50 protein-coding genes (1 of these 50 running past the window's edge) are annotated in these 57,671 nt (G+C 51.2%); 30 read left to right on the top strand and 20 right to left on the bottom strand.

Going from position 1 to position 57,671, the window contains the following annotated elements:
• Positions 1 to 25: 25 nt before the first annotated feature.
• On the bottom strand, positions 26 to 703 hold the full coding sequence (locus PsAD26_RS04175) for a nucleotidyltransferase family protein (RefSeq protein WP_063309372.1): 678 nt from the start codon (positions 701 to 703) through the stop codon (positions 26 to 28).
• A gap of 403 nt (positions 704 to 1,106) precedes the next feature.
• On the opposite strand from PsAD26_RS04175, the gene pyrC reads away from it, so the two are divergent.
• From pyrC to PsAD26_RS04160, 3 genes are all read left to right on the top strand, one after another.
• Positions 1,107 to 2,153: a dihydroorotase gene (pyrC, locus tag PsAD26_RS04170; protein ID WP_063309400.1), complete on the top strand. Its 1,047-nt coding sequence runs from the start codon at positions 1,107 to 1,109 to the stop codon at positions 2,151 to 2,153.
• Positions 2,154 to 2,348: 195 nt separating this feature from the next.
• A complete protein-coding gene (locus tag PsAD26_RS04165; protein WP_057461032.1) occupies positions 2,349 to 3,044 on the top strand; it encodes an orotate phosphoribosyltransferase in 696 nt (231 codons plus the stop codon).
• A gap of 358 nt (positions 3,045 to 3,402) precedes the next feature.
• Positions 3,403 to 6,276, top strand: coding sequence for a M16 family metallopeptidase (locus PsAD26_RS04160; RefSeq protein WP_063309371.1), 2,874 nt, complete (start codon positions 3,403 to 3,405; stop codon positions 6,274 to 6,276).
• Between the two features lie 142 nt (positions 6,277 to 6,418).
• Here PsAD26_RS04160 and gstA read toward each other — a convergent pair whose 3' ends face one another.
• Positions 6,419 to 7,027 (bottom strand): glutathione transferase GstA, encoded by a 609-nt coding sequence (gene gstA, locus PsAD26_RS04155; RefSeq protein WP_063300145.1) that lies wholly within the window; start codon positions 7,025 to 7,027, stop codon positions 6,419 to 6,421.
• Positions 7,028 to 7,155: 128 nt separating this feature from the next.
• On the opposite strand from gstA, the gene PsAD26_RS04150 reads away from it, so the two are divergent.
• Positions 7,156 to 8,037 (top strand): LysR family transcriptional regulator, encoded by an 882-nt coding sequence (locus tag PsAD26_RS04150; RefSeq protein WP_063309370.1) that lies wholly within the window; start codon positions 7,156 to 7,158, stop codon positions 8,035 to 8,037.
• Between the two features lie 30 nt (positions 8,038 to 8,067).
• Here PsAD26_RS04150 and PsAD26_RS04145 read toward each other — a convergent pair whose 3' ends face one another.
• Positions 8,068 to 8,859 (bottom strand): MBL fold metallo-hydrolase, encoded by a 792-nt coding sequence (locus PsAD26_RS04145; protein WP_084403563.1) that lies wholly within the window; start codon positions 8,857 to 8,859, stop codon positions 8,068 to 8,070.
• A gap of 114 nt (positions 8,860 to 8,973) precedes the next feature.
• Here PsAD26_RS04145 and PsAD26_RS04140 point away from each other — a divergent pair, with 114 nt between their 5' ends.
• Positions 8,974 to 9,957 (top strand): helix-turn-helix domain-containing protein, encoded by a 984-nt coding sequence (locus PsAD26_RS04140; RefSeq protein WP_063309369.1) that lies wholly within the window; start codon positions 8,974 to 8,976, stop codon positions 9,955 to 9,957.
• Positions 9,958 to 9,979: 22 nt separating this feature from the next.
• On the opposite strand, the gene PsAD26_RS04135 is transcribed toward PsAD26_RS04140, so the two are convergent.
• From PsAD26_RS04135 to PsAD26_RS04125, 3 genes are all read right to left on the bottom strand, one after another.
• Entirely contained in the window at positions 9,980 to 10,414 is a 435-nt protein-coding gene (locus PsAD26_RS04135) for a hypothetical protein (RefSeq protein WP_063309368.1), read from the bottom strand.
• 179 nt (positions 10,415 to 10,593) lie between these two features.
• The gene (locus PsAD26_RS04130) at positions 10,594 to 11,079 is read right to left on the bottom strand and encodes a RidA family protein (protein WP_063309367.1); all 486 of its coding nucleotides are present in this window, start codon (positions 11,077 to 11,079) and stop codon (positions 10,594 to 10,596) included.
• 81 nt (positions 11,080 to 11,160) lie between these two features.
• Positions 11,161 to 12,135, bottom strand: coding sequence for a hypothetical protein (locus PsAD26_RS04125; protein WP_063309366.1), 975 nt, complete (start codon positions 12,133 to 12,135; stop codon positions 11,161 to 11,163).
• A 370-nt stretch (positions 12,136 to 12,505) separates the two neighbouring features.
• Between PsAD26_RS04125 and PsAD26_RS04120 the strand changes: the two genes are divergently transcribed.
• The 4 genes from PsAD26_RS04120 to PsAD26_RS04105 all read left to right on the top strand — a co-directional run bounded on the left by PsAD26_RS04120 (position 12,506) and on the right by PsAD26_RS04105 (position 15,796).
• The gene (locus tag PsAD26_RS04120; protein WP_063300249.1) at positions 12,506 to 12,817 is read left to right on the top strand and encodes a hypothetical protein; all 312 of its coding nucleotides are present in this window, start codon (positions 12,506 to 12,508) and stop codon (positions 12,815 to 12,817) included.
• 24 nt (positions 12,818 to 12,841) lie between these two features.
• Positions 12,842 to 13,294, top strand: a complete 453-nt coding sequence (locus PsAD26_RS04115) for a cysteine rich repeat-containing protein (protein WP_063300140.1) — start codon at positions 12,842 to 12,844, stop codon at positions 13,292 to 13,294.
• Between the two features lie 409 nt (positions 13,295 to 13,703).
• The gene (locus PsAD26_RS04110; protein ID WP_063309365.1) at positions 13,704 to 13,976 is read left to right on the top strand and encodes a hypothetical protein; all 273 of its coding nucleotides are present in this window, start codon (positions 13,704 to 13,706) and stop codon (positions 13,974 to 13,976) included.
• 41 nt (positions 13,977 to 14,017) lie between these two features.
• Positions 14,018 to 15,796 carry a M10 family metallopeptidase C-terminal domain-containing protein gene (locus tag PsAD26_RS04105; protein ID WP_153041446.1) on the top strand — a complete coding sequence of 593 codons (1,779 nt, stop codon included), beginning with the start codon at positions 14,018 to 14,020 and terminating at the stop codon, positions 15,794 to 15,796.
• A gap of 50 nt (positions 15,797 to 15,846) precedes the next feature.
• Here the strand turns inward: PsAD26_RS04105 and PsAD26_RS04100 are convergent, their stop codons facing one another.
• The gene (locus PsAD26_RS04100; protein ID WP_063309363.1) at positions 15,847 to 16,443 is read right to left on the bottom strand and encodes a DJ-1/PfpI family protein; all 597 of its coding nucleotides are present in this window, start codon (positions 16,441 to 16,443) and stop codon (positions 15,847 to 15,849) included.
• A gap of 240 nt (positions 16,444 to 16,683) precedes the next feature.
• Between PsAD26_RS04100 and PsAD26_RS04095 the strand changes: the two genes are divergently transcribed.
• Entirely contained in the window at positions 16,684 to 17,160 is a 477-nt protein-coding gene (locus tag PsAD26_RS04095; protein ID WP_063309362.1) for a hypothetical protein, read from the top strand.
• 39 nt (positions 17,161 to 17,199) lie between these two features.
• Here PsAD26_RS04095 and gltS read toward each other — a convergent pair whose 3' ends face one another.
• On the bottom strand, positions 17,200 to 18,417 hold the full coding sequence (gene gltS, locus PsAD26_RS04090) for a sodium/glutamate symporter (protein WP_063309361.1): 1,218 nt from the start codon (positions 18,415 to 18,417) through the stop codon (positions 17,200 to 17,202).
• Positions 18,418 to 18,619: 202 nt separating this feature from the next.
• On the opposite strand from gltS, the gene PsAD26_RS04085 reads away from it, so the two are divergent.
• Together PsAD26_RS04085 and PsAD26_RS04080 are read left to right on the top strand one after the other, a co-directional pair.
• On the top strand, positions 18,620 to 19,438 hold the full coding sequence (locus tag PsAD26_RS04085; protein WP_063309398.1) for a methyltransferase: 819 nt from the start codon (positions 18,620 to 18,622) through the stop codon (positions 19,436 to 19,438).
• Between the two features lie 161 nt (positions 19,439 to 19,599).
• On the top strand, positions 19,600 to 20,565 hold the full coding sequence (locus tag PsAD26_RS04080) for a 2Fe-2S iron-sulfur cluster-binding protein (RefSeq protein WP_063309360.1): 966 nt from the start codon (positions 19,600 to 19,602) through the stop codon (positions 20,563 to 20,565).
• A 4-nt stretch (positions 20,566 to 20,569) separates the two neighbouring features.
• On the opposite strand, the gene PsAD26_RS04075 is transcribed toward PsAD26_RS04080, so the two are convergent.
• A complete protein-coding gene (locus tag PsAD26_RS04075) occupies positions 20,570 to 23,488 on the bottom strand; it encodes an EAL domain-containing protein (RefSeq protein ID WP_063309359.1) in 2,919 nt (972 codons plus the stop codon).
• 196 nt (positions 23,489 to 23,684) lie between these two features.
• Complete coding sequence (locus PsAD26_RS04070; RefSeq protein WP_208860038.1) at positions 23,685 to 24,149, bottom strand: Rrf2 family transcriptional regulator; 465 nt, start codon at positions 24,147 to 24,149, stop codon at positions 23,685 to 23,687.
• Positions 24,150 to 24,482: 333 nt separating this feature from the next.
• Between PsAD26_RS04070 and PsAD26_RS04065 the strand changes: the two genes are divergently transcribed.
• From PsAD26_RS04065 to PsAD26_RS04040, 6 genes are all read left to right on the top strand, one after another.
• Entirely contained in the window at positions 24,483 to 25,817 is a 1,335-nt protein-coding gene (locus tag PsAD26_RS04065; protein WP_084403562.1) for a globin-coupled sensor protein, read from the top strand.
• Between the two features lie 435 nt (positions 25,818 to 26,252).
• On the top strand, positions 26,253 to 27,599 hold the full coding sequence (locus tag PsAD26_RS04060) for a substrate-binding protein (RefSeq protein ID WP_193758241.1): 1,347 nt from the start codon (positions 26,253 to 26,255) through the stop codon (positions 27,597 to 27,599).
• Positions 27,600 to 27,716: 117 nt separating this feature from the next.
• A complete protein-coding gene (locus PsAD26_RS04055) occupies positions 27,717 to 28,745 on the top strand; it encodes a branched-chain amino acid ABC transporter permease (protein WP_063309358.1) in 1,029 nt (342 codons plus the stop codon).
• A gap of 4 nt (positions 28,746 to 28,749) precedes the next feature.
• A complete protein-coding gene (locus PsAD26_RS04050) occupies positions 28,750 to 29,907 on the top strand; it encodes a branched-chain amino acid ABC transporter permease (protein ID WP_063309357.1) in 1,158 nt (385 codons plus the stop codon).
• A 10-nt stretch (positions 29,908 to 29,917) separates the two neighbouring features.
• Positions 29,918 to 30,673 carry an ABC transporter ATP-binding protein gene (locus PsAD26_RS04045; RefSeq protein ID WP_063295022.1) on the top strand — a complete coding sequence of 252 codons (756 nt, stop codon included), beginning with the start codon at positions 29,918 to 29,920 and terminating at the stop codon, positions 30,671 to 30,673.
• Positions 30,670 to 31,449: an ABC transporter ATP-binding protein gene (locus PsAD26_RS04040; RefSeq protein ID WP_057461711.1), complete on the top strand. Its 780-nt coding sequence runs from the start codon at positions 30,670 to 30,672 to the stop codon at positions 31,447 to 31,449. The genes PsAD26_RS04045 and PsAD26_RS04040 overlap by 4 nt, the downstream gene beginning before the upstream one ends.
• Positions 31,450 to 31,649: 200 nt before the next feature.
• Here the strand turns inward: PsAD26_RS04040 and PsAD26_RS04035 are convergent, their stop codons facing one another.
• On the bottom strand, positions 31,650 to 32,645 hold the full coding sequence (locus PsAD26_RS04035; protein WP_208985494.1) for a hypothetical protein: 996 nt from the start codon (positions 32,643 to 32,645) through the stop codon (positions 31,650 to 31,652).
• 290 nt (positions 32,646 to 32,935) lie between these two features.
• Between PsAD26_RS04035 and PsAD26_RS04030 the strand changes: the two genes are divergently transcribed.
• Complete coding sequence (locus tag PsAD26_RS04030) at positions 32,936 to 34,186, top strand: cyclic nucleotide-binding domain-containing protein (RefSeq protein ID WP_063309356.1); 1,251 nt, start codon at positions 32,936 to 32,938, stop codon at positions 34,184 to 34,186.
• Between the two features lie 52 nt (positions 34,187 to 34,238).
• On the opposite strand, the gene PsAD26_RS04025 is transcribed toward PsAD26_RS04030, so the two are convergent.
• From PsAD26_RS04025 to PsAD26_RS04015, 3 genes are all read right to left on the bottom strand, one after another.
• Positions 34,239 to 37,424, bottom strand: coding sequence for an efflux RND transporter permease subunit (locus PsAD26_RS04025; RefSeq protein WP_063309355.1), 3,186 nt, complete (start codon positions 37,422 to 37,424; stop codon positions 34,239 to 34,241).
• Between the two features lie 3 nt (positions 37,425 to 37,427).
• Positions 37,428 to 38,588, bottom strand: a complete 1,161-nt coding sequence (locus PsAD26_RS04020) for an efflux RND transporter periplasmic adaptor subunit (RefSeq protein WP_063309354.1) — start codon at positions 38,586 to 38,588, stop codon at positions 37,428 to 37,430.
• Between the two features lie 219 nt (positions 38,589 to 38,807).
• Positions 38,808 to 39,728 carry an SDR family NAD(P)-dependent oxidoreductase gene (locus PsAD26_RS04015; protein WP_063309353.1) on the bottom strand — a complete coding sequence of 307 codons (921 nt, stop codon included), beginning with the start codon at positions 39,726 to 39,728 and terminating at the stop codon, positions 38,808 to 38,810.
• Between the two features lie 208 nt (positions 39,729 to 39,936).
• Between PsAD26_RS04015 and PsAD26_RS04010 the strand changes: the two genes are divergently transcribed.
• The 4 genes from PsAD26_RS04010 (at position 39,937) to PsAD26_RS03995 (ending at position 44,834) form a co-directional block, all read left to right on the top strand.
• Positions 39,937 to 40,722 (top strand): potassium channel family protein, encoded by a 786-nt coding sequence (locus PsAD26_RS04010; protein ID WP_063309352.1) that lies wholly within the window; start codon positions 39,937 to 39,939, stop codon positions 40,720 to 40,722.
• A 160-nt stretch (positions 40,723 to 40,882) separates the two neighbouring features.
• On the top strand, positions 40,883 to 41,713 hold the full coding sequence (locus PsAD26_RS04005) for an alpha/beta hydrolase-fold protein (RefSeq protein WP_208985493.1): 831 nt from the start codon (positions 40,883 to 40,885) through the stop codon (positions 41,711 to 41,713).
• Between the two features lie 197 nt (positions 41,714 to 41,910).
• Positions 41,911 to 43,194, top strand: coding sequence for a CaiB/BaiF CoA-transferase family protein (locus PsAD26_RS04000; RefSeq protein ID WP_063309350.1), 1,284 nt, complete (start codon positions 41,911 to 41,913; stop codon positions 43,192 to 43,194).
• Positions 43,195 to 43,196: 2 nt separating this feature from the next.
• Complete coding sequence (locus PsAD26_RS03995; RefSeq protein WP_063309349.1) at positions 43,197 to 44,834, top strand: thiamine pyrophosphate-binding protein; 1,638 nt, start codon at positions 43,197 to 43,199, stop codon at positions 44,832 to 44,834.
• Between the two features lie 68 nt (positions 44,835 to 44,902).
• On the opposite strand, the gene PsAD26_RS03990 is transcribed toward PsAD26_RS03995, so the two are convergent.
• Positions 44,903 to 45,427, bottom strand: a complete 525-nt coding sequence (locus PsAD26_RS03990; RefSeq protein ID WP_063309348.1) for a DUF302 domain-containing protein — start codon at positions 45,425 to 45,427, stop codon at positions 44,903 to 44,905.
• 113 nt (positions 45,428 to 45,540) lie between these two features.
• Positions 45,541 to 46,746 carry a YeeE/YedE family protein gene (locus tag PsAD26_RS03985; RefSeq protein WP_063309347.1) on the bottom strand — a complete coding sequence of 402 codons (1,206 nt, stop codon included), beginning with the start codon at positions 46,744 to 46,746 and terminating at the stop codon, positions 45,541 to 45,543.
• A gap of 466 nt (positions 46,747 to 47,212) precedes the next feature.
• On the opposite strand from PsAD26_RS03985, the gene PsAD26_RS03980 reads away from it, so the two are divergent.
• Positions 47,213 to 48,598 (top strand): tetratricopeptide repeat protein, encoded by a 1,386-nt coding sequence (locus PsAD26_RS03980; protein ID WP_063309346.1) that lies wholly within the window; start codon positions 47,213 to 47,215, stop codon positions 48,596 to 48,598.
• Positions 48,599 to 48,698: 100 nt separating this feature from the next.
• Positions 48,699 to 49,850 (top strand): OpgC domain-containing protein, encoded by a 1,152-nt coding sequence (locus PsAD26_RS03975; RefSeq protein WP_063309345.1) that lies wholly within the window; start codon positions 48,699 to 48,701, stop codon positions 49,848 to 49,850.
• 105 nt (positions 49,851 to 49,955) lie between these two features.
• Here PsAD26_RS03975 and mdoH read toward each other — a convergent pair whose 3' ends face one another.
• Complete coding sequence (gene mdoH, locus PsAD26_RS03970; protein ID WP_063309344.1) at positions 49,956 to 51,830, bottom strand: glucans biosynthesis glucosyltransferase MdoH; 1,875 nt, start codon at positions 51,828 to 51,830, stop codon at positions 49,956 to 49,958.
• 114 nt (positions 51,831 to 51,944) lie between these two features.
• Between mdoH and PsAD26_RS03965 the strand changes: the two genes are divergently transcribed.
• From PsAD26_RS03965 to PsAD26_RS03950, 4 genes are read left to right on the top strand one after another with little or no spacing between them, the layout of a single operon-like run.
• Entirely contained in the window at positions 51,945 to 52,922 is a 978-nt protein-coding gene (locus PsAD26_RS03965; RefSeq protein WP_063309343.1) for a zinc-binding alcohol dehydrogenase, read from the top strand.
• Positions 52,923 to 52,940: 18 nt separating this feature from the next.
• A complete protein-coding gene (locus tag PsAD26_RS03960; protein ID WP_063309342.1) occupies positions 52,941 to 53,360 on the top strand; it encodes a 6-carboxytetrahydropterin synthase in 420 nt (139 codons plus the stop codon).
• A complete protein-coding gene (locus PsAD26_RS03955; protein WP_063309341.1) occupies positions 53,353 to 54,462 on the top strand; it encodes a glycosyltransferase family 4 protein in 1,110 nt (369 codons plus the stop codon). The genes PsAD26_RS03960 and PsAD26_RS03955 overlap by 8 nt, the downstream gene beginning before the upstream one ends.
• Complete coding sequence (locus PsAD26_RS03950) at positions 54,459 to 55,280, top strand: hypothetical protein (RefSeq protein ID WP_063309340.1); 822 nt, start codon at positions 54,459 to 54,461, stop codon at positions 55,278 to 55,280. Before PsAD26_RS03955 ends, PsAD26_RS03950 begins: the two co-directional genes overlap by 4 nt.
• Positions 55,281 to 55,313: 33 nt before the next feature.
• Here the strand turns inward: PsAD26_RS03950 and PsAD26_RS03945 are convergent, their stop codons facing one another.
• On the bottom strand, positions 55,314 to 55,883 hold the full coding sequence (locus PsAD26_RS03945; protein WP_063309339.1) for an NUDIX hydrolase: 570 nt from the start codon (positions 55,881 to 55,883) through the stop codon (positions 55,314 to 55,316).
• An 84-nt stretch (positions 55,884 to 55,967) separates the two neighbouring features.
• Entirely contained in the window at positions 55,968 to 56,795 is an 828-nt protein-coding gene (locus PsAD26_RS03940) for a RibD family protein (RefSeq protein WP_063309338.1), read from the bottom strand.
• Between the two features lie 137 nt (positions 56,796 to 56,932).
• Between PsAD26_RS03940 and PsAD26_RS03935 the strand changes: the two genes are divergently transcribed.
• The gene (locus tag PsAD26_RS03935; protein WP_063295003.1) at positions 56,933 to 57,490 is read left to right on the top strand and encodes a cytochrome b/b6 domain-containing protein; all 558 of its coding nucleotides are present in this window, start codon (positions 56,933 to 56,935) and stop codon (positions 57,488 to 57,490) included.
• Here PsAD26_RS03935 and PsAD26_RS03930 read toward each other — a convergent pair.
• Positions 57,480 to 57,671 carry the 3' end of a precorrin-6A/cobalt-precorrin-6A reductase gene (locus PsAD26_RS03930; protein WP_208985492.1) on the bottom strand. 561 nt of this gene lie beyond the right edge of the window, so 192 of the gene's 753 nt are visible here — the last part of the coding sequence; its start codon lies off the right edge, out of view; it ends in the stop codon at positions 57,480 to 57,482. The genes PsAD26_RS03935 and PsAD26_RS03930 overlap by 11 nt on opposite strands.

The raw sequence follows: 57,671 nt of genomic DNA, 5'->3' as shown, positions 1-57,671 counted from the left end.
AATGCCCTGAAAAAATTGCGCCGACCTACCAAGGGACGACTGTCAGTTCCGGCCAGTGTTCTGTGAGGCGGGTGGCTTTGTGGGTGAAGGTCTCTTCGTTTGGCAGGACCTTGTTGGGGAGCATCTGCATTTGGAAGATGGGTTCCAGTCCGAAGGGGGCTTCGATTTGCAGGCGATCGTCGTCGTGGAGGCGAGCGGCGACGGAGTGGGTTGTGGAGGCGTAGTAGAGGAGCGACTCCAGCGAGCAGCCAAGTTTGGGATAGTCTATGCCGAAGTGCTTGGGGAACCAGAGGTGCACGCGGGCCTGATTGCGGATTTCGACTGGAAGCTTCAGAGGGTCGCAGGCTTTGGCGAGATTGGTGATCACACGGTCTTCGGCCTCGTAGGAAGTATCAGCCTCATCATGATAGATCAGGTCGTAGTCCTTGATGCCGTGTCCGGCCTCCCTGCCCGTCAGTGCGTTCCAGACACTTTGGTAAATTGCGCCGGATGCGAGCCATGCATCTGGCAACTGGGCGTCACGCAGGACCTTCAGCAGATCATAGAGCACAGTTGAGCGGATGACCTCTTCGATAAAATACACGCGCCCCTGCTCACCTGCGCCGTGGTGAACAGGGGAAACACGTGATGGCAAGGAGGTGATCTTCTCCTTGGGAGTGGGATTGCCTGAGGAGGCCGTTGCTGTGCGAGCTGATATGGTCATGCTTTTCATTTGAAAGAGATCAAGCTGCGAAGACTGACGTTACGACTCGCCCTCGAAAACTAGAACCAACAGAGAATTAAACTAGTACATAAAGTGAACATTATGATAATCCACCCACCAGATCAATCCATGTAAATTTGGGGCTTGGCTATCTGCGAGAATTGACAGGTAGATTCGCCTAGGAGTTGTGCTGAGTCGATTGATCCCACGAAGATGTGGATAGCGAATTCTGTGTAGCTGGCTCGAATTTGAGATTTTACGCTGCGCATTTCAGCCGAAGGGCTAGTTCCCTTAACTACGTATTTGTGCGAGATGCTCAAAAAACTCACTTTTGCCTTGAGATTTGGTGGCATTGGGCAGTAAACCGATGTCGCGCAGCCTTTCGACCACACGGAGCATGAAGATGACCGAGACCCGCCTGACCATTAGACGGCCTGATGACTGGCACCTGCACTTACGTGATGGTGAGATGCTGACATCCGTTCTGCCATCAACCTCCGCAAATTTTGGCCGCGCGATTATTATGCCCAATCTGGTGCCGCCTGTTGTCACCAGTCAGGATGCTGCCGGTTACCGGGATCGCATTCTCGCGGCGATGCCAGAGGATCACGACTTCACTCCTTTGATGACGCTTTATCTGACAGAAACCACAGATGCGGATGATCTGGAACAGGCGGCTAAGTCTGGTCTGGTGACTGCGGTGAAGCTTTATCCTGCTGGCGCGACGACCAACTCGCAAAGTGGTGTGCGCGACTTCGATAAGGTGGCCGGTGTTCTGGAGCGTATGGCAGAGATCGGCTTGCCGCTTCTAGTGCATGGTGAGGTTACAACCTCTGACGTGGACATCTTCGATCGTGAAGCAGTGTTCATTGAAACTGTGCTGGACCCGATCCGCCGCAAGTTTCCTAAGCTGAAAGTGGTGATGGAACACATCACAACGGAAGAAGGCGTCAATTATGCCAAGTCTGGTGGTGACAATCTGGCGGCGACGATCACCACGCACCACCTGATCATCAATCGGAATGACATTCTGGTCGGTGGCATCAAGCCTCACTTCTATTGCCTGCCTGTGGCGAAGCGGGAGAAACACCGCCTTGCGCTGCGTGCTGCGGCCACATCTGGCGATGCCCGTTTCTTCCTTGGAACAGACAGCGCCCCGCATCTTGACCAGAACAAGCTGTGTGAATGTGGCTGTGCTGGCATCTTCTCCGCACCAAATACCATGAGCTGTCTGGCACATGTGTTTGAGCAGGAAGGCGCGCTCGACAAGCTTGAGGCATTTGCCTCTCTCAATGGTCCGGCGTTTTATGGCATGGCACCAAACGAGGCGACCATTGACCTGGTAAAGGCCGATGAAAAGGTCAGTTACCCGCCGAGTATTCCAACACCGGACGGGCCGGTGACCCTCTTCAATCCGGGATTTGATATATTCTGGAAGGTTGAGACCTAAAGATGAGTTTCAAAGCAGTTTGCACCTAATATGGCCGGGGCAAGCTGCTTTTTTTTGACGTGAATGCGTGCGGTGCCAGCTCCCTGTCATCCCACGCATTCCAGATCTTTGTTTTCGCGCGTATTCTTATCCGAAAACCGGAACCACTTTTCGGGAATACGCTCTAAACCACCTACTGTGACTTGAGGGACAGCGATGTTTTCCAATTCTTTTCCTGACCGCGAAGTGATGGCGGAACTGACCGCAAAAATGCTCATGGAAATCAAGGCGGTGAACTTCCGTCCAGAAGAGCCGTACATTCTGGCATCCGGTCTTGCGAGCCCGGTTTACATCGACTGCCGTAAACTGATCTCCTACCCGCGCATTCGTGGCACCTTGATGGAGTTTGCCGTGGCGACCCTGTTGCGTGATGCGGGCTTTGAAAAGTTTGATGCGATTGCAGGCGGTGAGACGGCTGGTATTCCGTTTGCTGCTTGGATTGCAGATAAGATGGCACTGCCAATGCAGTATGTGCGCAAAAAGCCAAAGGGTTATGGCCGTGATGCGCAGATCGAAGGTGATATTCACGAGGGGCAGAACGTTCTGCTGGTGGAAGATCTGACCACCGATGGCGGTTCCAAAATCAAATTCTGCGAAGCGCTGCGCAAGGCAGGTGCTGAAGTGACCGACACGCTGGTGGTGTTCTACTACGACATCTTCCCGGAAACGAAAGGCAAGCTGGCAGAACATGGTGTGAACCTGCACTACCTTGCCACATGGCACGACATCCTGCGCGTTTGCCGCACAAACGATTACTTCTCAGCTGAGAAGGTGAACGAAGTTGAGAAGTTCCTCAATAATCCGCTGGAATGGTCCGCAGCCAACGGCGGTGTCAGCGAACTGCCGCTCTAAGCGGTGCTTTGGCCAGACACATAGGTTTCATGAAAACGCAGGGCATTGGCTCTGCGTTTTTTGTTTTGTGGTGTTGCTTTACATCATAGCCTCAAAGTTGTTTTTGCCACAAAAGCAACATGAAGCGAAAGCATATAGATAACAGCAAAGTTTATGATAATTAGGCAGATGTAGCTTTTATGAGGTGAAGACCTCGCGGGCACTCGGGTTCAGCTTGGGATTTATTTGTGACGGACTTCAATAGGGTCTGCAAAACCTGTGCGCTGAAGCATGGGGGTGTGCTTTCGTGAACACCTTCACACTGGGAGCATCATTACAAAAGCACATCGGCAATTTGGGCGGGCGCAGGGAAGAAATAATGTATATAATCCGACACCTTATGGCGCCAGCACTGCTGAGTACTGGACTGGTTTTTTCTGTTCCTGTTTATGCGCAGGACACCTCTGCCCCGCAGCCCAAACCGACGTTTGAGGATGCTAAAGATCAGCAATCCTATTGGTTTCCAGAGACCGACCTCAAACTGCATCCCAGAATAATCTCTCGTCAGCTGCCCAATGGTATGCGGTATTTGCTGGTTCAGAGCCAATCCCCCAAGAACCAGATTGAGGTTCGTATGGCGGTTGATGCTGGCTCCTCTTTGGAAAAAGGGTCGGAACCGGGTGCAGCTCACTATCTGGAGCATATGGCGTTTAACGGTTCGACCAATGTGCCGGAAGGCGAGATGGTGGCCTTGCTGGAGCGCGCGGGACTGGCGTTTGGCGCTGGAACCAATGCAGCGACCACATTGAACAGCACCACATACCGCCTTTCCCTGCCTTCAGCAGATGCGGAGTTGCTGGACACTGCGCTGTTTATTATGCGTGAGACAGCAAGTGAACTGACGCTCTCAACAAGTGCAATTGACCGTGAGCGCGGTGTTGTCGCCTCTGAAGTGCGCGGCAATTACGGCCCGGGCTATGACGCGCTGGTTGCCAGATTTGATTACCTTTATCCGGGCATTAAACAGCGCACCTTGCTGCCGGTTGGCACAATGGATGGCATTGATGCCGTTGACCAGACAACCCTGCGCGATTTTTATGAGAGCTATTACACGCCCGGTCGGACCACAGTGGTTGTGACTGGCGATATTGATGTTGAAGCAACAGAAGCTGCCATTCAAAAGCACTTTGCGGATTGGAAGCGCCCTGCGAATGCAGAGCAGCTGGACAGCGAAGAGCCGGATTTTGGGAGATTGAAGGTTGCCGAAGCCCCGCGTGCTGCGCTTTTTGTAGAACCGTCTTTGCCTACCGTGTTGAGCATTTATCTCGTCAAACCTTCTCAAGAGCTGATTGATAACCAACAAAACCGCATTCAAAACACGCTGCGCAGGATCGGGATCAGTATTTTGAAAGAGCGGCTGCGTGATGCAGCCCTTGCCTCTCACGATACTATGGTCACTGCCGGCACGGATTATTACAGCGAAGACTTTGCCGACACCGTTGTTGCCAGCGCGACCGTTGCCACAGACAAGTGGCAGGACGGTTTTGCTTTGCTGGAGCAGAAACTGCGGCAAACACTGGCTTATGGTGTGACACAGGAAGAAGTTGACCGGCAGTTGGTGAACCGGCTCAACTCACTGGAAGTTGCGGTGAAAGCGGAAGAGACTATTCCAAACCGCGCAATCGCCAATGTTCTCGTGCGCGATGTGCTCAATGAGAGCGTCACCACATCCTCTGCCGATGATCTGGCCTTCTTCCAGAAACACTTTTCTGATCTGAAAGCGCGGCAAGTCTCAAAGGCACTGCTTGAGCTTTGGGAAGGTGCAAAACCAAACCTGTTTATGACAACTGCCGAAACCTTTCCAAATGCAGAAGAGACCATTCTTTCCGTGTTTGAAGAGAGCCAGAAGCAGCCAGTTGCAGCCTTTGAAGCCAAGTCGCTGACCAGCTTTGACTATGAAAGCTTTGGCCCCAAAGGCAAAGTTGCCCAGCAGACAATCAGCAGTTTTGGGCAGATCCGCTCTTATACTTTTGAAAACGGCGTGGTGCTGAACTTTAAGCAAACGGACTTTGACAAGGGTAAGGTGTTTGTCTCCCTGCGCACGGGTCGCGGTATTGAAGACCTGCCGGCTGATAAAGATGGTTTGGCCGGATTCTTCCAGAGTGCGTTTATTGTTGGCGGTCTTGGCAAGTACTCGGTTGCTGATCTGGACAAGGTTCTTTCTGGTACACAAGTTGGCGTTGGTCTTTCCTTTGGCGAAGATGGAATTTCCGGGCAATACGGAACAACGCCGGACGATCTGAAGCTGCAATTGCAGGTGGTCGCAGCGTATTTGACGGATCCGGCTTATCGTCCTGAGGGGCAAGCGTTTTACCAAAAGAGCCTGAAAGAGACCTACAAGAACTTCCGCAGCTCTGCTGAAGCCGTTCGTGGCCGCGAGTTCTCCCGCATTTTGCATAGCGGCGACAAACGCTGGGGTGCAGGAAGTGAAGAAGCTCTGCTGGAGCGGAACTATGAGGAGCTGAAGCCAATCATCTCTCGCATCGCTCAAAAGGGCCCGATCGAGATTGGTATTGTAGGCGACCTTGAGGTCCAAACCGCTCTGGATGCGGTTGCCGAGACTTTCGGTGCTTTGCAGCAATCCTTTGAGGCGCCAAAGCATAGCTACGCAACTGGTATTGAGTTTCCTGAGGCGCAGGCTGTATCTTTGACCCATGAGGGTGACAGTGACGCGGCGCTTTTGCAGCATTATTGGAAAACCAGCGATGATGCAGATGCAACGCAGAGCTATACGCTGCAGTTGTTGCAGGGCGTCATAGAGCTTCGTCTGCGCGATAAACTGCGTGAGGCTATGGGCGCGACTTACAGCCCTTATGCGTTCAGCATGAACTCCAACACAATCAAAGGCTTCGGCTATATTGGAATGTCCAGCAAGTTGAAACTGGATGATGTGGATGCGGCGGAGACTGTTTATCAGGATATCGTCAAAGAGCTGCACGTGAAGGGCAACATCACAGCGGATGAGTTGCTGCGTGCGCGTCAGCCTATTCTGGAAGCCATGAACAATGCCGAACACAGCAATGGGCTGTGGTTTGAACTGGCAAGTCAGGCTGTAAGCTATCCTGAGGCAATCCAGCGCTATCAGAATTACACGACAATTCTGGAGCAGATCACCCCGGACGATCTGGTCGTGGCAGCATCAGATTTTCTGGTGCCAGACCGGAATGTGACGCTGAAGATTCTGCCAGAATGAAGCAGTATAGAAAACGCAGAGCCAATGCCCTGCGTTTCTTTTCCGAGGTCTGTCACAAACGCTGTTGATGATCATCTATTGTCTGACCATCAAGACAACCGCTTATAAGCATAAGTTTTTACATAAACCGGCGAGATGCTTATCAGATCAGCCCCTCAGCTTTCATTGCTGCCTGAACCGATGAGCGTTGGCTGACCCGTTCTGCAAATTCCGCAAGGTTTGGCCAGTTCTTCAGATCTATACCGACAAGGCGCGGCCAGCTACAGACAACGAAGAGGTAGGCATCCGCAACTGAGAAGCTCTCACCCAATAGATAGGATCTACCATCACTAAACAGGCTCTCAAAGCAGTCCAATTTGGCCCCTACACTTTTTGCAGCGATTTCTTTTTCCTGCACAGATGCGGATGGTGTAAATAGCGGAGTGAAAGCCTTGTGGAGCTCGGAGCTGATGAAGTTCAGGTATTCCTGCAACCGTGCACGAGCAACACTGCCTGCTTTGGGCGCAAGCCCGTGTTCTGGATGTGTGTCTGCAAGGTATTGCAGGACTGCAGCACCTTCAGTGAGCACCTCACCCGATTCCAGCAGAAGTGCAGGAACATAACCTTTTGGGTTGATGGTTTTGAAATCGAGACCAGTGCTGGTTTTTCCGGCCTCAGTGTCAACGCGATCAATCTCGTATGATATGGCAATCTCATTCAGTGTGATGTGTGTTGCCAGTGAGCATGCGCCGGGTTTGTAAAACAATTTCATGGGAAGGCTCTTTTCTCAAGGTTTTTATTTTCAGACCCCGAGGGATATCAACCCTCATGATTGATTGATAATATTAAGTTTTCACGATAATGATTATTTTTTATAATCATGTTTAGTGAGCAGTGTCTATGACCTACGAGCAACTGATTGTTTTACATGCCATTGTGACTGAAGGAACTTTTCGCGGTGCAGCGGAGCGTTTAAACAAGTCTCAATCCGCCATAAGTCACATGCTCAAAAAACTGGAGGCGGAGATTGATATAGTCTTGCTATCCAGAGAGGACTATCGTCCAAAGCTGACTTCGGCAGGAAAAATCTTTTACAGACAAACAATTCGGGTGATGCAACAGATGAACGAGCTAGGGAGTTTGGCAAAAACACTCAATGCCAAGCAAGAGGCTGAGGTCTCGCTCGCAATTGCTGCAACTCTGCCTTTACAACCTACTCTGGGTATCATTGGTCGTGTACGATCAGAGTTCCCCGCAACACATATTCATCTTTCTCGAGAGAACCTGAGTGGTCTGATTGAACGACTGCTAAGTGGCAGTGCTGACATCATTATCGCCACTATGGATGGTGTTCCCGAGGAGCGAGTAGAGGCGGTTTCGTTTGCCGATGTCACCATTTTACCTGTCGCACATCCCGATTTTGAGCCCGCACAGAGCATGCATATGAAATCGGCCACTGAAATGCAGAGTTATACTCAGATTGTTGTGGCAGACAGTGGCAGTGGAGCCCTTATTCAAAGCAAGGATTTGTTGCCTGGAGGATTGCGTTGGACGGTGACAGACACTGTAGCCAAAAAGGAGATATTGAAAGCTGGACTTGGCTGGGGTGGCATACCTGAGCACATGATCAAAGAGGAACTGGCGCGTGGTGAACTGGTCCAGTTGAACGTTGAAGGCTTCCAGCCACGCCAGTCCCGCCTGTTTCAGATCCGTAAGCGCGACAGAGACGTTGGCGTTGTCGCGCAAGCCATCTGGGATGACCTGATTGGAACCGAGGGCTGAGCAGGCAGGCGCCGGATCGCCTCATTACAGTCAGGCGAACTCCGGCTGTTTGCTGAACGTGAGTGTTTCACCGTCTGCCGGGATCAGGAGTTTGTCACTGACACCAGATTTTTGTGCCAGATCCCGCAGCTGCGTTCGCTTTACAGGGCAATGGTTTATGGCCTCCAGATGGTTTGCGATAACTTGTCCCGGCGCTAGTCTGATGAACTCCATGATCTCATCCAGCGACATGAGGATGTCCTTGCCGATATCCAGACTTGCGTTGCCTGCTGCGACAACTGCGATGTCGGGCCTCAGGGTTTTGAGACAGTGGCGGACATCTTTGGTGAGGACAGTGTCGCCGGAAATGTAGAGGGAAGGTGCATCGGGCAGCTCGAGAAAGCAACCCACGCCGGGGCCCATGAATCTCGCAATCCAGCCGTAGCCATGGACTGTTGGGATTGGAGTGATGTAACCGTCGAAGAAGGGTTGGCGTTGCTCATCCTTCAGCGGCACGGTGGGAATGCCCCTCTTTCCAATGAACTCCTCATCATCCAAGCGACAGTAAGTCGGGATCTTTTGGGCAAGCAGAAGTTTCTTTGCTGCGCCGTCCAAATGATCTGAATGGCCAAGCTGGCAGTGCGTCACCAACGCTGCGGTAAGCCCCTCAAGGTGCTGCTGTGTCCCATCAGGCAAAGGGACCATTGGGTTTCTTCGGCTTTTGTGGCGAATGAAACTGTAGCTGGGCAATGTGCCGACCTTACCCAGCATCGGATCCACCAATATACGATGCTGCTCATGCTGAATGATGAAAGTTGCATTGCGAAGAAAGTGAAGTTTCATCCTGACCTACTGCTCTAGCCTGACCTTGGTCCGTTGATCCTAGATTTTGGCAGGAAACTTGATATAGTCGGACTAGACACAAATCATACATAATCCGCCACATGAGATTTGAACATGACTTCAACCATTGCCATTTTGCTGCTGGAGAACTTTTTGGGGTTGGCTGCCTTTGGTTCCGCAGACATGTTCAAGACCGCAAATCAGATCGCAGATGTACGTGGTGATGAGATTATGCCGTTTCAGGTCCGGACTTACTCTTTAGATGGTGAGCCTGTTCAATCCTCAAACGGTATTGTTGTGACACCCGATGGGTCTTTAGAAGAGATCTCTGCACCTGATGTGCTGTTTCTTCCCGGCATCGGCACCACCTCAGCTCCGCAATGCACAATCAGCACAAATTGGTTTCGAGGTGTAGCAGAGCATCTTCAGCACCTTTTTCAAAACGGCACTATCATCGCTGCGAGCTGTACCAGTACGTTTCTACTTGCAGAAGCTGGATTGCTAGAGGGAAAGCAAGCCACAACAACCTGGTGGAAGCAGAGGGAGTTTCGCGCGGCTTATGACGGCGTTGAACTGGCTGTAGATGAAATTCTCGTTGATGCGGGCAATGTCATTACCAGCGCGGCGGGGACTTCGTCTCTGGATCTTGCACTGCATCTCATCAACCGGCTGGAAGGCCCTGCCCTTTCCAGATTATGCGCGCGGTTTATGGTTCTTGAAGAAAACCGAGGCTTGCAGCAGCCCTTCATAATTCCATGGCATGAAAAGACGCGGGATGAGACGATTGAGCGTGCGGACCAATGGGTCCAGAATAATTTGTCCTCTCGCCCACTCAAAGTACAAGATCTCGCAGCCTTTCTGGGTATGAGCACACGCAGCCTTTTGCGGCACTTTAAGCGAGAATTATCCATGTCTCCACAACAGTTTATTCTGAACATCCGCTGTGAGCGTGCGAAATCTCAGTTGGAGTATACAACCACGCCAATAGCCAAGGTTGCCGACGATCTGGGCTATTCTGACGAGAACGCATTCAGACGTTCGTTCCTTGCGCAGGTTGGGGTTTCACCAGCCCAGTACAGACAGAAGTTCCGCAAGTAAGAAGAAAGCGCCTGCTTTAGTCCTAGAAGTAGAGCATCCAGATTGCCAGCAGACCCAAAGCGGCTCCAACATCATACACCGCACAAAATGGAATGTACCAGCGGGGCATGTGGGTATCGATCAGGTTGTGGTGTAATACATCCCAAAGCCCGTGCGCGACAAATGCACCGACTATTGCCATAGGATATCCGTTGAGCCCGAGCAATGCCGCCGCCCCAAACAAGCTGGCAACCACGACTTCAGTCAGGATCGTATGCATTCGCCCGTCTTTGAATGCGTATCCAATGTAAACCCCAGCGATAAGCACAAGAACAATCGCTGCGAATTGGTGAGACAACTCCAAAGGCAGGAAGAAGTGGGCTGTCAGGGATAGGATACCTAAGATCAACCCCGAGGAAATTGGCAATCTCGCTAAGATAAGTGGGTTCGCATCACGGGAGATCAGGTTGTCAGTCATTTTTTATTCCAGGCAAGGCAATCAAAAAACGGTCGGAGGCATTCGACCGAAACGGTGGCCCCAAAATAGGTTAACGTAAACGGATAGATAAACAGCATGACTAGACACAAATCATACATAATCCGCCAACCTTGCATTGCCGGGGAACGAGAGCAAACGGATCATCAGATGATTACAGGTTAGTCAGCGGGTGCTTTTTCTGGCACGATTGCAATGGCATCCACTTCGAACTCGATAATATCGGTCGCAAGGACTGGCACAGGAATGAGTGTGCTTGCAGGTGGGCTGTCGCCGAAGATTTCGCGGCGCTTTTTATTGACATAGTCCAGTCTGGACTGATCATGATCTTTAATCAGCACAGTGATTTTCACCGTGTCTTCTACACTGCTGCCAGCTGCTTCTAGCGCTTTGATCAGGTTTTCGAAAGTCCGGTCGACCTGTTCCTCAAAGGTGTTTGATCCATCTTTGGAAATACCCACCTGACCAGCCACATATGCGATACGAGCACCCGGAGCGACAACAACAATCTGCGCGTACCCAGACTTGGTTGAATCCGACAAGGTGTCTGGATTGATGACGGTTTTCTGGTCAGTATCTGCTGCCAATGCTGAGCTACTCAGCAAAATTGCGGCACACATCGAGAGAGCTTTGCCTGTGGTTTTCATGGGGCATCCATTTCCTGATTATGAGGCTCTGTTGTGGCGGGTCATCTCATCAGCAGCCAGTTGTCCGGCTTGCATCACCTGCTATTTTTTACCAGACTTGGCTTTGGGTGGCGCCTTTGCTTTTGGCTCTACCTTGAAGCAAGCTTTCATCTTTTCAACTTCACCCTTCAGTTTCGGGATATCCGAACGAACGGACTTAACCTTGCCGTTTTTGAGGGCTGTTTCGACTTTTTTGATCAGATTGTTTGCGGAGCCTTTGTGCTTGTTGAAGTCTTTGACTTTTTCCTGATCACTCAAGGTGCTCAGCTTGCCGGACAGATTTTTGATGTTCTTTTTGGCATCCTCGGCAACAGCCTGATATTCTTTCTTCCGTTTTGCGATGTCTTCGCTGTTGCCAGGCCGCAAATCAAGCATAACGGTTTTGGCTTCTTCCAGCTCTTCTTCAGCTTCGAGGAACTTGTCAGCTTCCAGCGTCTTCAAGGACTGATCCAACCCATCCCTGGCTTCTGAGTAGATGTCCTCAAACTCTTCACGAGCGTTCTCGTCCTGAATTTTTTCTTTTTCCTTGCCCAACTCGTCCAGTTCAGCCTTTGCAGTATCAATCTTGGCACGTAACTCTGCATAAGCCTCCTCGGGGTCTTTGGCTGCAGAGTAATAGGCTGCTTCCAGCGCATCTCTCATGAATTCGAGCTGATCAACAGCATCACTGAGTGCGCCGCCGGCATCTCCGCTGCCCATACTGGCCTGTGCCTTGTCGATATTACTATCAACAGCAACATAGGCTTGATCAAAATATTGGAGGTGCACCGCAAGATCACGGTCGAGTTTCGCCTTGCCTGCGATCTCGGATCGTCTGTCATATATGGTGTTTAATGTTTTTCGGAGGTAGTTGATGTGATCCGCAACTGGCGTTTTACCATCAATGCGCAGGTTTTCTTTAGGCTCCCGCTCAAAGCCCTTCGTAGGCCCGTTCCATTTTAGATTACAAGCGCTTAGTACATTCTCAGCCCAAGCCTCAACTTCTGGCGAGATTGTTTGTGCGTCTACATCCGACATATAGCAACTCCAGACCAATGCGGTGACAGCTTATTTCTTTGCAGTTCATTATGCTTAGCTAGAAAGCTCTTGCCTCCATATATGAGAGATTGAGTGAAAACGGTTTGAAGGAGATCTCTCAAGCTTTGAGCAAACTTGAAGCTTTTGCCCCATGAAAACTTGATGCTGACTTGAACCGTTGCCCTGTAGAATGCCTTGAGGTTTTGTATGCCTAAAACGCGAGTAACCCCTGAAAGATAACTCTAACGTTTGTCCCTAAGCATCTTCAAATGCGTGGAAGCCGACGGCTGAAGCGATTGGCAAAAACCCAGTGCACCCGTTCATCGGACTGGTTTGGTGCCAAAGACCACATCAACTCAGGGAAACAAACATGCGACTGAAACTACTCGCAGCAGCGGTCATCGCAGGATCACTCGGCTATACCAGCCAGATCGACTTTACCGAGCTTCCAACAGGCGTGGCTCTCCTCTTTTCTGTCGGCAAAGCCAACGCCCAAAACCCTCATCTCAATCAATCAAGACGCGTCTCACGGCGAACATCTCGCAGAACATCCAGACGCACCAACTATCGTCAGTCCATATCTGGCTGCAGCCCATACAATTCTTACTACAATTGTGGCGGCGTCTATTACAGACCTGTCCTTCAAAACGGCGTGACTGTCTATATCGTTGTTAATCCGTAATTTTTCTATTCTGGAGACCCCAAAATGATTAAATCACTCGGAGCTGTCTTGTTCGGTCTTGGCTTGTTGGTTGCGGCCACCGGACACAATGCGATGGCGCAGGATACAGCAGGAAAGAATGCAGCCCAAGGCGTTTTTGAAGCCTGTGAACCAGAGATAAAATCTCATTGTAAGGAAGTGACACCCGGAGAAGGTCGCATTTTTGCATGCATGTATGCCTACGAGGATAAACTCAGCAAGCAATGCTCCACTGCGATTGATGATTTCGCCGATGCCCTGGACTTCTTCTTCGCGAACGCCAGACAGGCTCTGGCAATTTGTGCTCCAGATATTGAAGCTCAGTGTTCAGAAACAGCAGTTGGCGGTGGTCGTGTCCTAACCTGCCTGAGTGAGAAGCAGGATAAAGTAGGCGCTGAGTGCAAAGAAGTGATCGAAGTCTTCAGTGAGAAGTTTGGCCTGAAAGAAAAAGACTCTTGATTGCCGTAGCGTAGACTTGCTGGCTGATTAGAAAAATCAGTTAATCAGCCAGCTCATCCACGTGAAATCTAATGAATAAAACTAATCTACCTCTCACATGCGCAATATAATTACATTAATTGATGTAATTTTAGTTGATAATAATGCACGATAAATCTACCTAATCTATCAATAATACCAGATCTTTGATGAATAATGCTTTTTGCATATATTCGCCTAAGGATATTTCGTTTTTCTGCCCCTACGTCAACTGCTAGTAAATTCATGTACGCATGATAATTACATAATGTGTGGGAGGTCATCGGTAGGCGTCATTTCTACCGGTCATGAATAACTATTGTTTGTTGCCTGACCTGTGTTTTGCTCTTCTCTGATGGTCTATGAGCTTTTGAACTGGAGGCTGTGACACATGAAGAACGCCAGATTGCTTATTACGGTTGTTGCTTTCTGTTTCTCCGCTTTCGGCGTGAGAGCCTCAATGCCGGTTAATCCTGACCGGCCCTACTCAGACCTCACTTGTTCCTATGCCATTGAACGGTTGAAGGAGGCTGTGGCTGGCAGCCCCTTGCAAAGCAGCAAGGAGCAACAGCGGACTGTTCAATATGCCATTGAGCAAGTGGAACGTGCGTGCCTGGAAGATGCTGGGCGGACGGACGACCTTCCGAAGCCCCAGCGAAAATGAACTCATTCATCTGAATGTCCATTTTAAGCTGGAGAAACATAATGACAAATCTCTATGAGACCAGAGATGCCGCAGACAACGCGTCTACATCCTACCGTTTGAGGGACACGGGGCAGGATGCACAGGGATCGGACAACAATATCTTCGAGACAGTTCAGGGCACCATTGCCAGTGACGGCGACCACGACTGGTATGAAGTTGAGCTGGTTGCCGGGCAAACTTATACCTTTGCTGCCATTGGCACTTTTGATGGCGAAAGCCGCTTGGACGATCCTTATCTGCGCCTGCGGGACGCCGATGGGAACCTGCTGGTGGATGACGATGACGGCGGACCGGGCACACATTCCACGATTACGTTTACCGCAGCAACCAGCGGAACTTTTTATCTTGATGTAGCGTCCTATGGTGACCAAGGCACTGGCCAGTATGGCTTGTCTGCCGTGGAAGGTGACAAAGCTTATTATGACGGCAACATGGGCGCAGGTGCCCTGCTTCGCCCTGGCCTTTCATGGAGTGGACCGGGTACCGCAGCGACAGTGACTTATGGCTTCCGGGAGAATAACAACGGGGTTGAAGACACGTTTGCGCACGTCACTGATGAACAGATTGCAGCGATTGAGAAGGTGCTGGCCTCCTACTCAGAAATTGCCAATATCACGTTTGATCGGGTGAACCCGGACGGATACACCGACAATGCGACCATGCTGTTTTCCAACTACAACTCCACCACGGATGGTGCTGGTGCTTATGCTTATTACCCAGGTTCGCCGGACGCTGGTGAAAATGAAGGCGACGTCTGGCTGAACACAAACAGTGTTTCAACCGAGGAGTTGCCCACCGGCTCTTACAGCCACTTTGCTGTGATGCACGAGATCGGTCATGCTGTGGGACTGGCGCATCCGGGGGACTACAATGCGGGTCCGGGTGTTCGCATCACTTATGATGATCATGCTCAGTTCCGGCAGGACACGCAGCAGTATTCCGTGATGAGCTATTTTGATGAGAGCAACGCCGATTCCAACCTCGGCTATGGTGGCTTCCCGGATACGCTCATGCCGCTGGATGTTCTGGCACTTCAGCAGCTTTACGGGGTTAATATGACCACCCGTGCGGATGACACGGTCTACGGTTACAACTCCAATGCTGGTGGTGCCTATGACTTTTCCGAGGGGATGCCCAGCGCGGTAACCATTTGGGATGCTGGCGGCAATGACACCATCGACATGTCAGGTGCTGGTAAGGTCAACCAGATGATCAGCCTCATTGATGGCTCCTTCTCCAACGTTGGTGGCGGCCTGAGTAATCTGGCGATTGCTTACAATGCTGTTATCGAAAATGCGATTGGCAGCGGTGGTAATGACACCATTATCGGCAACGCTGCCAGCAACATTCTGACCGGCAAAGCTGGCAATGATACGCTGCTGGGCAATGGCGGCAAGGACAAGCTGATTGGCGGGAACGGTCACGATACCCTTCGTGGTGGGTCTGGCAGCGACGTGCTGAAAGGTGGTGCAGGGGACGACACTCTGGACGGTGGTTCTGGAGCAGACAAGTTGATCGCAGGTGCTGGTGACGACACGCTCACAGGCGGTTCAGGCGCTGACAACTTTTGCTTCTTCAATCTGGGAGGTGATGACACCATCAACGACTTTGAACTTGGCAGTGATCTCATCATGATCAAGAGCCGCATGGCAGAGTTTGCCAACCTCACCATCTTTGATGATGGCGGAGATACCGTGATCACCTTTGGAACAAACTCTATTTCTCTGGTGAATGTGGATGCTGCACTCCTTGGCGAAAGCGACTTTGCTTTCGTGTAGTCAGCAGAAACTGGTCAGTGCCCTATCAACCCAGGGCACTGACTCAAATTTTAAGAGGTAGCCTCAGCCATTACCGGTTCCAGATGCTCTGCGCCAAGCATGGCCTTAAACTGCTGAAGAGCATCAGTTGCTAGCCCGGCAGCTTCAAAAACGGCAGCTGTAAAAGACACCGGAGCCGTTCCCGGAGCGGAAATCACGCCGCGATCCGAGATAGCAGATGCACTTGGGTGGTAGTGTGCTGTCCCCCTGTAGTTTTGTGCATTTTGCAGCAGGAATTCTGCGTTATTTGATGTGTGGTTTACTTCATTCAGCAGGCCTGCCCTGGCCAACGCCACTGTGCCACCGCAAACTCCAGCAATTGCAACACCACGCTCATGGTGAGCCCTGAGCAGATCTGCAATATCCGGTGCTTGTTCGGATTCCCATATAGTTCCCCCTACAACAACAATAACGCTCGGTTCAAACGCCCTGATCTCATCCAACCTGCGCGAGACAATCGCAGCCAGCCCGCCCTGCGATTTCACTTCACCCGCCTGAGGGGTGAAGAACTCAACCTGCATGCCGAAAAATGGGCCACCTGTGCCAGCAATCAATGCGTATTCCCAATCAGCAAAACCTTGGGTGAGGATCACTGCAATCTTCGTCATTTCAAATATCCTTTTGAGCAATCAGCCGGGTTGATCGCTATCACTTACAATAGATTCTGTTCACTATATGTTCATGAAATAAGATTGGCTATCCCTTTCTTATGAGAACGACAAAACAAATGCTCTTGCTTCCATACAGGTAGATTTCTTTGATCTGAACTAACACGTCAGATCCTAGGGATTTAGGTCTTGGCTGAGATGTGTTGCCCTGTGAGTTCAAGTTGAGTTGGGGAGGCATAAATGGGGCAATGGAAACTTCCTATTCAGGCTGCGATTGCGGCGCTGATGATGGGGTGTGCCACGTTTGTTGCCTTTGCAATTGATGGCAAACCACCGCAGCATTATCCGGAGCTGGTTGGGCAATGGGTGGTGATCAAGAAAGATGCCGTCTATTGGCATCGGGATATCCAAAGCCAGGAAAACGGGCCCTCGCATTTGCGAATAGATGAGCAGACGGGGCCGGTGTTGGAGGGCGTTTTCTTCTGGCAAGTCAGTCCTGGGTCCGGGCGGGATCATGATGGACGGTCCGAGGTCTCAAAATCCAAAGAGCCCGTGATCGGGATGATCGGCTGGGATGGGGCTTCCATAACACTTGTTGAGCACCCGGATACAGGCACTATGCAGGGTCGTATGATCAACTCTGATACGATGGAACTGGTGCACTTTGAGGCCGGGCCGTATGCAACTATCTCGCGGTATTTGCTCGTACGACCTTAAACTTCTCAAGCGACGTTTTCAGCTCCAGCCTCATACGGCTCAGAGCGCAATCAGGTTTGTGATCACCCAGGTGTTCATCAGGTCGATAAAGAAGCCGCAGGTGAGTGGCACGATGAGGAATGCTTTAGGCGATGCACCAAACTGGCGGGTGACGGAGGTCATGTTCAGCACCGCTGTGGCTGTGGAACCGAGCGCTATTCCACCAAAGCCTGCTGCGATGACTGCTGCATCATAATCTTTGCCCATAGAGGTGAAGACGATAAAGAGGGCGTAGCCAATGGCGAGTGCGATTTGCAGAGACATCACCAGTGCGACGAAGCCCATAAATTGCCAGACCACCAACAAGTCCATAGTCATCAGCGCGATACTCAGGAAGATACCTAGGCTGATGTCTGAGATCATCGCCATGCCTTTTTCGCGGCCAACATTGTCGTAGTTGCGAAACAGCAGGCGGCCAGTGTTGTTGATGATAATGCCTGCGACGAGAATTGGCACGAACACCGGAATGACGACACCAGCTTCTTGTAGGCCAAGATACATCATGTAGCCGATGAAAATTGCCATGTTGATGAAGAAGACCGCGCCCAGAACATCGTAGTAGTGCAGGTTCAGCTTACCGTCGTCCTTGAAATTCTGCCCAACAGCTTCGTCTGTGCTGAGTGAACCTGCCAGTTTATGCCGTTTCATGAGGTACTGAGCAATCGGTCCGCCGATGATACACGCAGACACGATGCCAACGGTGTTGCAGGCAATACCGATTTCCTGCGCATTTGCGACGCCAAGCTCTGAGGCAAAAATCGGCGCCCATGCCAGCGTTGTCCCTACCCCACCAGATAGCGAAACTGACCCGGCGATGATGCCTGTGTGAACTGGGTAACCATAGACACTGGCGGCACCCATACCGACAAAATTCTGAATGCCGAGAAATACCGAGGAAATGATGATGAGGATGGCAAGCGGTTTGCCACCTGTCAGGAGGTCACTTACCTTTGCACGAAGACCGATTGCCGCGAAGAAGTAAATCAAAAAGAAATCAATCGGTTCTGTCGAGAATTTGAATTTCACACCCCACCAGACTGTCAGCACAGTAACAAGAATGGCGCACAGCAATCCCCCTGCCAAAGGATCAGGAATTGTCAGTTTTCGCAAAGCTACATTTTTGCGAACGAGCTCACGCCCAACAAACAAAACAAGGATTGCAATTGTGATTGTCGTAAATGGATCAATCTCAATAAGCTCGGGTTGCGCAGCTTCCATACGGGCCTCACTGTTCACCAGCCTTGGTTCTATCAGCTTGACCTCACTTCCCGTTTAAAAGTGATCCGCGTATTTTAATCGGGGTGATCCATTTTATTTACTCTGATGCGGCAACAAAACCTTATGCATTGCGTAGATTTTCGAGAATTTCTTGTGTAAGGAAGATCTTCAATTTCAATATTACAGCGGCTCAACTGTCACCATGACAAAACTAGACAACGAAGCACTTGCCGAAGCATATAACCGGGCTCTGAATCTGGAAAAAGCAGGCAAGTTTGACGAGGCTGCTGAAGCCTACAAAGCAGTTCTGGAGTTAGATCCGGAAGATCATGGTGGCGTGGCCGTTCGCCTGGCGAGTATGGGCAAAGGAAATGCGCCCCTCAAAGCGCCGGATGCTTATGTGAGCACGCTGTTTGATCAGCATGCCGAAGTGTTCGACATGGTTCTGGTGGATCAGCTTGGCTATTCCGTTCCACTGATGGTGCGTGACAAGATTGAAAAGCTGGAACTTGGCTCCTTCAAACGTTTGCTGGACCTTGGTTGCGGGACTGGCCTTTCCGGCGAAGCCCTGAATAACCTGGTGCCCCATAAAACCGGCGTGGACATTGCCGAGGGGATGGTTGAAGTTGCGGATGAGAAGGAAATCTACGACGACCTTTATGTGGGTGAAGTGGTTGAATTTCTCAAGGTTGAGGAAGAAGAGCGCTGGGACCTCATCGTCGCGACTGATGTGCTGCCCTACATGGGCGAGCTGGAAGAGTTTTTCGCCGGTGTAGCGGACAACATTGAAGCCAATGGTGTCTTTGCATTTTCCTCTGAGACACTTCCTGCAGAGGAGTTAGGCGAGCAGAACTTCATGGTGGGCAAGTACCATCGGTTTGTACATGCTGAGAGCTATGTTCGGAACTTGCTGGTGAGCAGTGGTTTTACCATTCTTGATCTTTCGCCAATCACCGTTCGCTTTGAACAGGGTGAGCCAGTTCCGGGTCATCTGGTTATTGCGGCCTACAAGAAGAGCTAAGGGCGTAAAAATAACTAGATAAAGTCAGGTGACTATTAATTGTTAAAATTGTATTAATGTCGCGAATGACTTAGATTTCCCCCTAGGAAATAAGCGTGCAGTTCTATAATTTGCACAACCGTAGATACGTCCGTCACATATGCGGAGCAACATGGGTGCCCATGACCAGTCTTAATATCAATGGCAGATCAATTGATGCCAAGCTTGGTGAAACACTTCTAGAAGTCGCTGAGCGTGGTGGACTAGCTTTGCAGTGTGACTGCGGGAATAGCACTTGTGAAAGCACGCGCGTTACTGTGATTTCCGGTGAGGTGGAAGCCAATGGCTCTCGGCTGAAAAGTACCGTTCTTGCTTGTAAGGCAACGGTTGCTGGCGATGCTGAGCTGAAGCTGCCCGCATCCTCTGAATTGCAGTCGCTTAAGGGGCATGTTTCTGCAGTGCGGAAGGTTTCGGATGACCTTTTCGAGTTGCGCCTGAGCTTTACCAAGCCGATTTCATGGCGTCCGGGCCAGTATTACCATGTTGAGTTTCGTGGCCAGGAACGGGTGAACCTGTTTGCCAGTTTTGCTCTGGATGCCGGGACTGAGTTCAATACGCTGATCTTTCTCATAGAACGGGCCAACACCCCAGATCTCTTCGCAATGCTTGCGAAGAAGGGCGATGTGAAGGGGCGGGTTGGCATCACCGGCCCTTATGGCTCTTCCTTCCTTGGGCATGATGACGAGCTGCTGATTATGGTTGCCGGACCGAACAGCCTACCTCCGATCTGGGCGATGGCTTTGAGTTCCGCCATGGGGCAGCCGCGCCGTGAGAAGGTGCTCATTCTGGATCAGTCGCTGAAGCAGGACCAGTTTCAGCAGGTGTTTAACTGGCTGAACCGTCGTGGCATACAGCCGATCTTTGCGAACCTGCAAGGTGATGGCGCAACTGAAACCCTGCAGGCACTGCTGCCAGATCTGACCGAGTTTGACATGGCTTACATGGCTGGTTCACGCGACTTTATTGCCAGCCTCGAGCATGTTTTCATCGATGCGCAAGCTACTTACGGACGCATTCCAAACTTTCAGCCATGGGATGATGCAGCCGAGCAAGTTAATGGCTCCGCCGCGATGGAACCTGCTGAGTGAAGATTTAGCCTGCGGCTTTCTTGGTCAGTTTTGAGTTGTTGACCTGCGCTTCCAGCGTGACGCCGCGTGCTTCTTCCAGCATCCAGAAAAGCGCCTGATTGGGAGGTGCAGGCTTGCCAAAGTAATAGCCCTGCGCTTCAGAACATCCCATTGCCGTCAATTGCTCTGCGATCTCTTTGCTTTCAACGCCCTCTGCTGTTGTTGTGATGCCGAGGCTGTTTGCAAGATCGATGACGGAGTTGACGATGAAGCGGGAGTCATCATCTTCAGTCATACTCATCACGAAAGACCTATCAACTTTGATCCTGTCAAAGGGGAAGCGACGGAGTGTACTCAGTGAGGAGTAGCCTGTTCCAAAGTCATCCATAGAGATCTTAACGCCGATTTGCTGCAGTTTCGCCAGAGTCTGGCGCACGCGTAGATGATCTGCCAGTAACACAGTTTCTGTCACTTCCAATTCAAGCCGTCCGGGATCCAGACCCGTACGAGCCAGCACATCATCGACAACCGGTAGAAGCTGTTCGCAGTAAATTTGACGGGGTGACAGGTTGACTGCCAAATTCACCCGCTTCGGCCAACCGACAGCCAGAGAGCAAGCTTCATCCAGTACCCATGCCCCGATTTCCAGAATCAGACCTGTTTCTTCTGCCAGTGGAATAAACTCGAATGGTGAGATGAAACCGTAGCGCGGGTGGTTCCAGCGCAGTAGTGCTTCAAACCCCGAGATTTCGCCGGTTGCCAAGATGACCTGTGGCTGGAAATAAACCTCCAGCTCCCGATTTGCGGTGGCTTTGTAGAGGTCGGTGATCAAGGTCTGACGCTGCTTGATTTTGGCAGCCATGTCATCTTCGAAGAAGCGGAAGGTGTTTCGACCATCATTTTTGGCCTGATACAAAGCAAGGTCGGCAAAGCGGATAAGCTCATCCACATTTTGATATTCCTTGCTGAATGTCGCGATACCGACACTTGCAGCGACCACAATTTCATGACCTTCCAGGAAACAGGGAGAAGCGATGACTTTCAGCACTTCTTTGGCAAGCTGTTCCAGATCTTCACGAGAAGCAGGCAATTTAGACAAGATCGCGAACTCATCACCGCCGAGACGGGCGACCATCTCTTTGTTGGACACCTTTTCTCGCAGGATTTTTGCGACGTGGCACAGGAGCTTATCGCCGACAGCATGGCCCAGTGAATCGTTGATGGTCTTGAACTCATCGAGGTCCAGCCACAAAATTCCGAAGTGCTCATCCTGCTCAAGGGCGGCTTGTTTCATCTCTTGCAGGCGTTCGTTCATCAGCAAGCGATTGGGCAGCTTGGTCAAGGCATCGTGTGTTGCGAGATAACTCAGGTGATCACTGATGCGCTGTCTGTCAGTGATGTCTTCGAAGATAGCAACCCAGCCGCCACCATCTTGCGGCTCAAGCGTCATCAGGATGACCTGCTCGCTTTGCAGTGTGAGCGTGAAGGTGCTGCGTACTGAGCTGGGCCAGTGCTGTTGAGCGACAGAGTTTTCGTCTGCCTCCTCCAAGAACTCCTGAGCCAACGGCATACATTGGACCATTTCGTCCCATGTCATACCAATTTTCCCCTCACCCTGCTCACAAGCGAAGATGTCATCAAAGCGCTGATTAAACACAATCAATCTTTTCTGTGTATCGAACATACACAACCCATGAGACATATTGTTGAGAGCCGCGTCGAATAACGTATTTTGCTTCACCAATTGCTGTTCTTGCTTGCGTAATTCCTTGTTCTTGCGCTGGATGTTGAGGCGCAAACTGTCGCGCTCGCGAGCGGAGGCTTGGAGCACTTTGACGGCGCGGGCGATCTCTCCGACCTCGTCCATTCTTCGGGTACCTTCTACCCGCACATCAAAGTTTCCTCCTGCCACATCAGAAAGAGCATCTGCAATGCGTTGCAATGGCTGGGACATTTTGCGGGAGACAAACAGGGCTACTATGAAAATGATGAGACAAGCGGTAAAGCCCAAAACGATAAGCCGCTCAAAGGTTTGAGAGCTTGTTTCTTCCCCTACATTGCGTAGACGTTCCTGCGCGTCCAGAAGGACCTCCAGTGGCTTGAATGCGCAGATTACAAGGGGAGATGGGCCATTGTCGCAAAACTCAAATGCAGTGTTCAGGATCTTGAGTTTGCGTAGGTTTTCTGGCATTTGCAGGGCTTCCACCGGCGCATTTGGAGACGCACCAACCAGCTTTTCCTGATAGAAAATAGCAATCTCAGCGCCTGAGATCTTGCTGTATTCGTCAATCACGCCGGAGTTGAAAGGAAACCAGCGCTGCGCCACCAACGCACCACGCCATTGGGTGCCCGGATCTATGAGTGAGGAATAGAGGACCTGAGAGACTCCCGCATCCGGCTCTCCCGGCAAGAGCGGGCCAAACTGTGTGGCGGGAAGCAGTGTGTATCTGACGGCTGGGCCCGTGCCGGTTGAGGGTGTCCAGACAGTACTAAGCGACTGTTTCAGATGCACTTTAAGAAGTTGCTTCTGTATTAGCCCGGGATCAGCCCGCTTGGATGCACCAACGATCTGACCGCGATAGTTCAGCAGGATAATAGCGTCAAGCGGCGTGCCTTCCTGCACCAGTGACAGGATGTTCACATCCCCTGCCCAGACGCGTGTTTCTGCAGCTTTTACGATGTCACCGCGCTCGCCAATAGCAGAGAGACTAGCTGCCGTTTCGGATAGCTGAGACTGAATACGGTGTCTTATCAAAGCAACATCGCGTTCAAGTGTGGTGGAGAACTGGTTTACAGCGATTTGAGAGAGCTGTTCGCTTTGGAGTTGGAGCGTTCTTTCCCACTGAATTACAACGAGAAATGTCAGCGCAAAATAAGATAGAGCAATGGCGACAACAGAGATGATTGCTAGTTTAAGAGAAATTGAGTGCCGGACTCGTCTCATAGAAATTGCCTGCGCCGAACAGTTTGCTATTCGCCAAATGAACAAAAACCTCGTGCGTGAGGTCACAGAGGTCTCATGAACAAGACCTGATTGTCGCGAAACTGTCTTAAGCAGGCGTGAGCACTACCAAACTATGAGTTTTGTCAGTTAATGCTCACGAAAGCAGGTTGGTTAAATGCACTTTAATTGCATCGGACTAGGCAGAGAGCTCTAGCTTTCTTTCTGCATTCACCTCAACGCTTGTCCTAATTTCATCTGCGTTTTCAATAATCTGCGTCAAGTTGATTGCATCCAGTTCTTCCATGAAAGAATTCAGCGCATGCTTCAGCTTGCCTTTGAAGCGGCAGACACCCGAGAGCGGGCATGGTTTGGCAGGATTACATGCAAAGCACTCCACCAGTGCGAAGTTGTCTTCAACATTGCGGATGAGTTTGCCGATATTGATAGAAGCTGGCGCATGAGCGAGCATCAGACCACCCAATCTCCCGCGTCTGGATTTGATGTAGCCTTTCCGGTTTAGGATCTGCACGACCTTGGCGACCTGAGGGCGCCCGCTGTTGGTTGCCTCAGACAAGCGGTCAATTGTCCACTTGTCGCTCCGGTTGACAGCCATGAGCATCAGTATGCGTACCGCTACATCTGTCATCCCAGTTAATTTCATAGGTACCTCGACCTTACTCTAAAGCTGAAATTGCTTCATCGAATTACAGTTAATAAAAACATTTGGGGTATTATTTTTATTGATTGACACCGGTCATATACTACAAAAGAGCAGTACTCACATGGGAACATTGATCTCCGTCAAAAGTTATCAAAATATAAATACAATTACCAACTACACGCATCCAAACCATTACGCTGGGGCAATTAGAATTTATCTTCTATACTTAGCGTAAATAACTTTTTTTGCGTTTTTTTCTTTCGTGACCCCAATATTTCCTTACGTAATAACTGAAAGAAACGAAAACTATGATTTATTAAGCATGGATTTTTAATGAGCGAAACTATCGATGATCGATTGAAGTATCACTGTATTTCTTCGGCAGAATTGGAAGAACTTGGAAACTCCCAAGATATTATCATGGCAATCATGCCGGAGGTCTTGGATGAGTTTTATAGACACATTCGAAACTTTCCTGAGACCATGAAGTTTTTCAAGAATGAAGAGCACATGCGTCATGCACGGGAGAAGCAGCATGAGCATTGGCGGCTCATATGCAGCGGGAAGTTGGATGATGACTATGCTCAATCTGTGCAGCGGATCGGCAGAACGCATCAGCGGCTCGGCCTGACACCGCAATGGTATATCGGAGCTTACAGCAGGTTGGGAACGTTGCTCAGCACAGCTCTTCTTGAGCAGTCTGGTGGCAGCTTATTCTCCCGCTCCAGCCGATCAAGCAAGAACCTGCCTCACATCCTCAACAAGGTCATTCTGCTTGATATGGACCTTGCGCTGGCGGTTTATGAACAGACCGGGGAAGAGGCGCGTCAAGAGTTTCTAACGGACCTTGCAGAGCATTTTGAAGGATCCGTGGGCCAAGTCACGTCCTCCATTGCCAGCGCTGCAGATCAGCTACATGGGTCTGCAGTTTCTCTTTCCGGCAACTCAGAGCACACCAACGAGATCAGTTCCAGCGTGGCAGCAGCGTCTCTGGATGCCTCTCAAAACGTGGAGGCGGTGCGCTCCGCAACTGAGGAACTGGGGACTGCCATTTCCGAGATTGCCGAGCAGGTTCACAAAACAACGATTACAGCCTCCAACGCGACACTCGCATCCACAAAGGCCTTCCAGCAGGTCAATCATCTGTCCCAAGTGGCAATCGAGATTGGTGATATTATTGACTTGATTACTCAAATATCCGAGCAAACCAATCTGCTCGCCCTCAACGCAACCATTGAAGCGGCGCGCGCTGGTGAGTTGGGCAAAGGGTTTGCGGTGGTTGCACATGAGGTGAAATCGCTTGCTCAGCAGACAGCGAATGCGACTGTGCAGATCAGCGATCAGATCTCTGGGATTCAGGAGAGCACAAGTGAGTCCAAAGAGGCTATCTCTGAGATCAAAGTGATCATTGAAGAAATGAATGACAGCGCGAATGCCATTGCCAGTGCGGTTGAACAACAAGGCATCGCGACGCAATCCATTGCTGTGAACATCAAGGATGCTGCATTGGGGACCACGCAGGTGTCAGATAGCATCGGCCAAGTGCAAAAAGCGGCGGATGAAACCGACAAAACCGCTTCTGGCGTGCTGGATGCTGCACAAATTTTATCCAATCAGGCTGCTGACCTGCGTTCGTCGGTTGGCACTTTCCTCGGCAACTTGCGATAGAAAGCCTTCGCACTTGCGTTAGCTGCACTACGAAAAACTGGTGTTTGTCCTTCAACCAAAAGACAAACACCAGTGCTCTGCATACCCTGAGAAATTTAAACGACATTCTTCATGAATTCAGTATTTTACAGTTTTAACGGACACCTTACGTAAAACGCATTTATTTCATTCAAGTCACATTTGCAGTGCAACACTTCATTAAAACTAAATAGGACAAAAGATTTACAACATATAATAGAATCTTACTTGATATTAACCTTTGGTTTAAAAACCATAAGTCGAATTGCGATTCATTATACTACCGAACTAGGCTTTCCTTTGCGTGAGCTGACGTAACTGTTTCTGGTGAACAAGGAATGGTGAACGCGGCAGGTTCTTAGGAGGACGGGACCTCTATCACGTCATTTCGGGCATTTTGCCTTTCGGGAGGATTTCATGAGCATTATTCGTAGGCCGATGAATCGGCGTAGCCTATTGAAGGCGGGAGCAGCCAGTGGTCTGGTACTGGCGACCCCAACTATTATCAGCCGCAGCGCCTGGGCTGAAACCAATTTCCGCAATGACCCAACCAATTCCAAAACAGTCACCTTCGGTTTCAACGTGCCACAAACAGGCGCCTATGCTGACGAAGGCGCGGACGAGCTGCGTGCTTATCAGCTGGCCGTCAAGCACCTGAACGGTGAAGGTGACGGCGGTATGCTGAGCACCATGAAGCCGCTTTCGCTCAATGGTAACGGCGTTCTTGGCAAGAAAGTTGACTACGTCACCGGTGATACTCAAACAAAGTCTGATGCGGCTCGCGCCTCTGCAAAGCGCATGATCGAAAAAGACGGCGTTGTCATGTGGTCAGGTGGCTCTTCTTCCGGCGTGGCGATTGCACAGCAGTCTCTGGCGCAGGAAATGGGCGTCGTATTTATGTGCGGTCTGACCCACTCCAACGACACCACCGGCAAGGACAAGCGGCGTTATGGCTTCCGCCACTTCTTCAACGCTTATATGTCCGGTGCAGCGCTTGGCCCTGTGCTTGAAAAAGAGATGGGCAAAGACCGCCGTGCTTATCACCTGACAGCTGACTACACATGGGGCTGGACACAGGAAGAGTCCATTGCCAACACCACAGAAGGCCTTGGCTGGGAAACCGTCAACAAAGTCCGTACTCCATTGGGTGCTGGTGACTTCTCTCAGTACATTGCACCTGTTCTGAACTCTGGTGCTGATGTGTTGATCCTGAACCACTACGGTAAGGATATGATCAACTCGCTGACGCAGGCTGTTCAGTTTGGTCTGCGTGACAAGCTTGTAAATGGCAAGAACTTTGAGATCATCGTTCCGCTCTACTCCCGCCTTATGGCTCAGGGTGCAGGCGAAAACATCAAGGGTATTTACGGCACAACCAACTGGAACTGGTCCTTGCAGGACGACGGTTCCAAGGCCTTTGTTAAGTCGTTCGGCCAGGAATATGGCTTCCCACCATCCCAGGCTGCACACACCTGCTACGTTCAGACACTGCTTTATGCAGATGCGTGTGAGCGTGCGGGCACCTTCAATCCAGCAGAGGTTATCAAAGTTCTGGAAGATCACCAGTTCGACGGTATGGGTAACGGCCCAACTCTTTACCGCGGCTCTGATCACCAGTGCTTCAAGGATGTGCTGGTCGTGAAAGGTAACGAGAACGCGACTTCCCAGTTTGACCTTCTGGAAGTTGTTGAAGTGACACCTGCTTCTCAGGTCACGTATGACCCAGAGATCTTTGGTGGCGAGCTTGGACCTTACAAGGTCTAACAACACCGTTTGCCCGGCTGCAGGTTTTTGCAGCCGGGCAATGGCTCCTGCTTGAACCACTAATGTTCCGCATTGGATGCCTTGCACCTTCTCACGAATTTAAAGGGAGAAGAGCGGATGGACGCCATCGTTCTTCAAATTCTCAACGGCCTTGATAAGGGCGGTGCCTATGCTTTGATTGCGCTTGGGCTAACGCTTATCTTCGGTACGCTTGGAGTTGTGAACTTCGCCCATGGGGCCTTGTTTATGCTTGGCGCATTTTGTGCCGTAGCTTTCAATAAACTGATTGGCCTTGAGCAGGTTGTTGTCGATCCAACCAAGACCACTGCCTGGGGCACGCCTTTGGAAACCCGTGTGCCTTACATTGAGGTTTGGCTGGGTGACACTGGCACGACGATGCTGAACTACTCCGTTCCATTGTCTATCGCATTCGCTATTCCGGTCATGCTGCTGGTTGGTTATGTGATGGAACGTGGTTTGATCCGCCACTTCTACAAACGCCCACATGCTGAGCAGATCCTTGTGACCTTTGGTCTGGCCATTGTTTTGCAAGAGATCATCAAAACTTATTTCGGTGCCAACCCCATTCCACAATCAGCCCCTGACATGGTGCGCGGTGCTATGGATCTGGGTGTTATGCTTGGTTTCGACCCGGGAACCGTTGTTTATCCGCAGTGGCGCATTGTGTATCTGTTTTTCTCACTCAGCGTGATTGGCGGGGTCTTTGCCTTCCTGCAATTCACCACCTTTGGCATGGTTGTTCGCGCTGGCATGGCTGACCGCGAAACTGTTGGCCTTCTTGGCATCAACATTGAGCGTCGCTTTACGCTGGTCTTTGCCGTTGCTGCGGTCGTCGCAGGCCTTGCTGGTGTTATGTACACGCCGATCCTTCCGCCAGATTACCACATGGGTATGGACTTCCTCGTACTGTCCTTCGTAGTGGTGGTTGTGGGTGGCATGGGCTCCCTGCCCGGCGCGGTATCAGCTGGCTTCCTGCTGGGCATCTTGCAAAGTTTTGCGAGTATGAACGAGGTGAAGACCATTCTGCCGGGTATCGACCAGATCATTATCTATCTTGTTGCAGTTATTATCCTTCTGGTTCGTCCGCGTGGACTTATGGGCCGCAAGGGCGTGATGGAGACCTGAGCCAATGATGACCAAGAACTCTCCACGCTCCGACCTGCTCATGCTTGTGCTGTTTTCAGCTGCAATCCTGACAATGCCAATATGGCTGGCACCGATTGGTGCCGGGTATCCAGATCTCCTGCAAAAATTCGCCATCTTCGGGCTGTTTGCCTTAGGCTTCAACTTGCTGTTTGGCCTGACTGGTTATCTCAGTTTTGGTCATGCAGTCTTTCTGGGTGTTGGATCCTACGCAGCTGTCTGGAGCTTCAAGTTGCTAGGTATGAACCCACTCCCTGCACTGCTCTTTTCCGTGGTGTTCTCTAGCCTCTTTGCAGTTGCAATCGGCTATATCTCACTGCGTCGATCAGGCATCTACTTTTCCATTCTGACGCTCGCTTTCGCGCAGATGAGCTATAATCTGGCTTACTCTGTGCTGACCCCAATCACCAATGGTGAGACGGGTCTGCGGGTGTTGCAATCCGACCCGCGGTTGTTTGACAGCTCTTCAGAAGCCTCTGGGCCGTTAATCTCCAACCTGTTTGGTATTGAGATGACCGGATACTCAGGCTTCTACTTTTGTGCCGTTCTGCTCATCATTGGGTTTTACATTTCACAACGCATCTTCCGCAGTCCGTTTGGCATGATGCTGCGTGCTGTGAAATCCAACCAGAACCGAATGAGCTACACCGGCCTTAACACACGGCCTTACACACTCACTGCTTTCGTTATTTCCGGTATGTTTGCTGGTGTTGCGGGTAGTCTGCTGGCGGTGACCGATCCACTTGCAGGCGCTGAGCGCATGCAATGGACGGCATCTGGTGAGGTGGTTTTGATGACCATTCTTGGTGGTGCTGGTACTCTGCTTGGACCGATCCTTGGTGCAGGCCTCATCAAGTACTTCGAGAACATCTTCTCTGCGTACAACGAGCAGACACTGCATGCTATCTTCTCTTTCCTGCCTGACTTCATGGAGGGGCCGGTGGTGAGCCTTGCGAGCCTGTTTGTGGGCGAAGGGTGGCACTTGACGCTTGGTTTGCTGTTTATGGTGATCGTGATCTTTCTGCCTGGTGGCATCATGGAGGGCTTCAACCGGATAACCAAAATGTTCCGCCGCAAGCCTTCGCGCGTTGGCAAGGGAACAGGTCATTCGCATTCTCCAGCATCAGCGAATGCAGCGGAATAGAGAGGCAACCATGGAAATTCTTAGTGTTAAGGGCGTAAACAAGCGCTTTGGTGGCCTGAAAGCTCTCGATGACGTGAACCTTTCCATCGAGCAAGGGCATGTACATGCCATCATCGGGCCAAACGGCGCGGGCAAATCCACATTGCTCAACTGCTTTGTGGGCCGCCTGATTCCGGATACAGGCTCTGTGACTTTTCTAGGCAAGGATCTCATTGGTGCTAAGCCGCATGAGATCAATCAGGCAGGTGTTTCCCGCGTGTTTCAGACGCCAGAGATCTTTGGTGATCTGACCTTGCAGGAAAACGTGATGATCCCAACTCTGGCAAAGCGCGATGGGGCATTCACCATGAATGCTTGGGCTCGTGTGGATGGTCAGGGCGAGATACGCGACAAAGCCATGCATATGCTTGAGGATGTTGGGCTTGCAGATAAGAAAGACATGACTGCAGACTCTCTTTCACGAGGCGACAAGCGGCGCCTGGAGCTGGCGATGTGTCTGGTTCAGGATCCAAAACTGTTGCTTTTGGATGAGCCAACAGCGGGCATGTCTCGTGCTGACACCAACAACACCATTGATCTGCTGAAGCGTATTGGTGAGCGCGGCATTACCAAGATTGTTATCGAGCACGACATGCACGTGGTGTTCTCCCTCGCCAGCAAAATCAGCGTTCTGGCACAGGGCACTGTGATTGCTGAAGGGCAACCAGAAGACATCAAAGGCGATCCACGCGTTCAGGAAGCTTATCTGGGAGGCGCGCACGTATGACCATTCTCGAAGATCAATTCAAAGGCGCGACTGCACCGGGTGTTACGCCTGTGCGTTCCAAGGGTGGTGCTCCGGCTTACTTCTCGGCTTGGGATCTGCATGCCTATTACGGTGAAAGTTATATTGTTCAGGGTGTTAGCTTTGATATTCGCGAAGGTGAGATCCTTGCGCTGCTGGGACGAAATGGGGCGGGGAAGACGTCTACTCTTCGCGCGATTGCACGTGCCAGCGACCCGCAGCTGACACATGGTGAGATCTGGCTGGACCATAAACCTATTCATGAGATGCCAAACTATCTGGCAGCTCAGAACGGGATCCAGCTGGTGCAAGAAGATCGCCGGATCATTCCGGGGCTGACCGTTGAGGAAAACCTTCAGCTGGCGCAGATCTCGGAGCCGCACGGGTGGTCGATTGAGCGCCTGTACGATCACTTCCCTCGCCTTGCCGAGCGTGCCAAGCAGGAAGCAGTGACCATGTCTGGCGGTGAACAGCAGATGCTGGCTGTGGCCCGTGCGTTGGCTCGCGACGTGAAGCTGCTGTTGCTGGATGAGCCATATGAGGGCCTTGCACCGGTGATCGTTCAGGAGATTGAGCGCATTCTTGAGAATGTGAAGGAACTGGGCATCACGACAATTATCGTGGAGCAGAACGCTGTGGCTGCCCTGCACCTTGCGGACCGTGCGGTTATTTTGGACATGGGCGAAGTGGTGTTTGATGGCACCGCGCAAGAGGTGCTGGACAACGAAGAGCTACGGCAAACCTATCTGGCGATCTGACGTTTTTGCTTGCGCGTCAGCTCCGCAAAAGCAGGTTGCGTTAGTTCTGAGTCTGCAACTTGCTTTATTTTGCAGGGTGTCTCTGAGCATTTTTCAGCATGTTCAGAAATCCCGATCAAGTTCCCCCAAGGGCTATTGACCCTTTACCTGAGCCAGAGGATTCGTTCCTCTGGTCTTTTTCTTTTTCGGCACATCATTTTTCAAAGAGTATTTAAGAACTGCTGATAGGTCAGAGGACCTTGGCGTGCAGGTTCATGACCCAGAAAGCGGTCTTGCCAGAAACTCAGGTAGAGACTGGAGAAGTCAAAGGTTCCTGCCAGGATTTGTTGTTTCTCCTCTAGTAGACGTTCACTGGTCAGCTCGACCCAATCATCCAGAACCACGACTGGTAAGTTTTTGAACAGCGGGTTTAGGCTGGAGGATTTGACGATGGGAATCGCTCCAAGAAACAAGGCTTCCCATGTGCGGTGGCAGTCCATTCCGTCCCCAAAAGGACTGATCGTGAAGAGGAACTGTGCGTTTTTACGCCAGGACTGCTCGCGAGGAAGGTGCTCATTTTCAAAATAGGCGGTGGAATCATCAACCACCTCAATCACCTCTGCTCTGTCTCCGCGATGCGCTGCATGGTGCCAGTTGCAGTAGGCTCGGACCTCTCGGTCTTCCAATGAGGCAGCGCTGGCGATCACAGTGCGCAGGCACTCTTCCTGCTCAAGCGGTGTCTGGAAGGTCCCCCAAGCGTGAGACTTGCGGGCGGTCATGGTGTGATAGTCCAAACCGATGGGCAGGTTGAAGACTTTCTCATGCTTGATAGCCAAGTTCTGCGCGTACCATGCAACCAGCAGCGGATGGGATAGCAGGTTCTTCAGATCAAGTGAGGACAGCGTGTTTGGCAGGGTTGTGTCCGGTCCTATGGGCAGATCACTGTCTCCACTGAGCAGGACGAATGGTTCGCGAATGTGCAGCAGTTTGGTTTGGACGAAATACGGCAGGGCGTCGGTGGTGATGTAAAGCGTAGCACCGTTATGATGATGCTCCAGCAGGTCATCGTCGAGATCAGGGACTGAGGACTTAAGTTTCTGGTTCCGGCTTTGGCAGGTTTTGGCGAAGCCTCTGCTGGAAATAAACTTGCAGTGATTTTCCTCTCTGTCTCGCGGCATCCACTGATAGGATTTATATTGCAGCAATGAAAAGACCAACCAACCCTCCTGCGCTTTTCGATATCTAAGCGTGCACGGTTGTTTGGCGCCACTCTGAAATCTTTCCCACCATTTCCAGAGTTTCCCTAAAGCCTTAGAGTTTGGCACCTGTTCTTACCTGAAAACCGACCCCCTTCTCGGGAATACGCTATAGAGTTGAATGGCATTTGAGAGATCCCATTGGTGCAGGATTACCATGATTTGCCAAAGTGCATGCAGGATGGCGCGGGCAGGGTAAAATCCGCAACAAGGCTGATCAGCCGAGGATGTTACTGAAAGAAGGCCCATAGATGCGCTTCCTGTCCCAGCGCGATGAGGAACAGTCTCCTAAAAAAAACAAATCACGGCTTGAGGTGAGCTACGGCAATATCCCGCGCCATCGCACGCAATTGCATCAGCGACTCCTCGATCTTGGTTTGCCAACCCAGCCTGTTATTCGGGAGGTGCTGGATTGTGCCCAGTACTACTCCCTCAAAGCCCATGAGGATTTGCTGGTGCAAGGGCAAAGCGCTGACCGGTTTTTCATCATTCTTGAAGGGGATCTGGAAGTTATCAAAGAAGATCAGGACGGGGCAGATACTGTTCTGGGTCACCTGAAAGCGGGTGATGTGGCGGGAGAACTGGCCTATATTCGTGCCCATGTCGGACCGCAAAGCTACATCGCAAGTGTTCGGGCCAAACGGGATACGGTTGTCGCCTCGCTGAGCTGGAACAGATACGGCACTTTGCCGACCTCGACTGAAACCAACTCCATGCTGTTTCGCTATTTTGCCCGGCAGGCGGCGCATCAGCTGGAGCAAAGCAGTTCCCGAGTGCTGGAAGAGATCAAGATCCGGTCACGACGTTTGCAGGCTTATGCGGTTTTGCTGGTGGCGAACATGATCGCTATGTCATCGTTTGCGTTGTTCATCAGCCTCTACAAAAATACGTTTGATGATTACGGCTACGGCTTTATTGCGATGACAGTTTACAGCTTGAGCCTGAACTTCATTCTTGCGGCAATTCTGTTTTACATTATGAAGAATCTTTATTTGCCGCCACGCATCTTCGGGCTTGAATTCAGTCATCTCCCAAGCCAGTTTGGTTATGGGGTGGTGATGACTGTTCCGATTATTCTGGTGATGGCAGTGACCCGGTACATTGTGCATCCTTCAGAAGAGTCGTTTTCCTTCTACTTTCTCACGCATCAGGTACAAGGACCGTTTATGGGATGGCCTGAGGTTGCCTTCGCGGTTTTTTATGCGCTTGTGATGTGCCCTATTCAGCAGTTCATTGTTCGGTGTGGCATGCAAGTTCCGGTGACTGCCGCCTTGGGGCCGCATAAGCTCTCCTCTGTGTTCTGGGGCAATTTTGCAGCTTCTGTTGCCTTTTCCATCATCCACCTGCCCTATTCCAAACTGGCGGTTTTACTGACGTTTATGGTGAGTTTTTATTGGGGAGTGATGTTCCAGTATCGACGGTCGTGGGTGGCGGTTTCCACCAGCCACGCGATTGCTGGTCTTGCGGCATTTTACTGGTTTGCCTTGCTGCGTGTTGCATAGCAAAAAAGGCGCCTGGGGCGCCTTTTTCATTGTCATCAAGATCATTTGCAAATCAGTTCTCAGATGGTTTTTCATCCTTGGCATCAACCGCCAACTCACCACCGGTCCCTCTTGCTGCACGACCTTCTTCAATGGTCCAGCCAGCCTTTTCGCGCATCCACTGGAAGCTGACATAAAGGGTAGGGATGAGGAAGATGCCGAAGGTGGCCGAGAACAGCATGCCAACCAACACTGGCACACCCACAGCAACCATGGCACCTGCACCTGGACCGGATGCGATCACCAGTGGCACCAGACCTGCAGAGAAGGCAAGTGATGTCATCATCACTGGACGGAAGCGCAAGCGAGCGCCTTCAATTGCGGATTCGTAGATCCCCATGCCATCAATGCGTTTTTCTAGTGAGAACTCGTTCATAAGGATCGCGTTCTTACCTGCCAGCGCGATCAGAATGACCATACCGATCTGTGCATATAGATCGAACGCGAGGCCAAAGACCCACAGGCTCAACAAAGCCCCTGCCAAGGCCGGAGCGACCGAAAGCAGAACGGGGATTGGCGTGTTCCAGCTTTCATAGAGCGCAACAAGGAACAGGTAGGCAAACAAGAATGCCAACCCCAATACCAGCGCAGTTTGACCCGCGGCTTCCTTTTGCTCCAGTGCCAGACCTGTCCACTCGTATGCATAACCTTTTGGCAGAGCTTCTGCAGCAACACCATCCATCGCTGCCAAAGCTTCGCCCAGGCCTACGCCGGGGGCTGCATTACCGTTGAAAGCGACAGCGCGGTAGTTGTTGTAGCGTGTGATGGTATTTGCTCCACGCGACAGCTCAGTGTGCACAACGGAGGACAGTTCAACCATCTCCCCTGTATCTGATCGGACAAAGATGGAACCAATGTCTTCAATACCTGAGCGATACTTCTGCTCAGCCTGAAGGCGGACAGTCCATGTCCGGCCATAGAGGTTGAAGTCGTTGATGTAATAGCCGCCCAGCGTGGCCTGCAATGCGTTGTAAACACTAGCAATATTAAGACCAAGCACCTGAGCTCGCTCACGATCCAGCTTCACATTCAATTGCGGTGTGTTTGCGTTAAAGGTGGTGAAGAAAGACGCGATATCCGGTGCTTCATTCGCCGCAACGATCAGGGAACGGGAGATCTGTGCCAGTACTGTTGGATCCTGACCTTCCAATGCTTCCATGATGAACTCAAAGCCACCTACAGTGCCTAGACCATCAATAGCGGCAGGGTTGACCGGGAAGAAGGTTGCCTCCGGAATGCCCGACAAAGCTCCGTATGCTCTGTAGACGAACGCAAAAGAGGACAATTCACGGGATGGACGTTCTTCGTAATCTTTGAGTTTAACGAAGAAAACACCAGCATTTGGTGATGAACCGCCGCCTGCCAGCAGGTCTAACCCGATGATCATTGTGGTGGAGTTGACTGCTGGGTCTTTGCGGATGATGTCATCTGCTTTGCGCATAACCGCTTCAGTACGGTTGCGAGACGCACCCGGTGGCAAGTTAACCAGCACCATGGCGTAGCCTTTGTCTTCATCCGGAATGAAGCCATCTGGCGTGTTGGAGACAATCAGGAAACCAAACAGCGCGAAGCCTACGACGACGGGCAGTGAAAACAACGACATCTTTGCAATGCGCTTGATGAGGCCAGCATACCCATGTCCGACGTCATCAATCTTCTTGGATACCTTGGCCATGGCGCCTGTCAGATTTTCCGACTTCATCAAGATGGCACAAAGGGCAGGAGACAGCGACAGCGCGTTGATTGTGGAGATCACCATCGCAGCGGAGATGGAGACCGCGAACTCTCTGAAAAGCACACCGGATGATCCCGGCAGAAAGGCCACTGGCACAAACACGGAGAGCAGTACAAGCGTTGTTGCGAGCACGGGTGCTGCAATTTCACTCACCGCTTTTGATGTTGCCTGAGCCGGGGTGAGATCAGGGTGTTCGTGCATAATGCGTTCGACGTTCTCTACTACGATGATCGCATCATCCACTACGATCCCGATGGCGAGCACCAAGGCCAGCAGCGAGATTGTGTTGGCTGTGTAGCCCATCATAAAGGCCACAGCGACCGCCCCGATGATGGAAACGGGAACCGCAATCAGTGGAATGAGGGTCGCCCGGAATTTACCAAGGAAAACGTAGACCACGATGGTCACGAGCACGAAGGCTTCCAGCAGTGTGTGGATGACCTTCGAAATCATCTCATTCACGAAGAGTGAGGTGTCGAAGATGGACGTGTATGTGAGATCATCCGGAAAACGCTCTGCCAGATACGCGATACGCTCATTGACGGCTTCTGACACGGCCACCGCATTCGCGCCCGGTGACAAATAAATCCCCACCATCGCCGTTGGCTGTTGGTTGTATTCTGCCAGCACATCAAAGGAGGCGCTACTGAGCTCCACACGGGCCACGTTTTTCAAGTGAACCACGGAACCATCAGGATTTGCTCGCAGAACAATGTTCTGGAACTCTTCAACCGTATTCAAACGGCCTTTTGCAGTGACTGTCAGCTGAAGTTGCTGATCGGCAGCCAAAGGCGCAGCACCGACACGGCCCACCGCAGCCTGCTTGTTTTGCGACTGAACAGCTGCGATTAAGTCCTCTGCCGTCAGATTGAGGGCTCTTAATTTGACCGGATCGAGCCAGATGCGCATGGAATAATCCTGCGCGCCGAATACGCTGGCATCCCCCACGCCCGGAATACGCTTCAGCTCATCAACAATGTTAATGGTGACGTAGTTGGAAATGAAGAGACCGTCATGTGTCTGGTCCGGCGAGTAGAAGGAGATCGCCTGCAGGAGATCACCGGCCTTTTTGGTGACGTTTACCCCCTGATCCCGAACCTCTTGCGGTAGCTTACTCTCGATCGTGCTTATTCGGTTCTGAACGTTCACCGCATTGATATCTGGGTCCGTTGTCAGGTCGAAGTAAACCGTCAGCGAGTATGTGCCATCGCTGGAAGACGACGACTTCATATAGCGCATGCCGTCTACGCCGTTGACCGCGCCTTCAACAAGCTGGCCTACACTCTCTTCCACTGTCAAAGCATCCGCACCGATATAGGTGGCATTCACCTGCACGGTTGGTGGTGCAATGGTTGGGTATTGCGACACCGGAATTGAATAGATCGAGATCGCGCCGACCACGACTATGAGAATTGAAATCACCATCGCCAGCCGAGGCCGGCGAATAAACATGTCATAGATCATGGTTTATTGACCTGCCAGCTGAGCATTGACTTTTATTCCCGGGCGAACCTTCTGGATACCGGATGTGATCACCAGGTCCCCTTTTTCGAGGCCGCTTCCGACGATGACGAGACCGTTGATCTGATCAACAACGGTGATACGCTGCTGTTCGACGACGTCTTCCTTGTTCACCTTCAGAACGTAAGGGCCTTCCTGATCCAGCAGCAATGCAGATTGGGAGACAACCAGTACGGGTTTGGCATCTTTTGCACTGGCGACCACATCAACCAGCTGATTATCGAAGAGCATCCGATCCGGATTCTTGAAGGTCGCGTGAGCAGTTACAGTATCCGTTCCCGGATTTGCCTCCGCCTCCAGAAAGTCCAGTTTACCTTCGTAATCATAGAAATTACCGTCAGACAATCGCAGCTTGATTATTGTGGTATCAGCGCCAATATTGTCTGCTCGTTGAGCCTGTAAAATCAGGGTCTGTGGCACCGGGAAAGCAACACGGATCGGATCCAGCGAGGTGATGGTTGCAAGTGTGCCGCTGTTGGCGTTGACGTAAGCCCCCTCTTTGAACGTGGAGGTTCCGACCTGACCGTCCAAAGGAGCGCGGATTTCCGTATAGCTCAAGTCGAGTTCGGAAAGCTTGAGGTCCGCCTGCCGCAGTGCCAATGTGGCATTAGCTTCTTTTAGGTTGGCGCGGGCTGTATCAAGCTCCGAGACCGAGATTGTGTCTCGGTTGACCAACTGTTGCTTACGGTCGAAATCGACCTTCGCCAGATCCACTTTTGCCTGAGCACTTTCTAAATTGGCCTGAGACTGTTCAACTGCAAATTCGTAAGGCTCTTGCTGGATCACATAGAGCAACTCACCCCGTTTTACATTTTGACCTTCTTTGAACTCCAAAGGCTCAAGGAACCCGCCAACACGGGCGATAAGAGCGACCTGACTGATTGCTTCAGTACGACCAGCGAAAACACGTTCTTCTTCGATAACTTCGTCACGCGCAGGCTCTACTAGCACCCCTGGAGGAGGAGGTGGTGCTGCCTCTTGCGCATTGACCACTCCAGCAACGAAGAAACTGCCAAGAGATGCCACCAATAATGAAGCGGCGATTTTACGAGTTGCTGAAAAGAGGCTTCCATTCCGGCCGGCAGGGAACTCTATTTTGTTTTTCATTTTTTACTCTTACACATTGAGAATTGCTGGCAGCGCTTGCCGAACATTACCCTAGGGAAGTAACTTAATCCTTGATGGCTGCGGGCACAGCTTAAGTGTTCGCTGCCAAGGCCCCCTGGCAGCGTGAAAATCGCGTCAACTTGAGAATTGAAAATGTCTTCTCACTTTCCCAAAGGAAAGCCCGTGACTGGTGTCACAAAAATCAGTTTCTGGAATTTTTTACCCCTTGTTTGCCTGAGCCAAGTGCACAAGCTGCGAGGTCTCTGTCCAGAATTTCTGGCGGGTTTCTTTGCTCAGAATTTGCTGATCTGGAGGGATTTTTGTTCCGCATTCATAGAACCCTCCGGTCTTGCCTGCGAAATCCTGCGAGAGCAGCATATGCATTGCTGGCAAGGCAGCATAGGGGGCAGATTTGCCGACCAGTGAACTTTTCATACCCAGCCAAAATCGTCTCATGGCGCTGTAGCCCTGCATTTGCTTAGTCAGGACAAGACCGGGCCCAAACGCGTTGACGCAAATGTCAGTGTCCTTCAGCTGATCAGCCAGTTCCATCAGAAAGAGAAGATTGCAGTTGGCGTGCGCTCTTCCCCGATTCCAACTGTCGAGCTGACAGTCAGGATCGTTGAGGATGTTCAGGTCGGGTAGTTCGAACTTTGTCACCGGGCTTGCAAACGAGACGACCCTTGGCGCTGTTTGGTCTTTGAGCAACGGTGTGATCTTATTCAGCAGCAGAAACCGACTGAGATAGTTGACCGCAAACCCAGCCTCGATCCCCTCTCCTGTGATGCCGCGAAACCCCGGCGTTTCGGCCGCGCAGAGGACGATACGGGTCAGGTCCGGCAGCTTTTGCGAGATCTCATCGGCGAGACGATCTACTTCTGAGATGAGGGAGAGGTCTGCCACAAAGCCACGGTGGGAGCGATTGGGGCCGGCGTCGCCGACATCTTTGAGAACGGCACTCACTTTCTCCTTAGAACGGCCCACAACTACAATGGTTTGCCCAGCGTCTGACAGACGGATCGCAAGCGCTCGTCCGATGCCATCCGTTGCGCCTGTTACCAGACAGGTGTTGTTGGTTGCCCGCCATTCCTCCAAATACCCGGGAGGTGGTGGCACCGGAATGGCCTTGGCTTTCTTCATGCCAGAAGTAGAGCAGAAACCCTTTAATCAGTTGCAGAATTTTTCGATAAACTCACTGAGGGAAAGCGTAAGGTTTTCTGGTGCGGGCGAGATAGCGCCGCTCACACGAAAGTTTATGCGTGATGAGCTTGAGTGACTTTGCAGAAATGTCCACATTTGCTAGTAGATTTTTATCGGGCGCATTGTCGGGATTGAGGGATCTAGTTTTATGCAGGAAGCAGTAACCGATTTCAGGGGCGCTTTGCGACGCCTGTATTTCGGGCAGACCACAGCCGCACGCTCATGGCGTATCGGGTTACTGATGTTTGATGTGGTCACGATCCTCTATTTCGTGCTTTCTGCGACGCTTCCTCAGCTGGAGGGCTACCCACGTCTGGACTGGGCGATTGGTTTTATTCTGCTGATTGACTACGGATTCCGCCTCACCATTGCATTGCGGCCCTTCAAAGCTGCGTTTGACAGCACGGCCATTGCAGACCTTATTGTAATCCTGTCTTTATTTGCTGAAGCTCTTATCGAAAACCTCGGCTTCTTGCGCGTAATCCGCATGTTGCGGTTGTTACGCTCCTACCATGTGGTGAAGGATTTGCGAGAGACGTTTTCGTGGTTCAAGGAGCGTGAAGAGATCATCAATTCGGCGATGAACCTGCTGGTCTTCGTGTTTATGGTAAGCGCAGTTGTTTATGTGATTGAGGCGCAACTCAATCCAGACATCAACTCCTACATGGATGCGCTGTACTTTACCGTTACCACGCTGACGACCACGGGTTATGGCGATATCACCATGACGGATACGATGGGGCGGGCGATCACGATCATCATCATGGTGTTTGGCGTGGCGCTGTTTTTGCGGCTGATCCAAACCATCTTCCGTCCGTCTAAAGTAAAATATGCCTGTCCTGATTGTGGCCTTAATCGTCACGATAATGACGCCGTTCACTGCAAGCATTGCGGCAATACTTTGCACATTCCCACGGAAGGGGAATGGCAGTAGGTCCTCTTGCGGTAACCCGTAAATGACGGCATCAATTTTGAGAGTAAGACCGCCCTTGAGGCGTATGTTAGCATAAACAAAATTAGTCTCGGCAATTCCTGGATTTATCCATGAATTTCAATAGGTTTAATCCGAGAGAGCGGCAAGAAGTGGAATGGGCATGAGCCTTCTTACAAGTGCGATTACGTTTGCTACCGTGGTTATTTCCGGGTTGGTTCCCAATGCAACAATGGCAGAGGAAGCGACCTGTGGTGTGACAGCTCCCTGTGAAGTTGAGAGCGGTGAATACTATATTGCACTTCCGGATTCTCCTGCTGATGATGAACAGATTGGCGCCATAATCTACCTGCACGGGTGGAAAGGCAAAGCTGATCGCGCCATCCAGAATAAAGCTCTTCGCGGTCTTGCAAATGAGCTTGGTGTTGCTTTGATTGTACCGCAGGGCATCGGCGGTTCCTGGTCCTATCCGGGTTCTCCAAGTCAGGATCGTGACGAGTTCAAGTTCTTTGATGAGATGCTTAAAGACGTTTCTGACCGCTTCCCGATTGATCGTGAGAAAATCCTGCTCTCAGGCTTTTCCATGGGTGGTTCCATGGTTTGGAACCTGGCCTGCTACAAAGGTGAAAACTACGCCGGCTTTGCTCCGATTGCCGGTGCTTTCTGGGACCCGATCCCCGCAGCCTGCCCTTCTCCTTTGACCAACCTTTATCACACCCACGGGGTTGAAGATAAAACCGTTCCGATGGTAGGCCGTGCTATTGGCACAAACTGGCGTCAGTCCGATGTGTTTGACAGTTTGGATGTCTGGAAGCGGCAGGCTGGCCTTTATGACATCAAGCCAACATCCATTAGCGCTGGTGAATTACAGTGTGATGTATGGTCTGCCAAAGGCGAGAAGCTGGAGCTGTGCTTGCATGATGGAGGCCACTCCATGAAGGCCAACTGGATCCGGCGTGCATGGCTTGATCTTGCCAACACAAAGCACTGGTAAAACCCACAGGTCTATCACGGTAGAAACTTCAAATTTCACGGGTCATCACGATACTGTGTGATTTTTCAGATTGTTGTGGTGGGCCTTTTCTGAGTGCTCTAACGTCTCTCCAAAATCTGCTGGATTGCTGTACATGACAGGGTCAGTCACCTTTCATTTGCGGTCAATCTTGCCTCAAAACCAATGGATTAGACGGTTTGAATTCTCTAGTAGACGGTGAACAGCACCAGTCCTCTACCACCAAAGGGCCTTTGGATGGCCTTGTGGTGCTTGACCTTTCGCGCATTCTGGCAGGCCCAACCTGCACCCAGTTGCTGGGTGATATGGGCGCCGAGATCATCAAGATTGAGCACCCTAAACGCGGTGATGATACCCGCAAATGGGGGCCCCCCTTCCTGAAGGGCAAAGGCGGCGAGGATACTGGCGAAAGCGCGTATTATCTAAGTTCCAACCGCAACAAGCATTCTCTTGGCATCGACATGCGCTCTGAAGAGGGTGTCGAGATGCTGAAGGATCTGGCCGCAACAGCTGATGTGGTTATCGAGAACTTCAAGGTTGGTGATCTCGCTCGTAAGGGCCTCGGATATGATGATCTGCGTGCGAAAAATGACCGCTTAATCTACTGCTCCATCACCGGCTTTGGCCAAACTGGCCCTTACTCACATCGTGCAGGTTATGATGCGCTGATTCAGGCTATGGGCGGGATCATGAGCATCACGGGTCTTCCTGAGGATGAAGGCGGCAGCCCGACCAAGATTGGTGTCGGCATTGCTGATGTGATGTGCGGGATGTATGCCTGCAACGCCATTCTGGCCGCGTTACACCACCGCGAGAAAAGCGGTGAAGGTCAGCACATCGACATCTCCTTGCTGGATTGTCAGGTGGCATGGCTAATCAATCAGGGCCTTTCTTATCTGACCGACGGCAACGTCCCGAAACGACTTGGCAACGCGCACCCAACCATCGTGCCTTATGAGACCTTCCCGGCCTCTGACAAGGACTTCATGGTGGCTGTTGGCAACGATGCGCAGTACCAGCGTTTCTGTGAGATTCTGGGGTGCCCTGAACTGAACACTGATCCTCGCTTTGCAACCAACGCTGACCGCGTGCGCAATCGTGCTGAACTGGTGCCTTTGCTGCGTCAGTTCACAATCAAACAAGGTGCCCAGCATTGGACGGATGAGCTTGAGGCTGTTGGCGTTCCGTGTGGTCCGGTGAATGATCTGGCTGGCGTGTTCAGCGATCCGCAAATTCTACATCGTGGTATGAAGATTTCTCTACCACACAAGCAATCTGACGATGGTCAGGTAAGCTTGATTGGTAACCCGATCAATTACAGCAAGACGCCTGTTACATACCGGAAGGCACCGCCGACCCTTGGCGAGGACAGCATTGAAGTGCTGACCAAGTATCTACAAAAAACCAAAGAAGAAATTGACGATCTCGCTGCTCGCGGTGTCGTGTCACTGGGAGATTCATAATTATGCGCGGCGCTGATCTTATTGCTCAAAAACTGCATCAGGCAGGCAGCCAATACGCCTTCGGTATTCCGGGCGGCGAAGTGCTGGCGCTTATGGATGCATTGAACCTTGCTGGCTTAAAATTCAATCTGGTGAAGCACGAAAACGCTGGTGGCTTTATGGCTGAAGGCGCATGGCATGGCCTTGCACGCCAAGGCACGGATGCCCCCGTTGTTTTACTGGCAACGCTTGGCCCGGGTGTCACCAACGCAGTCAACGTGATTGCCAATGCCTTTCAGGATCGCGTTCCGCTGATCTTCCTGACAGGCTGCGTGGATACTGCTGAAGCTGAGACATACACCCACCAAGTGATGGACCATCAGCAACTGCTCCGCCCTATTGTGAAAGCCAGCTTCAAAGCGGCTCCGGGTGCGCTGAATGCCATGATGGATAAGGCAATTTCCATTGCCATGTCTGGTCAACCGGGGCCAGTACACATTGATGTGCCGATTTCCGTTGCTGAAGGTGAAAGCGACGAAACACAGAAGTCGCCAAACTACGGTGTCCGTGCTGCACAGCTGCCATTTGGTGATGTGCTGGAGCAGGCGCGTGATTTGCTGGGGGCTGCTCAGCGTCCCATCGCAATTGCCGGTGTTGATGCCGTCAACGTAGATGCTGGCAATGAGATTGAGGCCTTCTGTGAGGCCTATCAGATCCCGCTGATCACCAGCTACAAGGGCAAAGGGCTTATCCCTGAAGGCCACAGGCTTTCGCTGGGTGGCGCAGGTTTGTCACCTAAAGCCGACAATAGCCTGATGCCTTTGCTGGCTGATGCGGACCTTGTTGTTCTCATTGGCTACGACCCTATTGAGATGCGTGTGAACTGGCGCAATCCGTGGAGTGAAGAGACATCGGTTATTGAGCTGACACCTGTGCTGCGCAGCCATGGCATGCACCATGTGAGTCATACGTTGGAAGGCGATGTGAAACCGACCCTGATGGCTCTGACGCCAGAAGATGAGGCAAGTCTTGATCCAGAGGAGAGCGACTGGCTTCGTGATCGTATCGCACCAGCCAAAGACAAGCTGAAGGCTGACTTTTGTGCTGAAGAGAGCGGCTGGGGCCCTGCCACTGTGTTTCATGGCCTTCGTGAAGCCTTGCCGGAGACCACCGTTGCGACTGCCGACAGTGGTGCTCACCGCATACTTGTAAGTCAGATCTGGGAGAGCCACTCCCCACGCACCATGCTGCAGAGTTCTGCGCTTTGTACGATGGCATGTGCCTTGCCGCTTGGCATCGGGCATAAGATGGCAAAACCGGAAGATCCGGTTGTTGTGTTTGTAGGTGATGCCGGTCTGGAGATGGGTCTTGGTGATCTGGCGGTTCTGCGAGATATGCAGGTGCCGTTTATTGTCTGCGTGCTGGTCGACGAGAGCTTGTCTCTGATTGAGCTGAAGCAGCGCGCGAACCAGAACCCTAATCTGGGCGTGGACTTCTCTGCGACCAACTTCCCTGCACTTGCTGACGCTTATGGCGGGCATGGTGTTTGGGTGGATGATGCAGAGAGCCTGAAGAAAGAAGCAAAGGCAGCGCTGGAGCGCGATACCTTCACTGTTCTTGCTTGCCGCATTGACCGCAGAGCCTACGACGGAAAATTATAGAGGCATTCGCCTTTTCGAGTGTGTCGCAGGAAAGGTGACACACTCTTTTTTGATTTCTAAAGAGTGCCTCAGGTGTTGTCTGTGGCACGGTCTGCAATGCGCTGGAAGATCACATCCAGTTCCTCGCTCAGTGAGACCAGATCCTCAGAGGCTGTGGCTCGGTAAGGCTGGAAGACAAAGCTCGGCGTCTTCCATGACAGCGTTGCTGTGCCATCCGGATTTTCCGTCAGATAGAAGCGAACTGGCGCCTCAATACCTGCCTGCACACTTGCTGCCAGCATACGGCGCGCAAAGTCATTGCGGAACACACCAATCACGTAGTTGCCCGGGATTTCGAAGCCGTTTGCTTTAGCGCCCCGAGAGGCACTTGCCATGCTGACGAGCAGCATGTCTTCTTCGCGAATGGCTTTTTTCAGGGAGTCCAGCAGTTCATCAATCGCCATGGAGGTTTCGACAACCCGCCAGCCATTGCGCGGCAGCACCTTGCCCTGCTGTGCCTGCTCTGTAGTGATTTGGGCCTGGGATGGTTGAAAAGCGGCCATAACAAACATCAATGTTCCAACAAAGCCAAGCATCCCCGTTAGGAGTTTCATGGTTCAATCCTTTTCGTAATGAAATGAGTTTAAAAGCGGGAGTTGAACAGGCTGTTGTTCAAGCTCCCTTGATTTTAATTGGCCAAGTTTTAGTCGTTTCCGGCAGCTGGCTTCTATTTCGCGGTAACAGGTGCAGGATCCATTCCGATCAAATGGCGGACACGGGTTCCAACCATGGACCCGGCAAAGGCGAAAACGAGCCACAACCATCCATGTATGGAGCCAGAGGTTATACCCCCGAGATACGCCCCAATGTTGCATCCGTAAGCAAGGCGCGCACCGTAGCCGAGCAAGAGGCCTCCGACCACTGCAGTTCCAGCATCTCTAAGATTAATTTTTTTCACCGGATTGAACTTTCCGGCCAGTCCAGCTGCAATCAGAGCCCCGAGCACAATGCCGAAGTTCATGACAGATGTGGAATCGGCAAAGACAGATCTTTTGATCGCACCAACCTGCCATTGCCAGTAAGGCCAGGTCTCTACCGGGATACCAATGGCATAGAAAAACTTTGCGCCCCAGAGTGCGAAGCCGGATGTTACGCCCCACGGGCGCTGCAGCACAATGAACGTAAGAACGCAAACCAACGCCAAGATCAACGCACCCAGAACATACCCCCATTGCCCCTGAAAGAACCCGGTGGTTTTACGGGATTTCTCCAGTTCACCCCATTGTTTTTTCTCGAGAAACACCGAGAATATCGCAAAGGCGACAAGTGGCAAAATGGTAATCAGAAGCGCGGGGACGACCCCATAGCCACGCACAAGCGAAAATGCCGGTAATCTTGGAAGAGAATTCCAGAATGAAAGATGCGCTGTTGCAATTACGCTGCCCAAAATGAAGAAAGCAAGGGTGATCACCATGCGTGATGAGCCGCCTCCAACAGTGAACAATGTGCCTGATCCACAGCCTCCGCCGAGCTGCATTCCGACGCCAAAAATGAATGCTCCGACAGCTGCTCCAACACCGAATGGAAACACGAAGCCACCGGTGCGTATTCCGATGTCTGGCCCGTATTGGAGGAGTGGGAAACTTATTAAACAAACCAATGAGATAAGAAGGAATTGAGCACGAAGGCCCTGCCCTCTTCGCTGGATGACAATACGGCGCCACGCAGCCGTAAATCCGAAGCTCGTATGGTACAGCGCAACGCCTGCCAGAGCACCAATCAAAGCAGCGCCAAAAACACGCCAGCCGTTGTTCTGGAGTCCCAATAGAGCAACACCGGCCAACGCGACCAGCGCACCGATGACGATTACAGATTGCGGTGATTGAATCTGTTGATCGATTTTTGTTTGTTGATAGCTACTCGTATTCGCCATGAATTCGCCACGTACTTAGTCTCTCTTGGAGTAAGGACATTACACAGTGGGGACTAACTAGAAAATCAAGAAGCAGTGAACACTATTTCATCCAACAAACAGAAGATTATCACAAGGTAATAAATACAAGTATAATAGAACTTAATACCTAAAATCTTACTTATTATCACTATTAATAATAGTAGGTTTTTACAAGCAAGCTTCTATTTGACGCATATTTTTTCTTAGTGAATAGAATAGTGTTTTCTATTTCTTCATGAGGGTGAACTATATTTTCTACATAAACAAAGCTTGCTGATATTAAACACCATTTTGTGTGTTGAACGTCATCGCCAGTTTTGAAAGGGTTCTGATCAACAGATTTCCTGGCAGACCTGTGTCGTTAGTAATGTAAACCCAATGGCTTATCTCATAAGCGATTGCACATTGCACGAAATACCGGTCGCCTCAACCACGGGTCGCATCCATGCGCATTGATGACCAGTTCGAATACACGGTAACACTCTCCGATAAGAGTGCATTAACACACTGGAACAACACTATTCTTGCGTTTCTGGCACATAGTGCTGCAACGCCGGAGCATCTTGCGAAAACCCTGGAGGCCGATCCAGACTTCGCTCTGGCTCAAGCCGCGCGTGGACTGTTCTGCCTACTGCTTGGCAGACGCGAAATGACAGCAACTGCTTTTGAAGCTTACGCAATTGCTGATAAATGCCGTAGAGATACACAGATTACAGACCGTGAAGAAGCTGTGGTTGAGGCTTTGAATGACTGGCTTCAGGGTGCACCGACCAAATCAGCAGACCGCCTTGACGAATTGCTTCTTAAGTACCCACGCGATGCATTCCTTCTGAAGCTCGTCCACGCTATTCGCTTCGTTCTTGGCCAACCATCCCGCATGCGCTCCTCGATTGAAGGTGTGATTTCGTCTTACGAAGACGATCATGTTGCAAAGGGCTATGTGCACGGCTGCTACTCCTTTGCTCTGGAAGAGACTGGTGATTTTGAGCGGGCTGAACGGATCGGCAAGGAAGCCGTTGCATTTCAACATGATGACGCCTGGGGCTTGCATGCCGTTGCCCACGTGCTGGACATGACGGGTCAGACCGAAGAAGGCATCAAATGGCTTGATGACCAGCCAAAAGCCTGGGAACACTGCAACAACTTTGGCTATCACGTATGGTGGCACCTTGCGCTGCTGCACCTTGATCGCGGTAATGTTGAGCGTGTTTTCGAGCTCTATGACCAAAAGTTCCGTAAGGATCACACGGACGATTATCGCGATATTTCCAACGCAGCTTCCATGCTGGTTCGCCTTGAGCTTGAGGGCATCAAGGTTGGTAACCGCTGGGAAGAGCTGGCAAATATCAGCGAAAAACGCATTGATGATTCCTGTAATGTTTTCGCAGACTTGCACTACATGCTTGCTCTGCTGGGAGACAACCGCCGTCAATCATCTGATCGCCTGCTGACAAGGATGCGCACTTTTGGGGAACAAGACACCAACGAGATGGGCCTTGTAACCAAAACAGCAGGTTCTCCAACAGCATCTGGCTTGATGCAGTTCAAGAACGGCAACTTCTTCAGCGCTTACCACCACCTCGCAGAAGCACGTCCGTTGTTGCGTACCGTTGGCGGTAGTCATGCGCAGCGAGATGTATTTGAACGTCTCACAATCGAAGCTGCTTTGCGCGCTGGCCTCTGCCAGGAAGCAAAGCGGATGATTGATGAGCGTACACGCCTGAGAGGCGGGTCAGACACTTATGGTGAAACCCGCATGGCTCAAGCAACCCGCATGACGGAAGCCACCGACCTCATGCAAAGTGAACACCTAAGATTCCGTATGGGATAAATGGAGGTGCAGCTTCGGGGGATTTCGGAGCTGCATTTCATCTTTTATAGTTTTTAGTTTCAGAGACACCGTGAACAAGCACAGTATACCGCCGACCCCTATGAAAACGGCCAGCCGACCAAGAGATCCTCGCCTCGATTTTTTTCGAGGGATCGCAATGTTCATCATCTTCATAGCCCACCTTCCTGCAAACGGGTGGGCTCTTTGGATTCCGGCGCGTTTCGGGTTCTCCGATGCAACCGAGATATTTGTGTTCTGCTCTGGCATGGCCTCCGCGATTGCCTTTGGGCGCGTCTTTGAACTGCATGGCCTGGTTATGGGCAGTGCGCGTGTTCTTTACCGCGTCTGGCAAGTTTACTGGGCTCATATCTGCCTGTTTCTCGCCGTTGCGGGCATGCTTGCCTTCCTGCAAATCAATGGCTGGACCAGCGACGATTATGTCGGGAAGCTGAACCTTTGGCATTTCTTTGAAGATCCGATCTTCCAGCTGCCGGGCTTGCTGACACTTACCTATGTGCCGAACTACTTCGATATTCTGCCAATGTATCTGGTGATCCTAGCAATGTTGCCAGTCATCATGATCGCCTATTACAAGGCCGGACGAGGTGCAGTTGCCGCACTCATCATCGCATTCTGGCTAATCGCAACCTTCCGATTGGTGGATTTTCCTGCTGAGCCATGGTCTGATCGCCGCTGGTTCTTCAATCCGTTTGCATGGCAGTTGCTGTTCTTTACTGGATTTGCCTTCATCAAAGGCTGGCTTCCGGCTCCCCCAGTCAAGAAACGTCTATTGTTCCTGAGCGCTTCGATTATCATTCTTACAATTCCGTTCGCTTACTTCCGCATTCTCAACGAAGTGCCGGAGCTCCGCAGAATTGCAAATGATATCAGTGACCTCACCGTGAAATCCGAGATGGGCATCCTGCGCTACATCCACTTCCTTGCCCTTGCCTATGTGGCGTGGGTGGCTGTTGGAGAAGGCGGGCAGCGCCTGCTTATGGGCGGTTTTGGCGGTAAAGTTGTTCGGGTTATCAAGAAAGTAGGCCAGCAGTCTCTCGCTGTTTTCCTAGCCAGCCTCATTCTTGCACAAGGCATCGCAATCTTCCGAGATGAACTCGGCTTGAAAGGCACAGTCACAGGTGGCGTCATGGCAAACTTGCTTGGTTTCGCTGGCTTGATCGCCGTCGCCTATACCGTGGCATGGTTCAAAGGTGAGCCATGGAGAAAGCCAAAGGAAAAGCCAGCTTCCTAGCTTTCCCCGTTCAAGAGAGAATGTGAAATCAAAAAAAGCCGGTCGCGTATCGTTACGCGACCGGCTTTTTCTTGGCAGTCTGGAAACTCCCTTCAGGCCGCTTTTTTATCGTGTGGCCGCAGCTCGGTTTGCTTTGGCAAGCTCCAACTCTACACGGCGTTGTTCTTTGTTAAGGCCTTGCAGCTCAAGCGGTGTTTTCTTTTCTTCAGGCAATGCCCAAAGTCCAGAATGCTTGAAGTACATACCAAGCACTGGTTTTGAGGTGATCATCGCAAATGGGATTGTCAGCAAAGGTCCGAGGATTACCGGAAGCAGTAACCACGTATCCGCAAAGGTGTAGTCCATCATCCAGATAACGCCGCAAAGGCCAAAAAGAGTTTGCGGCCAGAACTTCTCCGCTGCGAGAAGGAATAGAATGCCATGAGGTTGTCTTTCCTGCCCTCCCCATTGCGTTTTTCGGCCTGCGAACAGTTGCGCAATAAAGATGCTGTGCGCGATTGCCATTACAGGCGCTAGCAGCATGGAATAGACCAGCTCGAAGAATGCACTGACAGATACCGAGAAAAAGCCGCCATACTCCCGGCGTTCACTCCTGACGGACAAGATATGGGCAAGCGTCGCCAATTTGGGTGCAAAGACCATGCTCATGATTACCACGATCAGAATCGTGCCGTAAAACGGGTCGAATGCTACTGTCTCAGGAGCAGAAACAGATGCAGTTAGGATCGCCATTGCAATGAAAACGAGCCATGCCGGCGAACCAGCAAACATGAGGATTGCAAGGCCGAGTTGGATCCGTCCCAGCAGCTTAAAACCAGGCTCTCGGAGCAATTTAAAGTACTGAAGGTTTCCGTGACACCATCGCAGATCTCTACGGATAAATTCGATCAGGTGAGGTGGGTTTTCTTCATAGCTGCCACCTTCGACCGGCCATACACGCACTTCATAGCCTGCATCAGCCATCATCGCAGCTTCAACTTGGTCGTGGCTGAGGATCGGTCCACTTAATGCGTCATTTCCCGGCAAGGGCTCCAACATACAGAATTGTGTGAACGGCTTTATGCGAAAGATTGCATTGTGCCCCCAATAAGGGCCTGACGAGCCTTGCCACCACGCTGCACCAAGTGTGTAGGAACGCATTCCCAAGCGCATGCCCCACTGGAAAACACGGGTAAAAAACGAACTGGTTGAGAGGCCCAGAACAAGTGTCTGCAAAATACCGAGGCGAGGATTTGCATTCATTTTGCTTACGAGGTGGCACAAGGATTCAGCAGAGAGGAAGCTATCGGCATCCAGCGTAACTGCATATTCATGCCGAGCACCCCAGTTGCGGCAGAAATCTTCGACATTTCCTGCTTTGAAGCCAGTATTCTTCTCACGTCTGCGATAAAACACTTCAATCCGATTTTGCCACCTTGCTCGCAGCAGCGAGAACTCCCGCATTTCTTGCCGGATATGCTCAGAGTCATTGCTATCACTCAAAATGTAGAGAGCAAAGCCGTTGAGTTTTTCCAGACGGTCCAGATCTTGCAGCATCGCTTCCAGCTTGGCTGCAACTTCAGGCGAGTCTTCGTTTCGCACGCAGGAAAGCAAGGCGGTTTGCTTGTTTTGTAAAGGTTTTTTCAGGTCAAGAGTACCCAGAGGCGTCCCGGCGTATACCTGAGCCGTGGAATTTGATGAAAACCTCATGAGCGTCAAGCCAATGACAGCATGCCAGAAGCCAATGATAAGCCATGGTAAGGTTACCAGAAATGCGAGAAGCATCACGACTTTTGAAAGGGCAAAACCGCCCAGAAACAGCGTTAAAACCATGATGGTTGTCAACGCTGCGAAAGAGGTTAGAACGAGCCCTCCAAAGATCAGCCTGCGCCTGAATAAGCGCTTATTTTCCTGATGCTTGTCGATGATGTTGGTGGAGAGCAGCTGGTCAACAAGACTAGTGCGGGCGTTCTCTACAGGAACCCGTGATTGTTTTGTCATGTCCTACCCAAATTATTATTGTTTTTAGAGGCACCTACATTTCTGCTAGTTTCCTTTGTTCACGTTTCCCTAGAGTATATTTGTGAAAACTTAGCAATCCGGGGAGCGCGTTTCTTGTCTGACATAGCCAGAGCGCTTTGGTACACTGCGCCTCAAACCATTGAAATAAGAGAGGAAAAACTCTCTAAACCATCTGGTAACCGTGTTTACTTAAAAACTCATGCTTCTGCGATCAGCCGAGGTACGGAGGCCATTGTCTTTCGTGGTGATGTGCCAGTGAGCGAGCGTGAGCGGATGATCGCTCCGTTTCAGGAAGGGACCTTTCCCTTTCCCGTTAAGTACGGCTACGCAAACGTTTCTGAAGTGATTGAAACAAAAGATGATTTAAAAGCAGGGCAGCGCGTTTTTTCTCTTTTCCCGCATCAAAGCAACTTTCTGCTTTCCGCAGACGCGCTCTATCTTATCCCTTCTGATTTGCCGAGCACCCGCGCCACATTGGCAGCAAATATGGAAACAGCGCTGAATATCATGTGGGATGCTGCTATTCTGCCGTGCTCCAATGTTGCCGTTGTTGGCGCAGGCACTGTTGGCTCGCTTGTTGGATATCTTTGCGCTCGCATCGCAGGTGCGCACGTGACCATGATCGACGTCAACCCGAAGCGGCAGGATATTGCAGACGAGTTTTCATGCACATTTTCTTTGCCGGAAGTTGCTCCAGAAAATCAAGACGTTGTCGTGCATTGCAGCGCCTCTGAATCTGGCTTGAACACCGCAATCCGAATTGCGGGGAGAGAAGCCAGAATTGTGGAAGCATCCTGGTATGGCTCACGTCCTTCCGGTCTTGTTCTTGGCGGTAGTTTTCACAGTCAGCGCCTGAGCCTTATCTCGTCTCAAGTCGGTCAGGTTGCTCCCATCATGAGGCCGCGCTGGACGCATCGCAGGCGTATGGAAGCAGCAATTTCTCTTCTAAAAGACGAGGTATTGGATACCTTGCTCGCGCCTCCCATCGAATTTGAAAAAGCACCGAAGGATCTGAAAGACGTTCTTTCAGGCAAGAAAGATACTTTATGCCAACCCATTGTTTACTCTTAATTTTACAAGGATTTTGAGATGTATTCAGTTGAGATCAGCAACCACATTATGATCGCACACAGCCTGAAGGGAGAGGTGTTTGGTCCTGCCTCGCAACTTCATGGCCTTACTGCACACGTTCATGTCGCTATCTATGCGGAGGAACTGGACGAGAACGGGATTGTCATCGACATTGGCAATGCGCTTGATGTGCTGGCAGAGATCCTGCATCCGTTCAACTACAAGAATCTTGATGACCTTCCTCAATTCAGGGGGCGAAACACCACAGTCGATTTTCTCTGTAGCTACATTTACCAGCGCGTGTGCGATGCTGCCTATCTACACAAACTTGGCCGCGAACCGGGCGAACTTAGCAAGGTACGCGTTTCAATTTCCGAAAACCCTAACGCTCGTGCGTCTTATGAGGCGCCGTTGACTGCATCCGAGGCCCATGAGTAATTTACATCCTTCTTCAGGCCAGACAGCAGAAGCAACTGCAAGATCTTGCTATTTTATCTTTACGGGTGATCTGAACACACCAACAGGTGGTTATCGATATGATCGTGAAATCATTCGAGGACTGCAGAAACACGACTGGAATGTCTCACTCATTAGCCTTGAGGGTACCTTCCCGGTCCCATCTGAGGTCGACAAAAAACTAGCACTTGAAGCCGTTGATGAGATTGAGCACTCAGCTTTGATCATCGTGGATGGTTTGGTGCTTGGGACTTCACCCGACTTAGCGCAGCGTATCGCTGAACGCTCTGGCCTCATTGCATTGGTTCACCATCCACTGTTTCTGGAAAGTGGGATCGAACCTCAACTGGCAAAAGCACTCCGCGCGGCAGAGACGGAAGCTCTTACATTCGCAAAACATGTGATTGTGACCAGTCCTTCAACACAGAAAACGCTTGTCTCTCAAATGAACGTTCCAGCGGAGAAGATCAGCATTGTTGTGCCGGGTATTGATCGGCCAACTACTGCGGAGATCGCTGCAATCCCAAGGGAAACTCTGGCAGCCCCAAAGTTGCTTTGTGTAGGTTCGTTGGTACCGAGAAAAGGACAACTGCACTTAGTGGAAGCACTGGGTCAATTGAAGCATCTGGACTGGCATCTGGATCTTATTGGAGAAACACGGTTTGATCCTGAATATGCAAGCCAAGTGCGATCACAGATCAAACGCCATGATCTTACTGATCGCATTCGCGTTCATGGAGGCATTCCTAAAGCTGAATTGACCGGGTTCTATCAGTCAGCGGACATCTTTGTACTCCCCACATACTATGAGGGATACGGGATGGCTTTTGCGGAGGCTATGAGTTTTGGGCTCCCAATTATTGCGAGTGGCGAAGGAGCTGTCGCGTCTACAGTTCCACCTACAGCCGGTTTTCATGTCGGTGCGGGCGACCCTCTAGCTCTAAGCAAAGCCATTGAAACACTTCTTCAAAACAAAGATTTACGCTCTCAACTTTCAACTGGAGCCCTTGCTGCTGCTCGTGTGTTGCCAGAATGGAGTGACAGCGCAAAAGCCTTTGCTTGCACATTGGAGGCTCACAGGTGAGTGGATTTTCCTCTGAATGGCTCTCATTACGCCGCAAAGCAGACCGACGTGCGCGCAACAAAGACGTTATGAAAAAGTTCTGTAGCTGGCTGGTAGAGCATGCACCTAAGAGTGGCCCACTCCGGCTCATTGATGTGGGCGCTGGAACGGGCTCCTTTCTGCAAGATCTGGCAGAGCATATTGATTCAAACAGGGAGCAGGTGTGGTTACTGATCGACAACGATCCCGAACTTCTAAAAGTTGCAAAACGCATCTCTCCTCCGTTACCTCATACGAGAACGAAAACGGATGTTTGCGAACTGACTGATGCTGGGTCACTGGATATTCTGGAAGGGCATCATGGAGTTGTTACTTCAGCCTTTCTGGATCTTGTGAGTGCAAACTGGCTGGATAGCTTTGTTGCCCGTATGCGTCAGCTAAAACTTCCGTTTCTTGCAGGGCTTTCGTACAACGGTATCCTGCTAAGCAAACCGCACCACCCAACAGACCGGCTTATCCAGCGGGCATTCAATCAGCATCAGGCAACGGACAAAGGTTTTGGCTCCGCGCTAGGGCCACTTGGAGGGTTTCATGCTCGTGAGCGATTGCTTAAGGCAGGTTACACCTGCTTTACTGGACGCTCTGACTGGGTGTGCGCGCCTGAAGATAATGCTTTGCAGCTGGAGCTGATTAAGGGCTGGGCCGAAGCAGCACGCGAAGTTGGGGTATCTGATGCAATCGTAGATGACTGGCTGGAATATCGTCTAGCAGCCCTTGGCAAAGGTAAGTCACAATTACAAGTCGGGCACGTTGATATTGTAGGCCTCCCTCCTCATTGAGGCCATGAAGGCCAACACTCCCAGCGCCCTTAATTAGAGGCCTACATTCTTCAACATCAATGCCTGTGTGAGCATGAAGAGGCGTGGGCAGCGAATTTCCTGTTTGTCGTAGAGCCTATGCAATTCTTGGAATGACAACTCGACAACTTCAATATCCTCATCTTCATCCAGATCACGACCTTCGATATTTAGATCACCGGATGTGTATTCAGCGAGGAAGAAATGCGCCCGCTCGGCAAGACGTGCGGGATTGATGAAGACATTCGCAATCTTGTTGAGATTGGTGAGCTGACAGCCGAGTTCTTCCTGAGCTTCACGTACACATGCTTCTTCTATGGATAGATCGCTGATCTCGATTCCGCCAGCGCATGCCTCCAGGATAACCTCTTCCTCCATGATGTAGGGCGCTACACGAAGTTGCTTGACGAGCAGGACGGTTTTCGCGTGGGGGTCATAAGCCAGCACAGCGATTGAATCACCGTAAACCCAAACCGGATCTGTCGTGATGTGCTCGCGTCCATCTTCGTGAACAACACGCACTTCAACTTCCTCAATCCGCCCTTTAGCTTCCAAAAGGGTGGTGCGTCTGATGAGCTCTAGCATGCGTGTGTCCTTATTCGGAAATTCACGCAAGTTTATACGAGTACTTATTGGTGAAAGGAAATGCTTTTCAACTCACCGCAAAAATTAATTGTTCAAGCTCAGATCTGCCAGCATATCAACACCCAAAGGATGCCAAGTGACATCGGGGCGAATAGCTTGCGCGAGATAATCGATCGCAGGCAACTGAAGGCCTCTTGGTCCTGATCCGATGATCAATGGGGCGATCATCAAGTGAAGACGATCGATCATTTTCAGCTCGATAAAGCGAGACAACGTCCAAGCGCCACCTTCAACAAGGATGCATCGAAACTCTCGCAGTGCATGCCGGATTTCAGCACAGGACAGACGGCCTTTTGCGTTCGGTTGTAGCTGGAAGCATTCCACTCCATCAGGGTAACGCGCATGGGCATCTGTTCGGGTAATCACAATGCGGCGTGCATCCGTATCCTGCAGAAGCGTACTGTCGCGCGGCATACGGCCATAAGGGTCGATGACAATGCGTGCGGGGTGACACCCGCTGACATGCCTGACCGTGAGCTGAGGGTTGTCTGCAACCGCTGTTCCCACACCCACCACAACAGCATCACATAGTGCCCGTAGGCGGTGAAGATGGATCAGCGCTTCAGAGCAACTCACATAATTGGAGTCTCCGGTGACCGTTGCAATGCGTCCATCAACTGACTGCCCCAGCTGACCAATAACGAACTGCTTTTGCGCCATGCAAAGAGGTGCGAACACGCTGCCATAGCCTTGCAGGTCCGGCGCACGCCTCTCCACTGAGGCTGCCAAAACCTCCTGCCATTCTTCCGGAGACAAGGTGCCCGGTGGTTGTTCCAGTGGCTTTTCGCAGGTCAACTGAGAATTATTCGGATGATCTTGCAGATGTATTGGTGTTGTGTGGCCCCTGTCCATCAAGCCCCCTTGTTTTACCGAGTTCACAGCTCACCTCACCTAAGGTTAGCCTAGTGGTAACGAACCTTGATTAATCTGTCGATCAGGAGATTGCAGGGGCTCTTCAGGATCCTCTGGGATTATCAGGAGAATAGAGCATGGCCTATCAAGTTGCCGGGTATTCAGTCATGGCAAAGACGTATCATTGGATCGTCGCCATTCTGGTCCTAATAATGGTTCCGATGGGACTGGTGATGACGGATCTGGGGCCTGGTGCCCTTCAAAATACGCTCTATTTCTACCACAAAAGCATCGGTATCCTGCTCTTCCTGCTTGTGGTTCTGCGCCTTCTCCAACATTGGATCACTCCCGCTCCGCCACCGCCTGCCTCTCTTGCACCAGTGCTTCGGATCGTCTCACGTTCAGTACACGGGTTGCTCTATCTCGTACTGATTGCAAACCCGATCCTGGGCTGGGTAGGGCTCTCTCTATACGGAGCACCTATGCCATTTTTTGGCTTGTTTGATCTGCCGAGTATCGTTCCGCAAAATCGTCCAGTTTCAGAAAGCGTTCTGGATTTCCACGCGACTGTTGGTGTTGTGTTTGCATGGTTGATCACGCTTCACATTTTGGGTGCGCTCTATCACTGGCTTATCGCTAAAGATGGGATTATTGAGCGGATGACAACGGCGCCCTATCAGAAGCCTAAAGAGTAATTTTGCAGTGCTGCGCATTTTTCACGCAAGCCTTTAAGGTCTTCAATACCTCGTCAATCGACGCACACAACATGCCGTTGGATAGCTCTGGGCGCTTGAGCATTGCAACAGGTATCTGTAGCTCACGAGCAGCCTTTACTTTACCGTAGGACGCAGATCCACCGCTGTTTTTGCTGATGAG

This window comes from Pseudovibrio sp. Ad26 (assembly GCF_001623285.1).
Classification (GTDB): domain Bacteria; phylum Pseudomonadota; class Alphaproteobacteria; order Rhizobiales; family Stappiaceae; genus Pseudovibrio; species Pseudovibrio ascidiaceicola.
This window is presented reverse-complemented; position numbering and strand designations above follow the sequence as displayed.

Excerpts from the sequence above, each read along its gene's own strand:
- PsAD26_RS04100 (WP_063309363.1), bottom strand. The coding sequence starts at position 16,443 with ATGACGAAGATTGCAGTGATCCTCACCCAAGGTTTTGCTGATTGGGAA.
- PsAD26_RS04145 (WP_084403563.1), bottom strand. The coding sequence starts at position 8,859 with ATGAAACTTCACTTTCTTCGCAATGCAACTTTCATCATTCAGCATGAG.
- PsAD26_RS04045 (WP_063295022.1), top strand. The coding sequence starts at position 29,918 with ATGGAAATTCTTAGTGTTAAGGGCGTAAACAAGCGCTTTGGTGGCCTG.
- PsAD26_RS04070 (WP_208860038.1), bottom strand. The coding sequence starts at position 24,149 with ATGAAATTAACTGGGATGACAGATGTAGCGGTACGCATACTGATGCTC.
- PsAD26_RS04020 (WP_063309354.1), bottom strand. The coding sequence starts at position 38,588 with ATGAAAAACAAAATAGAGTTCCCTGCCGGCCGGAATGGAAGCCTCTTT.
- PsAD26_RS04105 (WP_153041446.1), top strand. The coding sequence starts at position 14,018 with ATGACAAATCTCTATGAGACCAGAGATGCCGCAGACAACGCGTCTACA.
- PsAD26_RS03980 (WP_063309346.1), top strand. The coding sequence starts at position 47,213 with ATGCGCATTGATGACCAGTTCGAATACACGGTAACACTCTCCGATAAG.
- PsAD26_RS03960 (WP_063309342.1), top strand. The coding sequence starts at position 52,941 with ATGTATTCAGTTGAGATCAGCAACCACATTATGATCGCACACAGCCTG.
- gltS (WP_063309361.1), bottom strand. The coding sequence starts at position 18,417 with ATGGAAGCTGCGCAACCCGAGCTTATTGAGATTGATCCATTTACGACA.
- PsAD26_RS04055 (WP_063309358.1), top strand. The coding sequence starts at position 27,717 with ATGGACGCCATCGTTCTTCAAATTCTCAACGGCCTTGATAAGGGCGGT.
- PsAD26_RS04115 (WP_063300140.1), top strand. The coding sequence starts at position 12,842 with ATGATTAAATCACTCGGAGCTGTCTTGTTCGGTCTTGGCTTGTTGGTT.
- PsAD26_RS04160 (WP_063309371.1), top strand. The coding sequence starts at position 3,403 with ATGTATATAATCCGACACCTTATGGCGCCAGCACTGCTGAGTACTGGA.
- PsAD26_RS04005 (WP_208985493.1), top strand. The coding sequence starts at position 40,883 with ATGAGCCTTCTTACAAGTGCGATTACGTTTGCTACCGTGGTTATTTCC.
- PsAD26_RS04095 (WP_063309362.1), top strand. The coding sequence starts at position 16,684 with ATGGGGCAATGGAAACTTCCTATTCAGGCTGCGATTGCGGCGCTGATG.
- mdoH (WP_063309344.1), bottom strand. The coding sequence starts at position 51,830 with ATGACAAAACAATCACGGGTTCCTGTAGAGAACGCCCGCACTAGTCTT.
- PsAD26_RS04110 (WP_063309365.1), top strand. The coding sequence starts at position 13,704 with ATGAAGAACGCCAGATTGCTTATTACGGTTGTTGCTTTCTGTTTCTCC.
- PsAD26_RS04010 (WP_063309352.1), top strand. The coding sequence starts at position 39,937 with ATGCAGGAAGCAGTAACCGATTTCAGGGGCGCTTTGCGACGCCTGTAT.
- PsAD26_RS03935 (WP_063295003.1), top strand. The coding sequence starts at position 56,933 with ATGGCCTATCAAGTTGCCGGGTATTCAGTCATGGCAAAGACGTATCAT.
- PsAD26_RS04135 (WP_063309368.1), bottom strand. The coding sequence starts at position 10,414 with ATGACTGACAACCTGATCTCCCGTGATGCGAACCCACTTATCTTAGCG.
- PsAD26_RS04050 (WP_063309357.1), top strand. The coding sequence starts at position 28,750 with ATGATGACCAAGAACTCTCCACGCTCCGACCTGCTCATGCTTGTGCTG.
- PsAD26_RS04025 (WP_063309355.1), bottom strand. The coding sequence starts at position 37,424 with ATGATCTATGACATGTTTATTCGCCGGCCTCGGCTGGCGATGGTGATT.
- PsAD26_RS04150 (WP_063309370.1), top strand. The coding sequence starts at position 7,156 with ATGACCTACGAGCAACTGATTGTTTTACATGCCATTGTGACTGAAGGA.
- PsAD26_RS03975 (WP_063309345.1), top strand. The coding sequence starts at position 48,699 with ATGAAAACGGCCAGCCGACCAAGAGATCCTCGCCTCGATTTTTTTCGA.
- PsAD26_RS03940 (WP_063309338.1), bottom strand. The coding sequence starts at position 56,795 with ATGGACAGGGGCCACACAACACCAATACATCTGCAAGATCATCCGAAT.
- PsAD26_RS03995 (WP_063309349.1), top strand. The coding sequence starts at position 43,197 with ATGCGCGGCGCTGATCTTATTGCTCAAAAACTGCATCAGGCAGGCAGC.
- PsAD26_RS04130 (WP_063309367.1), bottom strand. The coding sequence starts at position 11,079 with ATGAAAACCACAGGCAAAGCTCTCTCGATGTGTGCCGCAATTTTGCTG.
- PsAD26_RS03990 (WP_063309348.1), bottom strand. The coding sequence starts at position 45,427 with ATGAAACTCCTAACGGGGATGCTTGGCTTTGTTGGAACATTGATGTTT.
- PsAD26_RS03955 (WP_063309341.1), top strand. The coding sequence starts at position 53,353 with ATGAGTAATTTACATCCTTCTTCAGGCCAGACAGCAGAAGCAACTGCA.
- PsAD26_RS04075 (WP_063309359.1), bottom strand. The coding sequence starts at position 23,488 with ATGAGACGAGTCCGGCACTCAATTTCTCTTAAACTAGCAATCATCTCT.
- PsAD26_RS04040 (WP_057461711.1), top strand. The coding sequence starts at position 30,670 with ATGACCATTCTCGAAGATCAATTCAAAGGCGCGACTGCACCGGGTGTT.
- PsAD26_RS04030 (WP_063309356.1), top strand. The coding sequence starts at position 32,936 with ATGCGCTTCCTGTCCCAGCGCGATGAGGAACAGTCTCCTAAAAAAAAC.
- PsAD26_RS04015 (WP_063309353.1), bottom strand. The coding sequence starts at position 39,728 with ATGAAGAAAGCCAAGGCCATTCCGGTGCCACCACCTCCCGGGTATTTG.
- PsAD26_RS04175 (WP_063309372.1), bottom strand. The coding sequence starts at position 703 with ATGACCATATCAGCTCGCACAGCAACGGCCTCCTCAGGCAATCCCACT.
- PsAD26_RS04080 (WP_063309360.1), top strand. The coding sequence starts at position 19,600 with ATGACCAGTCTTAATATCAATGGCAGATCAATTGATGCCAAGCTTGGT.
- PsAD26_RS03985 (WP_063309347.1), bottom strand. The coding sequence starts at position 46,746 with ATGGCGAATACGAGTAGCTATCAACAAACAAAAATCGATCAACAGATT.
- PsAD26_RS04165 (WP_057461032.1), top strand. The coding sequence starts at position 2,349 with ATGTTTTCCAATTCTTTTCCTGACCGCGAAGTGATGGCGGAACTGACC.
- PsAD26_RS04060 (WP_193758241.1), top strand. The coding sequence starts at position 26,253 with ATGAGCATTATTCGTAGGCCGATGAATCGGCGTAGCCTATTGAAGGCG.
- PsAD26_RS04120 (WP_063300249.1), top strand. The coding sequence starts at position 12,506 with ATGCGACTGAAACTACTCGCAGCAGCGGTCATCGCAGGATCACTCGGC.
- pyrC (WP_063309400.1), top strand. The coding sequence starts at position 1,107 with ATGACCGAGACCCGCCTGACCATTAGACGGCCTGATGACTGGCACCTG.
- PsAD26_RS04140 (WP_063309369.1), top strand. The coding sequence starts at position 8,974 with ATGACTTCAACCATTGCCATTTTGCTGCTGGAGAACTTTTTGGGGTTG.
- PsAD26_RS04065 (WP_084403562.1), top strand. The coding sequence starts at position 24,483 with ATGAGCGAAACTATCGATGATCGATTGAAGTATCACTGTATTTCTTCG.
- PsAD26_RS03945 (WP_063309339.1), bottom strand. The coding sequence starts at position 55,883 with ATGCTAGAGCTCATCAGACGCACCACCCTTTTGGAAGCTAAAGGGCGG.
- PsAD26_RS04085 (WP_063309398.1), top strand. The coding sequence starts at position 18,620 with ATGACAAAACTAGACAACGAAGCACTTGCCGAAGCATATAACCGGGCT.
- gstA (WP_063300145.1), bottom strand. The coding sequence starts at position 7,027 with ATGAAATTGTTTTACAAACCCGGCGCATGCTCACTGGCAACACACATC.
- PsAD26_RS04125 (WP_063309366.1), bottom strand. The coding sequence starts at position 12,135 with ATGTCGGATGTAGACGCACAAACAATCTCGCCAGAAGTTGAGGCTTGG.